The organism is Acinetobacter sp. CFCC 10889 (genome assembly GCF_003268395.1).
In the GTDB taxonomy this organism is placed as follows: domain Bacteria; phylum Pseudomonadota; class Gammaproteobacteria; order Pseudomonadales; family Moraxellaceae; genus Acinetobacter.
The window spans coordinates 1-57,671 of the sequence record NZ_LQXQ01000012.1 but is presented as its reverse complement, the minus strand read 5'-3'; the positions used below and the strand labels follow the sequence as shown (position 1 = coordinate 57,671).

At 38.2% G+C, this 57,671-nt stretch carries 51 protein-coding genes, 2 tRNA genes and 2 pseudogenes (1 of these 55 running past the window's edge); 32 read left to right on the top strand and 23 right to left on the bottom strand.

Features of this window, described 5'->3' with window-relative positions; all coding sequences use genetic code 11:
• The 3 genes from gltX to AVJ19_RS06265 all read left to right on the top strand — a co-directional run.
• Positions 1-1,135, top strand: partial view of a glutamate--tRNA ligase gene (gene gltX, locus AVJ19_RS06275; RefSeq protein ID WP_111858916.1) — the 3' portion only. It extends 374 nt beyond the left edge of the window; the window shows 1,135 of its 1,509 coding nt (coding positions 375-1,509); its start codon lies beyond the left edge, outside the window; the stop codon is at positions 1,133-1,135.
• Positions 1,136-1,226: 91 nt separating this feature from the next.
• Positions 1,227-1,302 (top strand) — tRNA-Glu (locus AVJ19_RS06270).
• 107 nt (positions 1,303-1,409) lie between these two features.
• Entirely contained in the window at positions 1,410-1,754 is a 345-nt protein-coding gene (locus tag AVJ19_RS06265) for a hypothetical protein (RefSeq protein ID WP_111858915.1), read from the top strand.
• 38 nt (positions 1,755-1,792) lie between these two features.
• On the opposite strand, the gene AVJ19_RS06260 is transcribed toward AVJ19_RS06265, so the two are convergent.
• On the bottom strand, positions 1,793-2,725 hold the full coding sequence (locus AVJ19_RS06260; protein ID WP_111858914.1) for a cation diffusion facilitator family transporter: 933 nt from the start codon (positions 2,723-2,725) through the stop codon (positions 1,793-1,795).
• A 485-nt stretch (positions 2,726-3,210) separates the two neighbouring features.
• Between AVJ19_RS06260 and AVJ19_RS06255 the strand changes: the two genes are divergently transcribed.
• Positions 3,211-3,552, top strand: coding sequence for a tetratricopeptide repeat protein (locus AVJ19_RS06255; RefSeq protein ID WP_111858913.1), 342 nt, complete (start codon positions 3,211-3,213; stop codon positions 3,550-3,552).
• A gap of 191 nt (positions 3,553-3,743) precedes the next feature.
• Positions 3,744-4,142 carry a tetratricopeptide repeat protein gene (locus AVJ19_RS06250; protein ID WP_171334170.1) on the top strand — a complete coding sequence of 133 codons (399 nt, stop codon included), beginning with the start codon at positions 3,744-3,746 and terminating at the stop codon, positions 4,140-4,142.
• A 210-nt stretch (positions 4,143-4,352) separates the two neighbouring features.
• Here the strand turns inward: AVJ19_RS06250 and ettA are convergent, their stop codons facing one another.
• Positions 4,353-6,014 carry an energy-dependent translational throttle protein EttA gene (ettA, locus tag AVJ19_RS06245; protein WP_111858912.1) on the bottom strand — a complete coding sequence of 554 codons (1,662 nt, stop codon included), beginning with the start codon at positions 6,012-6,014 and terminating at the stop codon, positions 4,353-4,355.
• A 342-nt stretch (positions 6,015-6,356) separates the two neighbouring features.
• On the opposite strand from ettA, the gene AVJ19_RS06240 reads away from it, so the two are divergent.
• Together AVJ19_RS06240 and AVJ19_RS06235 are read left to right on the top strand one after the other, a co-directional pair.
• Positions 6,357-7,634 carry an O-acetylhomoserine aminocarboxypropyltransferase/cysteine synthase family protein gene (locus tag AVJ19_RS06240; RefSeq protein WP_111858911.1) on the top strand — a complete coding sequence of 426 codons (1,278 nt, stop codon included), beginning with the start codon at positions 6,357-6,359 and terminating at the stop codon, positions 7,632-7,634.
• A gap of 247 nt (positions 7,635-7,881) precedes the next feature.
• Entirely contained in the window at positions 7,882-8,769 is an 888-nt protein-coding gene (locus AVJ19_RS06235) for an SDR family NAD(P)-dependent oxidoreductase (protein WP_111858910.1), read from the top strand.
• Positions 8,770-8,831: 62 nt separating this feature from the next.
• Here AVJ19_RS06235 and AVJ19_RS06230 read toward each other — a convergent pair whose 3' ends face one another.
• Complete coding sequence (locus AVJ19_RS06230) at positions 8,832-11,216, bottom strand: Tex family protein (protein ID WP_111858909.1); 2,385 nt, start codon at positions 11,214-11,216, stop codon at positions 8,832-8,834.
• A 623-nt stretch (positions 11,217-11,839) separates the two neighbouring features.
• Here AVJ19_RS06230 and ompR point away from each other — a divergent pair.
• The 6 genes from ompR to AVJ19_RS06195 all read left to right on the top strand — a co-directional run bounded on the left by ompR (position 11,840) and on the right by AVJ19_RS06195 (position 17,873).
• Positions 11,840-12,604: a two-component system response regulator OmpR gene (gene ompR / locus AVJ19_RS06225; RefSeq protein WP_111858908.1), complete on the top strand. Its 765-nt coding sequence runs from the start codon at positions 11,840-11,842 to the stop codon at positions 12,602-12,604.
• A gap of 380 nt (positions 12,605-12,984) precedes the next feature.
• Positions 12,985-14,445, top strand: coding sequence for an ATP-binding protein (locus tag AVJ19_RS06215; protein WP_111858906.1), 1,461 nt, complete (start codon positions 12,985-12,987; stop codon positions 14,443-14,445).
• Positions 14,446-14,650: 205 nt separating this feature from the next.
• A complete protein-coding gene (locus tag AVJ19_RS06210) occupies positions 14,651-16,171 on the top strand; it encodes an acetyl-CoA hydrolase/transferase family protein (RefSeq protein WP_111858905.1) in 1,521 nt (506 codons plus the stop codon).
• Between the two features lie 372 nt (positions 16,172-16,543).
• The gene (locus AVJ19_RS06205) at positions 16,544-16,771 is read left to right on the top strand and encodes a hypothetical protein (RefSeq protein ID WP_111858904.1); all 228 of its coding nucleotides are present in this window, start codon (positions 16,544-16,546) and stop codon (positions 16,769-16,771) included.
• Positions 16,772-17,127: 356 nt separating this feature from the next.
• A complete protein-coding gene (locus AVJ19_RS06200) occupies positions 17,128-17,649 on the top strand; it encodes a tetratricopeptide repeat protein (protein ID WP_162626547.1) in 522 nt (173 codons plus the stop codon).
• A gap of 148 nt (positions 17,650-17,797) precedes the next feature.
• Positions 17,798-17,873: transfer RNA gene (locus AVJ19_RS06195), tRNA-Thr, on the top strand.
• 433 nt (positions 17,874-18,306) lie between these two features.
• Here AVJ19_RS06195 and AVJ19_RS06190 read toward each other — a convergent pair.
• The 3 genes from AVJ19_RS06190 to AVJ19_RS06180 all read right to left on the bottom strand — a co-directional run bounded on the left by AVJ19_RS06190 (position 18,307) and on the right by AVJ19_RS06180 (position 24,095).
• The gene (locus AVJ19_RS06190) at positions 18,307-21,192 is read right to left on the bottom strand and encodes a type I restriction endonuclease subunit R (protein ID WP_111858902.1); all 2,886 of its coding nucleotides are present in this window, start codon (positions 21,190-21,192) and stop codon (positions 18,307-18,309) included.
• 123 nt (positions 21,193-21,315) lie between these two features.
• On the bottom strand, positions 21,316-22,521 hold the full coding sequence (locus AVJ19_RS06185) for a restriction endonuclease subunit S (RefSeq protein WP_111858901.1): 1,206 nt from the start codon (positions 22,519-22,521) through the stop codon (positions 21,316-21,318).
• Positions 22,521-24,095, bottom strand: coding sequence for a type I restriction-modification system subunit M (locus AVJ19_RS06180; protein ID WP_111858900.1), 1,575 nt, complete (start codon positions 24,093-24,095; stop codon positions 22,521-22,523). Before AVJ19_RS06180 ends, AVJ19_RS06185 begins: the two co-directional genes overlap by 1 nt.
• Before the next feature lie 205 nt (positions 24,096-24,300).
• Between AVJ19_RS06180 and AVJ19_RS06175 the strand changes: the two genes are divergently transcribed.
• From AVJ19_RS06175 to AVJ19_RS06170, 3 genes are all read left to right on the top strand, one after another.
• The gene (locus AVJ19_RS06175; RefSeq protein WP_111858899.1) at positions 24,301-24,648 is read left to right on the top strand and encodes a hypothetical protein; all 348 of its coding nucleotides are present in this window, start codon (positions 24,301-24,303) and stop codon (positions 24,646-24,648) included.
• 71 nt (positions 24,649-24,719) lie between these two features.
• A complete protein-coding gene (locus AVJ19_RS22185) occupies positions 24,720-24,878 on the top strand; it encodes a hypothetical protein (RefSeq protein ID WP_171334169.1) in 159 nt (52 codons plus the stop codon).
• 9 nt (positions 24,879-24,887) lie between these two features.
• Entirely contained in the window at positions 24,888-25,109 is a 222-nt protein-coding gene (locus tag AVJ19_RS06170; protein WP_111858898.1) for a helix-turn-helix domain-containing protein, read from the top strand.
• Between the two features lie 3 nt (positions 25,110-25,112).
• Here AVJ19_RS06170 and AVJ19_RS06165 read toward each other — a convergent pair whose 3' ends face one another.
• Positions 25,113-25,364 carry a helix-turn-helix domain-containing protein gene (locus tag AVJ19_RS06165; RefSeq protein WP_111858897.1) on the bottom strand — a complete coding sequence of 84 codons (252 nt, stop codon included), beginning with the start codon at positions 25,362-25,364 and terminating at the stop codon, positions 25,113-25,115.
• 104 nt (positions 25,365-25,468) lie between these two features.
• On the opposite strand from AVJ19_RS06165, the gene AVJ19_RS06160 reads away from it, so the two are divergent.
• From AVJ19_RS06160 to AVJ19_RS06125, 8 genes are all read left to right on the top strand, one after another.
• Positions 25,469-26,008 (top strand): hypothetical protein, encoded by a 540-nt coding sequence (locus tag AVJ19_RS06160; protein WP_111858896.1) that lies wholly within the window; start codon positions 25,469-25,471, stop codon positions 26,006-26,008.
• A gap of 266 nt (positions 26,009-26,274) precedes the next feature.
• Positions 26,275-26,577 (top strand): hypothetical protein, encoded by a 303-nt coding sequence (locus AVJ19_RS06155; RefSeq protein WP_111858895.1) that lies wholly within the window; start codon positions 26,275-26,277, stop codon positions 26,575-26,577.
• 24 nt (positions 26,578-26,601) lie between these two features.
• Complete coding sequence (locus AVJ19_RS06150) at positions 26,602-27,051, top strand: hypothetical protein (RefSeq protein WP_111858953.1); 450 nt, start codon at positions 26,602-26,604, stop codon at positions 27,049-27,051.
• 76 nt (positions 27,052-27,127) lie between these two features.
• Positions 27,128-27,664, top strand: coding sequence for a hypothetical protein (locus AVJ19_RS06145; RefSeq protein WP_111858894.1), 537 nt, complete (start codon positions 27,128-27,130; stop codon positions 27,662-27,664).
• Positions 27,645-27,986 carry a hypothetical protein gene (locus AVJ19_RS06140; RefSeq protein ID WP_111858893.1) on the top strand — a complete coding sequence of 114 codons (342 nt, stop codon included), beginning with the start codon at positions 27,645-27,647 and terminating at the stop codon, positions 27,984-27,986. Before AVJ19_RS06145 ends, AVJ19_RS06140 begins: the two co-directional genes overlap by 20 nt.
• A gap of 58 nt (positions 27,987-28,044) precedes the next feature.
• Entirely contained in the window at positions 28,045-28,323 is a 279-nt protein-coding gene (locus AVJ19_RS06135; protein WP_111858892.1) for a hypothetical protein, read from the top strand.
• A 389-nt stretch (positions 28,324-28,712) separates the two neighbouring features.
• A complete protein-coding gene (locus AVJ19_RS06130; protein WP_111858891.1) occupies positions 28,713-29,891 on the top strand; it encodes a tyrosine-type recombinase/integrase in 1,179 nt (392 codons plus the stop codon).
• A gap of 55 nt (positions 29,892-29,946) precedes the next feature.
• The gene (locus tag AVJ19_RS06125) at positions 29,947-32,238 is read left to right on the top strand and encodes a DEAD/DEAH box helicase (protein WP_228203301.1); all 2,292 of its coding nucleotides are present in this window, start codon (positions 29,947-29,949) and stop codon (positions 32,236-32,238) included.
• A 990-nt stretch (positions 32,239-33,228) separates the two neighbouring features.
• Here the strand turns inward: AVJ19_RS06125 and AVJ19_RS06120 are convergent.
• The 4 genes and pseudogenes from AVJ19_RS06120 to AVJ19_RS06105 form a co-directional block, all read right to left on the bottom strand.
• Positions 33,229-33,648 carry a GFA family protein gene (locus AVJ19_RS06120; protein ID WP_111858890.1) on the bottom strand — a complete coding sequence of 140 codons (420 nt, stop codon included), beginning with the start codon at positions 33,646-33,648 and terminating at the stop codon, positions 33,229-33,231.
• A gap of 20 nt (positions 33,649-33,668) precedes the next feature.
• Positions 33,669-34,502: an SAM-dependent methyltransferase gene (locus AVJ19_RS06115; protein ID WP_111858889.1), complete on the bottom strand. Its 834-nt coding sequence runs from the start codon at positions 34,500-34,502 to the stop codon at positions 33,669-33,671.
• 6 nt (positions 34,503-34,508) lie between these two features.
• Positions 34,509-35,806 (bottom strand): annotated as a pseudogene (locus tag AVJ19_RS06110) (FAD-dependent oxidoreductase).
• A gap of 466 nt (positions 35,807-36,272) precedes the next feature.
• Positions 36,273-37,148 (bottom strand): pirin family protein, encoded by an 876-nt coding sequence (locus AVJ19_RS06105; protein WP_111858887.1) that lies wholly within the window; start codon positions 37,146-37,148, stop codon positions 36,273-36,275.
• A 305-nt stretch (positions 37,149-37,453) separates the two neighbouring features.
• On the opposite strand from AVJ19_RS06105, the gene ycaC reads away from it, so the two are divergent.
• The gene (gene ycaC / locus AVJ19_RS06100; protein ID WP_111858886.1) at positions 37,454-38,083 is read left to right on the top strand and encodes an isochorismate family cysteine hydrolase YcaC; all 630 of its coding nucleotides are present in this window, start codon (positions 37,454-37,456) and stop codon (positions 38,081-38,083) included.
• Between the two features lie 116 nt (positions 38,084-38,199).
• Positions 38,200-39,127 (top strand): annotated as a pseudogene (locus AVJ19_RS06095) (LysR substrate-binding domain-containing protein).
• Positions 39,128-39,190: 63 nt separating this feature from the next.
• Here the strand turns inward: AVJ19_RS06095 and ahpC are convergent.
• Both ahpC and AVJ19_RS06085 read right to left on the bottom strand, forming a co-directional pair.
• Positions 39,191-39,754 carry an alkyl hydroperoxide reductase subunit C gene (gene ahpC, locus AVJ19_RS06090; protein WP_111858885.1) on the bottom strand — a complete coding sequence of 188 codons (564 nt, stop codon included), beginning with the start codon at positions 39,752-39,754 and terminating at the stop codon, positions 39,191-39,193.
• Between the two features lie 143 nt (positions 39,755-39,897).
• On the bottom strand, positions 39,898-40,524 hold the full coding sequence (locus tag AVJ19_RS06085) for a TetR/AcrR family transcriptional regulator (RefSeq protein WP_416240571.1): 627 nt from the start codon (positions 40,522-40,524) through the stop codon (positions 39,898-39,900).
• Positions 40,525-40,643: 119 nt separating this feature from the next.
• On the opposite strand from AVJ19_RS06085, the gene AVJ19_RS06080 reads away from it, so the two are divergent.
• Positions 40,644-41,108: a hotdog fold domain-containing protein gene (locus tag AVJ19_RS06080; protein WP_111858883.1), complete on the top strand. Its 465-nt coding sequence runs from the start codon at positions 40,644-40,646 to the stop codon at positions 41,106-41,108.
• 32 nt (positions 41,109-41,140) lie between these two features.
• On the opposite strand, the gene AVJ19_RS06075 is transcribed toward AVJ19_RS06080, so the two are convergent.
• From AVJ19_RS06075 to AVJ19_RS06060, 4 genes are all read right to left on the bottom strand, one after another.
• Positions 41,141-41,683: a hypothetical protein gene (locus tag AVJ19_RS06075; protein WP_111858882.1), complete on the bottom strand. Its 543-nt coding sequence runs from the start codon at positions 41,681-41,683 to the stop codon at positions 41,141-41,143.
• Between the two features lie 89 nt (positions 41,684-41,772).
• Complete coding sequence (gene ssb, locus AVJ19_RS06070; protein ID WP_111858881.1) at positions 41,773-42,393, bottom strand: single-stranded DNA-binding protein; 621 nt, start codon at positions 42,391-42,393, stop codon at positions 41,773-41,775.
• Positions 42,394-42,444: 51 nt separating this feature from the next.
• Positions 42,445-43,809, bottom strand: coding sequence for an MFS transporter (locus AVJ19_RS06065; RefSeq protein WP_111858880.1), 1,365 nt, complete (start codon positions 43,807-43,809; stop codon positions 42,445-42,447).
• A 137-nt stretch (positions 43,810-43,946) separates the two neighbouring features.
• Positions 43,947-45,029 carry a DUF475 domain-containing protein gene (locus AVJ19_RS06060; protein ID WP_111858879.1) on the bottom strand — a complete coding sequence of 361 codons (1,083 nt, stop codon included), beginning with the start codon at positions 45,027-45,029 and terminating at the stop codon, positions 43,947-43,949.
• A gap of 222 nt (positions 45,030-45,251) precedes the next feature.
• On the opposite strand from AVJ19_RS06060, the gene tenA reads away from it, so the two are divergent.
• Complete coding sequence (gene tenA / locus AVJ19_RS06055) at positions 45,252-45,926, top strand: thiaminase II (RefSeq protein ID WP_111858878.1); 675 nt, start codon at positions 45,252-45,254, stop codon at positions 45,924-45,926.
• Between the two features lie 83 nt (positions 45,927-46,009).
• On the opposite strand, the gene AVJ19_RS06050 is transcribed toward tenA, so the two are convergent.
• A complete protein-coding gene (locus AVJ19_RS06050; RefSeq protein ID WP_111858877.1) occupies positions 46,010-46,294 on the bottom strand; it encodes a YciI family protein in 285 nt (94 codons plus the stop codon).
• A 98-nt stretch (positions 46,295-46,392) separates the two neighbouring features.
• Positions 46,393-46,734 carry a GlpM family protein gene (locus AVJ19_RS06045; RefSeq protein WP_111858876.1) on the bottom strand — a complete coding sequence of 114 codons (342 nt, stop codon included), beginning with the start codon at positions 46,732-46,734 and terminating at the stop codon, positions 46,393-46,395.
• A 195-nt stretch (positions 46,735-46,929) separates the two neighbouring features.
• Between AVJ19_RS06045 and AVJ19_RS06040 the strand changes: the two genes are divergently transcribed.
• Positions 46,930-47,304 carry a hypothetical protein gene (locus AVJ19_RS06040; RefSeq protein ID WP_111858875.1) on the top strand — a complete coding sequence of 125 codons (375 nt, stop codon included), beginning with the start codon at positions 46,930-46,932 and terminating at the stop codon, positions 47,302-47,304.
• 84 nt (positions 47,305-47,388) lie between these two features.
• Here the strand turns inward: AVJ19_RS06040 and AVJ19_RS06035 are convergent, their stop codons facing one another.
• The gene (locus AVJ19_RS06035) at positions 47,389-47,745 is read right to left on the bottom strand and encodes a DUF1304 domain-containing protein (RefSeq protein WP_111858952.1); all 357 of its coding nucleotides are present in this window, start codon (positions 47,743-47,745) and stop codon (positions 47,389-47,391) included.
• 266 nt (positions 47,746-48,011) lie between these two features.
• Between AVJ19_RS06035 and uvrA the strand changes: the two genes are divergently transcribed.
• Both uvrA and AVJ19_RS06025 read left to right on the top strand, forming a co-directional pair.
• Positions 48,012-50,843 (top strand): excinuclease ABC subunit UvrA, encoded by a 2,832-nt coding sequence (gene uvrA, locus AVJ19_RS06030; RefSeq protein WP_111858874.1) that lies wholly within the window; start codon positions 48,012-48,014, stop codon positions 50,841-50,843.
• A 127-nt stretch (positions 50,844-50,970) separates the two neighbouring features.
• Positions 50,971-51,810, top strand: coding sequence for an AbiJ-NTD4 domain-containing protein (locus AVJ19_RS06025; RefSeq protein WP_111858873.1), 840 nt, complete (start codon positions 50,971-50,973; stop codon positions 51,808-51,810).
• A 362-nt stretch (positions 51,811-52,172) separates the two neighbouring features.
• Here AVJ19_RS06025 and blaOXA read toward each other — a convergent pair whose 3' ends face one another.
• Positions 52,173-52,955 (bottom strand): class D beta-lactamase, encoded by a 783-nt coding sequence (gene blaOXA / locus AVJ19_RS06020; RefSeq protein ID WP_416240572.1) that lies wholly within the window; start codon positions 52,953-52,955, stop codon positions 52,173-52,175.
• 1,038 nt (positions 52,956-53,993) lie between these two features.
• On the opposite strand from blaOXA, the gene omp33-36 reads away from it, so the two are divergent.
• Positions 53,994-54,896, top strand: coding sequence for a porin Omp33-36 (omp33-36, locus tag AVJ19_RS06015; protein WP_228203300.1), 903 nt, complete (start codon positions 53,994-53,996; stop codon positions 54,894-54,896).
• Between the two features lie 72 nt (positions 54,897-54,968).
• Here omp33-36 and AVJ19_RS06010 read toward each other — a convergent pair whose 3' ends face one another.
• Positions 54,969-56,936: a BCCT family transporter gene (locus AVJ19_RS06010; protein WP_111858871.1), complete on the bottom strand. Its 1,968-nt coding sequence runs from the start codon at positions 56,934-56,936 to the stop codon at positions 54,969-54,971.
• Between the two features lie 165 nt (positions 56,937-57,101).
• Positions 57,102-57,671, bottom strand: a 570-nt coding sequence (locus AVJ19_RS06005; protein ID WP_213067199.1) for an ion channel, incomplete at its 5' end; no start/stop codon positions are given.

Below are 57,671 nucleotides of genomic sequence, written 5' to 3'. Positions count from 1 at the left end.
AACACCAAAATACGATGGTCGTGGTTTATTGCTTTCAGAAGAAGAAGTACAGCGCCGTTTAGCAGCAGGCGAAGCCCATGTGATCCGTATGAAAGTACCAACCGAAGGTATCTGTAAATTTAATGATATGTTACGTGGTGAAGTTGAAATTCCATGGGCACAAGTTGACATGCAAATTTTGCTAAAAACAGATGGCTTGCCAACATACCACCTCGCCAATGTCGTTGATGACCACTTGATGGAAATCACCCATGTCATTCGTGGTGAAGAATGGATTCCATCTGCACCAAAACATCAGCTGTTGTATCAATATTTTGGTTGGGACATGCCGACCCTGTGCCACATGCCATTGTTGCGCAATCCAGATAAATCAAAATTATCAAAACGTAAAAACCCAACATCGATCAACTACTACAAAAATATCGGTGTGTTGCCTGAAGCCCTACTCAACTATTTAGGTCGTATGGGTTGGTCAATGCCTGATGAACGTGAAAAATTCACACTTGCAGAAATGATTGAAAATTTTGACATCAAACGTGTATCACTAGGTGGTCCTATCTTTGATGTAGAAAAGCTTAACTGGTTAAATGGTCAATGGATCAAAGGTTTAAGCCCAGCAGAACTGCTTGATACATTATTGGCTTGGAAGTCTGACCGTCAAACTTTAGAAGATATTGCGGCGGCGATCCAACCTCGTATTAATCTACTTTCTGAAGCAGTGAATTGGGCAGGTTTCTATTTCAACCAATTCCCAAGCATCAGCAAAGAACAATTTGAAAGCAAAAAATTGACTGAAGAACAAGTGCGTCAAAGCTTGCAATTTGCGATTTGGCGTTTAGAAAGCATGTTTACATGGAACAATGACACTGTGAGTCAGACTTTAATGGATTTGGCAAATCAAATGGAAATCAAACTCCGTGATTTTATGCCAACATTCTTTATTGCAATCGCAGGTTCAACCTCTTCAACCCCTGTAATGCAATCCATGGTCACCATTGGTCCTGATTTAACCTTTGCTCGTTTACGTCATGCCCTTGAAATTGTTGGTGGTCCGAGCAAAAAAGAAGCAAAAGCATGGGAAAAACTCAATGAAAGCTTAAAATTGCCGAAAAATGATGCAGTTGATGAAGCTTAATGAATTTTTTAGTTGACGCAAGGACGTTATATCCCTAATATAGCGCCCATACAGCGAGATGGTTGAAAAACTTAATCCTGTTGCCTCACAAGTTCCTATCGTCTAGAGGCCTAGGACATCGCCCTTTCACGGCGGTAACCGGGGTTCGAATCCCCGTAGGAACGCCAAATTCAAGAAAGCCACTGACACATTCAGTGCTTTTTTATTGCCAAAAATTTTTTATTTTACTCACAATCCGCTAAAATCAAATCAGAAAACACCATGTGGAGTCGTAATGCAATACCGTTGCCCAAAATGCCAAAGCTCTAAAATTCTTCCTGTTGCCAATGGGAATACCGCAGCTGTTCGTCCTGTAATTCCAAAAAGCTTGGCTATTCTCATTCCTGCTATCTTTGTTTTATTACTTTTAGTCATTATCAGTGTGGCGATGTGGATTTTTGGTGATGGTGCAGGACAAACTTTGCAGATTGCAACTGTTGTTGTTTTCCTTATCTGTGCAGTAGCAGGTGTACTATTTTGGCGTGATCTTCCTGATTTTAAAATTTCAATGCAATCCTTTATGAATGCCAATAAAAGCTGGAAATGCCGTGAGTGCAACCATGAGTGGCATATTCAATAATTGTTAAAAGCAACAAATAAATCAACACTCATATTCATCTAATGCGAATGTGAGTGTGTATCCTGTTCTGGATGTATATGGTTATGTGCCATACATTCATCATCTTCGATTTGTAATGTCATTTCAGTAATACCATATTCATGACTTAACATTTCTAAAGCGTGTTGATACAAAACATTACGATCAACTGTTGGCGCAAATAAATGTACTGTTAAATGTACATTTTTAGAGGTGATTGCCCACACTTTAAGTTGATGAATACTCTCAACACCATCAAGAGATCGTAAGTCTTGACGTAATTTTTCAATATCAATTTCTTCAGGCACACCTTCTAATAAAATATTGATACTTTGCTTCAACAAAGTCCAAGCACGTGGCAATACCCAAAATCCAATCAATACTGCAATGATCGTATCAACCCAAACCCAACCTGTAAAATAGATGAGAGCCGCACCAATAATCACCCCGACTGAACCCAGTGCATCACTCAACACCTCAAGATAAGCGCCTTTAACATTGAGACTATCTTTAGCACTCGACATCAAAATTTTCATTGAAATAAGGTTAATGACTAAGCCAATCACAGCAACAATCAACATTCCCAAACTTTGAATTTCAGGTGGTTGGCTAAAACGTTGAAATGCCTCATAGAGAATGTAAACTGCCACCATAAACAACATAGAAGCATTAAATAACGCTGCTAAAATTTCAAAACGCTGATAACCAAAAGTGCGCTTATTATCAGCAGGTAATTTCCCTACTCGAATCGCAACCAAAGCAATAGCGAGCGCAGCAGCATCTGTAAACATGTGTGCTGCATCGGATAACAACGCCAAACTTTGCGTCATAAAACCAGCTATTACTTCAATCACTAAAAATGTGGTTGTTAAAATGAGCGCAAATGTGAGTTTTTTCGCATTTTTCTCTGTCACAACCGCATGACTATGATCATGCCCATGATGCTCACTCATATTGATTTCTCATTTCAAAGCTTTTTTTGATTGTAATCTGTCAGTTTTAAAAATGCAGTAATTTAATCGTTTAAAATTTAAACGCTTTAATTCATGTTTTTATTCACATTTTTTATAATACAATCTCTAAGTACATAACTATTGATTTTCCCAAATTTTACTATATGATAAATTTAAGATATAAATAAATGTAAAACAAAGAGATATATAAACCAAAAGGATTTTCTGTATAAAAAGCTCAGTAAGCGCTTTTATATTTATTCAATATCGAAACCTTTATTTCAACATACCCTTACAAAATAATTTACTTTTCAACTAATTTACAGAGTATTTGTTCTTTTATATACAAACTCATACATTTGTATATTGACAAATTACAATTTATTATTTGAAAAACCTTAAAAAACGCTACATTATTAATATCTACTTAAAGCTATAAAGTAGTCACAACAAAACTTTGTTAATGGATTAGCAAGGAGGTTTATATGTTAGTACATATTTTAAAACGCTTTTTAGGAAGCAATCCATCTTATTCAGTTGCTAAACCCAACATGAATGATGAAGTTTTATTCAACGATCTATCATCATCTTTCTGTTCAATAGAAAGTCATGATACTCGTAACATCATGTGGGGTTATCTGCGTGCTGCTTTGCGTGGTGATCAAGAAGCACAGTACCAAATGGGCTTAAATTATCTGAATGGGCAACTAGGTTTAGACCGTAGTTATATTCATGCGGAAAAATGGCTAGAACAAGCAGCTCATCAAGGACATCCCTTTGCAAAGGAAGAACTGAAAAAAGCATATAATCAATTGGCATTTTCATAACCAAAGACATCTAAAACAAATTTTTCTCATTTTAGTCAATATACAAGAAAAGTTTAAGTTTAGATTTCTAGAATAGATAAATATCTCTTTTAATAAGTTTTTATAAATTTATTAAAAATTTCAGGAAAAGTAAAAATGGTGGGTTTTTACTTTTCTTATTTAATAACTTATTGTCTTGCGAGCACAATAAAATGGATTTTAATCAATTTCATCATCATATAAAAAAATCTATTATCTCTTATTTCTCAACACGTCTTGTGCTGCATCGTTATCTTTTTTCCGAAGCCCTGCTGAGCTATCAGCGTGCTCAACATTTTGAACATTTATCCTTAAAGAGCTTTTCATCACTGCCTTATCGAGAAACACTAGAAATAGAAGACAGCCATCAACGCAATGCTATTTGGTATTTTCTAAATGCCGCATTACAAGGCTATAGCACTGCCCAGTTCAAACTAGGCATGTTATATCTTAATGGTCAATTGGGCTTAGATCCCAGTATTGCAAAAGCAGAAATGTGGCTTAATTTAGCTGCAAACCAAGGACATAGCGAAGCTCAAATTGTTTTATCTAAGATGCATATGCCTTCTTGATAAAATCATATTTTGAATTAATCTATTTTAATAATTGTTCAAACATCTAAAAATGATCACACATAATCAATCACAGGCACTTTTATTTTAACTTGTGCAATGAGTCGCTCACCATGTTTGAATATAAAAATCTAATTCGTCAAAAATTTCTTTATTACAAGCCATAAAAAACCAGCTCGAAAGCTGTTTTTTTAGATTCAGAATGGGGAATTAGCCACCAATTTTGCGGTATTTTTGACGCTTCGCAACCAAGTCATCACCATCACGTTTTTGACGGTATGCTTCAAATTCAGCATAGTTCCCCGTGAAGAATTCAGGTGTTTCACCTTCAAATGACAAGATGTGCGTTGCAATACGGTCGAGGAACCAACGGTCATGCGAGATCACCATCACAGTACCCGGGAATACAAGAATTGCATCCTCAAGCGCACGTAAAGTTTCGATATCCAAATCGTTCGATGGCTCATCGAGTAAGATTACGTTCGCGCCCATTTGCAGGATTTTCGCAAGTTGTAAACGGTTACGCTCACCCCCTGACAATTGACCTACACGCTTTTGCTGATCTTGACCTTTAAAGTTAAAGCGACCGATATAGGCACGTGATGCAATTTCGTATTCGCCAATCTTTAAGATATCCAAACCGCCAGAAACTTCTTCCCAAACCGTTTTATTGTTATCTAAAGTGTCACGAATCTGACCGACATAAGCCACTTTAACCGACTCACCAAGCACTACAGTACCTGTATCAGGTTGTTGTTCGCCCGTCATCATACGGAATAGTGTCGTTTTACCTGCACCGTTCTCACCGACAATACCGACAATCGCAGCAGGTGGTACAACAAACGATAAATCTTTATAAAGCGTACGATCACCAAACGATTTACTGATGCCTTCCACTTCTACAACCTTGTTCCCTAGACGTGGGCCAGGTGGAATGTAGATTTCAGATGTTTCGTTACGCTGTTGGAATTCACGCGAGTTAAGCTCTTCAAAACGTTCCATACGCGCTTTGTTTTTCTTTTGCTGACCTTTGGCATTTGAACGAACCCATTCAAGTTCTTTTTTCAATGCTTTGGCAAAAGATTCTTCTTGCTTGTTCTCTTGTTCTAAGCGGGCATTTTTCTGCTCTAACCAAGAAGAATAGTTGCCTTGGTATGGGATACCCATGCCACGGTCAAGCTCAAGAATCCACTCTGCCACGTTATCTAAGAAATAACGGTCATGCGTAATCGCAACGATAGTACCAGGGAAGTCTTTCAAGAAGCGCTCTAACCAAGATACAGATGATGCATCCAAATGGTTCGTTGGTTCGTCAAGAAGCAACATGTCAGGCTTAGAAAGCAATAAACGGCACAATGCGACACGACGACGCTCACCACCAGATAGCTTAGATACATCTGCATCCCAAGCAGGTAAGTTCAATGCCGCAGCCGCTTGATCCATTTGGTTTGCAATATTGTGTGCATCCCATGCATGGATAATCGCTTCCAACTTCTCTTGTTCTTTTGCAAGTGCATCAAAGTCAGCATCTTCTGCTGCATATTCTGCAAATACTTCGTCAAGACGTGCCAAAGCATCAAGTGGTTCACGTAAACCATCTTCAACGTTACCACGAACGTCTTTTGTTTCATCTAATGGTGGTTCTTGTTCTAAATAACCGATTTTAATACCCGGTTGTGCACGTGCTTCACCTGAGAAATCTTTATCTACGCCCGCCATAATACGAAGCAAGGTGGATTTACCTGCACCGTTTAAACCAAGCACACCAATTTTTGCGCCCGGAAAGAATGATAAAGAGATGTCTTTTAAGATTTCGCGTTTCGGCGGAACCATTTTTGACACACGGTTCATCGTGTAAATGTATTGGGCCACGTAGGACTCCTCAATAGAAAACCAAATGGTGGAGTTCGCATTTCACCTGAAAAATCAGTGCCATTGCCAACTCCCTGCTCAATGAGCAAAAAAATAATCGCTGTATTATACGATGAAAGTCCCGAAAACATAAGGCATGTCATTCATCTTGCATAGAATGTTACAACAATTTTACTGTTTAATTTTAAATCAATGCACAGCAGCACGAATGCTTTGCAATCTTTACCGAAAGAGAATCATCTATATGAAATTTTCAGATAAATATTAATCATTTTTGCGCTTTATTTCATATTCATAAATGCTAAACTGATTTTATATTTAACTCACGAAGATGACGTAACTATGACGTATAAGGATGAAACGCTCGCCATTCATGCAGGTTATTCGCCTGAAGCCACCACCAAAGCTGTGGCTGTGCCAATTTACCAAACCACTTCTTATGCTTTTGATGATACCCAACACGGTGCAGACCTGTTTGACCTCAAAGTTCAGGGCAATATCTATACCCGTATCATGAACCCAACGACTGCTGTATTAGAACAACGTTTAGCAGCGCTTGAGGGTGGCATTGGTGCATTGGCTTTGGCATCAGGCATGTCAGCAATCACCTATTCGATTCAGACCATTGCTGAAGCGGGTGACAATATCGTTTCTGTTTCTACACTGTATGGCGGTACTTACAACTTATTTGCCCATACTTTACCGAAACAAGGTATTGAAGTGCGTTTCTTCGATTATCAGCAACCTGAAAGCTTACGTGATCTGATTGATGATAAAACCAAATTAGTCTTTGTTGAATCAATCGGCAATCCACTTGGCAACATCATTGATCTTGAAGAGATTTCAAAAATTGCTCACGAATATGGCGTACCTGTAATCGTAGACAATACTGTTGCAACCCCTGCTCTGCTTAAACCTTTCGAGCATGGTGCAGACATCGTGGTGCACTCATTGACCAAATATATTGGTGGTCATGGTAATTCAATCGGCGGTGCGATTGTCGATAGCGGTAAATTCCCTTGGGGTAAATATCCTGAACGTTTCAAAGTCTTAAATACACCTGATCCGAGCTATCACGGTGTGAATTATGTAGAAGCTTTGGGTGAAGCTGCGTACATCGCACGTGCACGTGTTGTGCCTTTGCGGAATACAGGTGCTGCAATCAGTCCACTCAGCGTGTTCTTAATCTTACAAGGTTTAGAAACCTTGAATTTGCGTATGGAGCGTCATACTGAAAATGCGCAAAAAGTCGCTGAATATTTAAAAGCCCATCCAAAAGTAAAATGGGTGAATTACGCAGGCTTAAAAGATCATCCACAACATGCTTTGGCACAAAAATATGTCAAAGGCAAACCATCAGGAATCTTATCTTTTGGTGTGCAAGATGGTCGTGAAGGCGGTACACGCTTTATTGATGCCTTACAACTTTTCACACGTTTGGTGAATATTGGTGATGCAAAAAGTCTCGCTTGCCACCCTGCAACCACGACCCATCGTCAGCTCAATGAAGATGAGTTAAAGGCAGCAGGTGTGAGTATTGATATGGTGCGTTTATCTGTTGGTATCGAACATATTGATGATTTACTTGCAGATTTGGAACAAGCACTCGCAAAAGTTTAATATTTAAACAGACAAAAGACCTTTTCGGAGGTCTTTTTTGCTTTTTAGCACCAATCCATGTATGTTGATCATTCCATTACAAAAAATACAAAAATAGAGTATTTACTCTAAAAATTACTTTATATTCATATATTTATTTATAGTGTTTTTCATATTTTAGGTTAAACTTCCCGCATGTAGATGCTCATTTCCATAATGATTCATCCCTTATATCTCATGGCATATTTTATTTACAGGGAAAATAAATATGAACAAAAAACTAGAACAACTTTTCCAACAAAAAGTACAGGATAAAGTCGTTTTAATCACAGGCGCATCGAGTGGTATTGGCTTAACCGTTGCACATCGACTTGCCGATGCAGGCGCACATGTTTTATTGGTTTCACGTACCGAAGAAACCTTAAAAGAAGTGCAAGCTGAAATTCAAGCCAAAGGCGGAAAAGCAGATATTTTCCCATGTGACTTGAATGATATGGAAGCCATTGATGCCGCATCCAAACAGATCATTGCTTCAGTCGATCACATTGATATTTTGATCAATAATGCAGGGCGTTCAATCCGCCGTGCGGTACATGAATCCGTGGATCGTTTCCATGACTTTGAACGTACCATGCAATTAAATTACTTCGGTGCGGTACGTTTGGTGTTAAATATTTTACCGCAAATGATGCATCGTAAAGATGGGCAAATCATTAACATCAGTTCGATTGGTGTATTGGCAAATGCAACCCGCTTTTCTGCTTATGTTGCCTCTAAAGCTGCATTGGATGCGTTTAGCCGTTGTTTGTCTGCGGAAGTACATTCCCACAAGATTGCGATTACTTCGGTCTATATGCCACTTGTTCGTACGCCAATGATTGCACCAACCAAAATTTATAAATATGTACCCACCCTTTCACCTGAGCAAGCAGCAGATTTGGTTGCTTATGCGATTGTAAAACGTCCGAAAAAAGTAGCAACCAATCTTGGTCGTTTAGCCTCAATTACATATTCGATTGCACCTGATATTAATAATAAATTGATGTCGATTGGCTTTAATTTATTCCCAAGTTCAAGTGCTTCAGTGGGCAAGCAGGAAAAATTAAATCTCGTGCAAAAAGCGTATGCACGCTTGTTCCCGGGTGAGCATTGGTAAGATCAATTATCGGGCTATAAAAAAACGCCTCTCGGCGGTTTTTTTATTTACAAGATCAAAGATTATTTTGAACCTTTAATCCCAGCTTGTAATAACAGTGCACCTAAACCACCGATTTTATTCTCTTGTGGTTTTGCTGCTTGTGGTTTCTTGTCTTGACGTGGTTTATCTTTATGATCATGACGTGCATGATTTGGACGATCACCTTGAGGTCGTTTAGCATGCGGTTTACGCTCACCACGTTGTTCGCCATTGGCATTGTTAAACTCACGCTTTTGACGAGGTGCTTTTGCAGGTGCTTCAGAACCTTCAGGACGCATAGACAAATTCACACGATTACGTTCAGCATCCACAGTCAATACACGAACTTGTACGATTTGACCTGGGCGTACCACTTTATGCGGATCAGACACAAATTCATTTGCCAATTCAGAGATATGCACTAAACCATCTTGGTGTACACCAACATCCACGAATGCACCAAAGTTGGTGACATTGGTAATCACACCTTCAAGTTGCATACCTTCTGCAAGCTGACCGACCTCTGTAATGTCATCACGGAATTTTGCAGTACGGAACTCAGGACGTGGATCACGACCCGGTTTTTCAAGTTCACTCAAAACATCTTGAATGGTTGGTAAACCAAATTTTTCATCAGCAAAATCTTCAGCTTTCACTTGGCGAATAATTTCAGTATTACCAATAATGTCTTTTACTGTAGTCGCTTTCGCTTCCACAATTTTATTCACTAAACCATACGATTCAGGATGTACCGCTGAAGCATCAAGTGGTTCAGAACCTTCTTGAATGCGTAAGAAACCTGCCGCTTGTTCAAATGTACGTTCACCTAAACGCGGCACATTTTTCAATGCTTGACGGTTGTCAAAACGACCATGTTCTTTACGGAAGTCAACAATTTGCTGTGCAATTGATTTATTTAAACCTGCGATATAACCCAAAATCGCAGCAGATGCAGTATTTACATCCACACCCACTGAGTTCACACAGTCTTCAACGACTGCTTCAAGGGTTTTTGCCAAACCTGTTTGATTCACATCATGTTGATACTGACCCACACCAATTGATTTTGGATCAATTTTCACAAGTTCCGCCAATGGGTCTTGTAAACGGCGAGCAATTGAAACAGCGCCACGAATTGACACATCTAATTCAGGCAATTCATTTGATGCCAATTCAGATGCTGAATACACCGATGCGCCTGCTTCAGACACAGTCACACGGGTCAATTTCAAGTCAGGATTTGCAGTCATCATGTCTGCAATCACCGCTTCTGTTTCACGGCTTGCAGTGCCATTACCAATCGCAATTAAGTCGACATTAAATTCACGGCAAAGACGTGCAAGTTCAGTGATTGAACCTTCTTTATCTTCTTTTGGTGCAAATGGGTAAATCACGCTATGTGCAAGTACATCACCCGATGCATTCACCACAGCCAACTTCACGCCAGTACGAATACCAGGGTCTACGCCCAATGTGCAACGTGCGCCCGCAGGTGCTGAAAGCAATAAATGACGTAGGTTTTCAGCAAATACGTTCATTGCTTCTGATTCAGCAGCAAGGCGTTTTTCTGTTAATAATGAATGTTCAATACTTGGACGAACTTTACCAAGCCAGAATAATTTTGCAGTTTGCTTTAAGAAATCTTGGCGTGACTGAGGTTGTACCGTTTCAAGATTGTATTCAGTTTCAATCCGTGCCAATGGTGCATCATCTTGCCCATCCACTTTTAAACCGAGTACATTTTCTTGACGACCACGTAACATCGCCAATAAACGATGTGATGGGACTTTATTTAAATTTTCAGAGAAATCGAAGTAATCACGGAATTTTTTACCCACTTCTTTTTTCTCATCACTTGCCACTAAACTTTTTAATGTTGCAGTTTTGGCAAATGTCGATTTCAATTCAGTGGTCAGAGCAATGTTTTGCGCCCAATCATCAATGATGATGTGCTGAATGGCATCAAGTTGGCTTTCAACATCCGCATAGTCTTCATGGCTAAAGCCTGCTAATGCTTCTGTAGGATCAACATTTTCACTCAGAATCTTTTCAGCGATTGGCGCTAAGCCCGCTTCTTTCGCTTTAAACGACTTGCTGGTACGTTTTGGGCGATATGGTGCATAAATTTCTTCTAATGCATTTTTTGTTTCCGCAGCGTTCACACGTGCAAGTAAGTCATCAGAAAGTTTGTCTTGTTCTTTGAGTGATTCGAGTACTTTTTCACGGCGTTCGTATAAGTCACGTAAATACGTTAAGCGTGTGTCGAGCTGGCGTAACTGCGTGTCGTCTAAGCCTTGCGTCACTTCTTTACGGTAACGTGCGATAAATGGAACACTGGCACCTTCATCAATCAGTTGAATGGCAGCTTCTACTTGGTTTGGACGTACGGCAAGCTCACTTGCCAACTGCTGAACTACGTCAGTCATCGTATTTAATTCCACAAGGATAAGGACTAAAAGTTAGTGATTATAAAGACCAAGACCATAAAATCCACAACTGTTTTGCAATTTTCCAATGAAAAAAATGATAAAAGTACAAATTTAGCGGGTTTTCACTCACAGTATGAGGAAATCCATGCTTGAAAAAATAAGATTTCGCCCCCATATATCACTGAAGTCTAGTAAAGTTCTTCATCATGTAAAAGCCTTGTATTACAAGCCTCTGTCTATCTAGCCGATGTGTTTTTTATTTTAGAAATCGTGAATTAAGTCAATAGGGTTACAACGTATTTTTTGGAAAAAGTATTTTTTTGATCATTGTTAAAAAATGTTCAAGCAAATGTAAAAATCCAACTTTTACTGCTGTTTTGTAGACATTTTATAAAATTTAGCCAAATCACTCAAATTCATGAAAGTTTCATTTGCATATCAAGCACTTTTTTACGTATAAACGAATGAAGCTCATAATGATTGATAGATGTTGTTATTTGGTTTCAAATCGGGCTTAAAATTGTAATTTTGAGCAAATTGATACATAGTCTTAACAAGAACTTAGGCATTATACTGAGATATACCAATATTTATAATTTACAACATTAAGGGAGTGCATCATGAGTTTGGTTGTACCTGCTGAAAATACTGATGTCGTACAAAACGAAACTGACCGTGTCGAACGCATTTTAGTTGTCGATGATGATGTGCGTTTACGTACCCTTTTGCAGCGTTTTTTGGAAGATAAAGGCTTTGTGGTCAAAACAGCCCACGATGCCACTCAAATGGATCGTTTATTACAACGTGAACTGTTTTCACTGATTGTTTTAGATTTTATGCTTCCTGTAGAAGACGGTTTAAGCATTTGTCGTCGTTTACGTCAATCTAATATTGATACCCCAATTATCATGCTCACAGCACGTGGCAGCGATTCTGACCGTATTGCGGGCTTAGAAGCGGGTGCGGATGACTATTTACCAAAACCATTTAATCCAAATGAACTATTGGCACGTATCCGTGCAGTACTGCGCCGTCAAGTACGTGAAGTACCAGGTGCACCAAGCCAAAATGTCGAAGTCGTATCTTTTGGTCCTTGGTCGCTTGATTTGTCTACCCGTACATTAACCCGTGAAGGTCAAGTTGTTACATTAACTACAGGTGAGTTTGCCGTACTTAAAGCTTTGGTACAGCATCCACGTGAACCATTGACGCGTGACAAGCTAATGAATCTTGCCCGTGGTCGTGAATGGGGTGCAATGGAGCGTTCAATTGATGTACAAGTCTCTCGTTTACGCCGTTTGATTGAAGAAAACCCTGCCCGTGCCCGCTACATCCAAACTGTTTGGGGCGTAGGTTATGTGTTTGTTCCAGATGGCGCTGAATAAGCTCAAGTTTGATTCTATAAAATGAATCTATTGCAAAAAATACTGGCAATATTCTCTCGCTTGAATATCGTCAGTATTTTTTTGCTCATGCTTTTTTCAATTCTAAAAAATAATAATCATTATGGCATCGCATTTGACCACGTCTTCCTTGTCAGTTCCTTAGTTCTACTTTGCCTGAGTACTTTGATTTTATTTAAAAAGTTAATTCTTACCAATGGTATTGCAGTCGTATTGAGTTTGACTTTAAATCATTTCAATATCGCCATTCATTATCATCAATGGCTTGAACGAGAACAGCCGAACATATTTGCTGTTGATATAAATACCACTTGCATTAAACTGAAATCATTCAAAATATTGCACAGCATGGGAATGCCTCTGTGAAATTAGACCCAATCGACCCACAAGCTTTTTCTGAATTTTCTGCCTATCAAGAAAAGAAACGTACCCCTTGGGAACGCTTCCTCGACAAAATAAAACCTCGTTCCGCAGCCATGCGTACCACGATACTGGTTTTATTTGTGGTGTTCTTTAGCTTGTTTATGTCGTTTTGGTTTTTTTGGCGAACCTTATATTTACCTGAAATTCAGCAACATGCTCGTTTCTTAGCCGTTGAATTGGAAATGGTCAATAATCCACGCTTACAGATCTATCATGATGAAGTTCAACTCGATATTGATGAATGGCTGAAACAACGGGTCGGTGTTGAATACGTCACAGACCCCAAAGAATATCCCAATGTCAAAGACAAGATCATTGCAGACTTCTTTACCAATCAGATCGAACATCAATTGGCACAAGAATTGGATATGAAAGATGTAACAGTTTATTTCCAATTTAAGCCAAGCCCACGCATTTGGGTACAAACCCCTGAAATGAATGGTAACTGGGTACGTGAACCACTCAAAACCTATGCCAATTATAGCCTTGAACTAATTTTGGGTTGGTTTTTAGGCGTACCGTTGATTGCGGCTGCAATTATTCTAACTTTGGTGCGCCAACTGAATCGACCTTTACGTCGTTTGCAAAATGCTGCCAATCATTATAGTAAAACAGGCAAAGCACCTTATCTTGAAACCAATCATGGACCGCAAGAAATTCGTGAGGTAAACCAAGCATTTAACCACATGGTCTATACACTTGAGCAAACTGAACGTGACCGTCAAATCATGCTTGCAGGGATTTCTCATGACTTGCGTACACCACTAACACGTATTCGTTTAAGTGCAGAAATGATGCCTGATGATGACTTTCTCAAAGAAGGTCTGATTTATGATGTTGAAGATATGGATGCGATTTTAAATCAGTTTATTTCTTATATGCGAGATGGCTCAGATGAAGAACTTCAAAATACTGATATTAATAGTTTATTGTTAGAATTAGTGATCCAATTTAAACCTCTCGACATTCGTTTTACCCCACATGAAATTCCGATCATTTCTGCCCGCTCTTTATCATTAAAACGTCTGATTGGTAATTTAATCAATAACTCAAAACGTTATGGTGCAGAACCCATCGAACTCGCTGCCTATGTAGAAGATGAACATATTAAAATCAGTGTTGCTGATCATGGTGAAGGTATTCCTGAAGATCAAATTGATGATTTAATGCAACCTTTTGTACGTGGTAATGCTGCACGAACCGTACAAGGCAGCGGTTTAGGATTGGCAATTGTGAAACGTATTGTCGATATTCATCAAGGTGAATTACAGATTCACAATCGTTCTGAAGGTGGTTTACAAGCCATTATTTCACTGCCAATTTCTTTGCCAGAGCCTGAAGAAAATATCGCAAATAATCCAATTCAGAAAATTAAACAAACTTTGAGTGATCATTTTTAACTATTGCTGAATAAATAAACACTTAGCTTTGTTTATTTTCCAAACAGCGACTATTATTTCTTTGTGAAATAACAACTTAAATCCCATCACTAAATTTTATACCCACATTTAGTGAAAAAATTAGACCTTAGCATTAGAGGCATGCACAATTTGGTTTGAGGGCGGTACAATCCGTCTAGTTTTGAACAAGAATTGAGCGTAAACCATGTCTTTAGATCGTATTCGTTTAGCATCACTCCACAACAAAGTGATGAGCGCAGAACAAGCTGCTACCTTTATCCAAGATGGCATGACTGTTGGGATGAGTGGTTTTACTCGTGCAGGTGAAGCGAAAGCTGTACCTTTAGCACTTGTAGCACAAGCGGAAAAAAATCCGTTAAAAATCACATTAATCACAGGCGCAAGTCTGGGTAACGATCTTGATAAGAAATTGACTGAAGCAGGTGTACTTGCTCGTCGCCTACCTTTCCAAGTGGACAACACATTACGTAAAGCCATCAACAAAGGCGAAGTAATGTTCATCGATCAGCATTTGTCTGAAACTGTTGAACAAATGCGTAATCTTCAATTGAAAAAGCCTGATGTTGCTGTGATTGAAGCGGTTGCGATCACTGAAGATGGTGGCATCATTCCAACAACTTCAGTCGGTAACTCTGCAAGCTTTGCAATTTTCGCAGAAAAAGTGATTGTAGAAATCAACACTAACTTAAGCCCTGCTTTCGAAGGCTTACACGATATTTATATCCCTACTTATCGTCCAACACGTCAACCTATTCCATTGACTAAAGTGGATGAGCGTATTGGTACAGCTGCGATCAATATCGATCCATCTAAAATTGTTGGTATCGTATTTAACAGCGAATTGCATGATTCTCCATCTACTGTGACTGCACCAGATGATGAAACTCAAGGCATTGCAAACCACTTAATCGCTTTCTTTGAAAAAGAAGTTGCAGAAGGTCGTTTACCAAAAGACTTAGGTCCTTTACAAGCAGGTATTGGTTCGATTGCAAATGCAGTACTCACAGGTCTTAAAGAATCTAACTTTGAAGACTTAGTCATGTATTCAGAAGTACTTCAAGACTGTACATTTGAATTGATCGATGCAGGTAAAATGAAGTTTGCTTCAGGTTCTTCAATTACACTTTCTGCTAAATATGGCGAAAAAGTATTTAACAACCTTGAACAATACAAAGATAAACTTGTATTACGCCCACAAGAAATTTCAAACCACCCAGAATTGGTTCGTCGTTTAGGCATCATCGGCATCAACACTGCACTTGAGTTTGATATTTACGGCAACGTAAACTCTACTCACGTATGTGGTACAAAAATGATGAATGGTATCGGTGGTTCAGGTGACTTCGCACGTAATGCGCACCTTGCAATCTTCGTAACTAAATCAATCGCAAAAGGTGGGGACATTTCGTCTGTTGTACCATTTGCTTCTCACATCGACCATGCTGAACACGATGTTGACATCCTTGTAACTGAACAAGGTCTTGCTGACTTACGTGGTCTTGCACCACGTGAACGTGCTCGTGCGGTCATCGACAACTGTGCACACCCAATGTACCGTGATGCATTGAACGATTACTTTGATCGTGCATGTGAGAAAGGCGGTCAAACACCTCATATTCTTCGTGAAGCGCTTTCTTGGCACTCTAACTTTGAAGAAACGGGTCATATGTTGACTGCACAAGCTCAAGAGAAGAAATCTGCATAAGATTTTAAATCTGTTGTAGAAATAAGAAACGCCCGCACGGGCGTTTTTTTTGTGTAAAGTGACTTCCTTGTACAACCCAGACACAAGTCGCTATAAATACGATCACAATCGACCTCAACATCATCTCCATTAAATATATAGATACAAATCTATCAATCTCACGCCCGCCCTAAAAATCAACTATTAAATGCTATTTGATTGATTAAACTAAATATTTAGCATCAAAAAGAATACTCATACAACCAAGTATAAATATAGAAATAGAATTAAATATCATGAAGATGCAATGATTCAGACGTACCATCAAAGCTGCGGTATCAACAATCGAAAAAAGCAGACGGAACACATAGATTCTGGTATTCGGGAGTTCGAATGAATAACAGCACTAACCTTGCCAAACAAATCAAAAATGCGAAACGTGGAGGGTATACCCCAACCCTTGCAAAGGATATTAATAAACATAAAGTACAAAAAGCTATTCGCTTAATTGAACAATGGAGAAAGCTTGCAAATGAGCTTAAGCCACAAATGCAAATCGACATGGCACTCACCTTGGAAGAATGTGCTCAAGACCTAGATCAAGTATTAAGGAGTAAATAAATGCTTATTTTTATTTTGATATAACCATTCAAAAGCTTTAAACCCTCTTTCATTTCCAGCATTATTTAAGTAGTTAAAATACCAACATAACCCGCAAATAAATGCGGGTTATTTATTTAAATAAACTAAATTCAAAATTTAAAATTATTTTAAATAATAATTAATTTATTTTTTCTAATTAATTAAATAGTAATTATTAATATAATCTTACCAATACATTAAAAATAAAATCATTTAAAAACAATAGATTAAATAATAATCAAAAAATATTTATATATTTTCAAATTTTAATGTTTACAAAATCAGTCGACTTTGATAAAAATAATGCCAACACTATCACACAAAGAAGAAAAAATATGAAAAAGTCTCTAACGGTTTTATGTGCAGCACTTTTTATACAAACTGTTGCATTTGCAGATTCAACACCTTCAAATATATTGAATACAACTGCCACAGCAAAAGAAATATCATATGATTGCCAATCTTTAGCATGGAACTTAGCAGCAGCAAACAAAGGTGATGTTGAAGCACAATATCAAGTCGGCATGAAATATTTTAATGGTGAAGAAGTTCAAGCTGACCAAAAGCTAGCACAACAATGGTTAAAAATAGCGGCTGAACATAATCACGCTCAAGCACAATATCGCTTAGCAACCATTGCAGAACTAGGTTTGATGGGTGCAAAAAATGAAACTGAAGCTTTCCAATGGTATTTAAAAGCTGCTAATCAAGGTGATGCTAAAGCGCAGTTTAAAGTAGCTCAAGCATACCAATCAGGCACAGGCATCGCACAAGATCAGTTGCAAGCACAGCAATGGTTACAAAAAGCAGCGCAAGCTAAGCATCCTTTGGCACAAGCAACCTTAGCAAAATTATAAGAGGTATATTAATTGATACATTTAATGTGATGAGAACAAATAAATTGTATAAATTCTCATCACCATAAAAATAATTTAAATTTTCGATTCAATTGTTTATTTTTTGGCTTGTAATCTCGTGATTTTTCTGTAAAATTCACGTCACGTTGCCGGCATAGCTCAGTTGGTAGAGCAACTGACTTGTAATCAGTAGGTCCACAGTTCGAATCCGTGTGCCGGCACCATTATTAAACCTCATAAGTCTTAGATTTATGGGGTTTTTTATTATCTATAGTTTTCCAATACATTCTTTTCTTGGTTCATCTTGTGGTCCATCCACTCAATAGTCTTGTGGTCTAAAATCAAAAATAAGTACCTATAATCCAAACTATTTTCCTCCCTATAACCATTTTCAAGCACTCCACTTCTCCAATCGGGCTACGTTAGAGATGAAGCATCTAAGTATCCCATCGAGACGTATGGCGAGTGGAAAATGGAACGCTTGGGGAATTTTTGATATTTCTTGGATTCACTGTTTAGTACAGGACTTCTAGGCTCAGTCCTTGTATGTCGTGGGGTATTCTGCTAGAAAATGAATGGTCTAAGGCATAAGCTCAGTACATTGGATTTCTTGCACCATGACTCAGCTTTTCCTCAGCGTGACCACTCTTTATTAGCTTATAAACCAGAGTAGAATTTCTCGATGAAACCACGAGTCTTGAGAACCAGTGTATTCATGAGGGTTTTGCGTTCTGAAATCTTAGGGCGTGTGATTGGAAGGTCCTTGACATCTTCACGACTTGGTAAACGTTTCGTGTATTCGTACTGACCTAGAACCGCCTTGAACGCTTCGGGCTTGATGGCTTCTTGCTGACAAAGCGCATCCAATGCCTTTTCTTTTTCTATATCCCAAAATGCTGCAAAAGCATCTTGTACACTTTGCCCATTCGCCATACGTGGGATATTTTCATCAAGAAACTTTTGGATCAATTCTTGTTTGTCATACAAGTGGTGATTGGTTGAGATGATGTCTTGAACCTGTGAGCGATATTGCTGTTTCTTCTCAGCATCCTTGTGGTTGACTACTGCTTGCAGCAGATTCAGGATATAGCCCACATTCACAGTATCTCTATGAATCAGTTCCAATTGGAAATTGACATCATTCAGTACTGATACTTTGTCTTTTGGTTGCACAATACGCACATTGTTATAAAGATACTTATATTGTGATGTATATTTTTGGAATTCTGCCTTGTTGAGCGAAGTATCGTCTTGGTCATACTCTACAAAGTTTTCCAATTGTGCATTAATACGCATGACTTCACGGAAAGCCTTCACATATTCCAACTGTTGTTCTTCGGTGTGTAACGTATTCGGCACTTGGTCAGGGTCAGGTGCAATACTGAGTAAGTCTGCGACAGCAGCATTATACTTTGCTTTGATACTCTCGAAACTAGGAATAAGTACGATCTTTTCTGCTTCTGCACGATTGGAAAATAGCGTGAGGGCTTGATCTGTGGCTTGTTTAAGATTGCGGAAACAGACAATATTCCCAAACGGCTTATCTGCATTTAAGATACGGTTGGTACGTGAAAAGGCTTGAATCAGACCATGATATTTGAGATTTTTATCCACATATAAGGTGTTGAGTGGCTTCGAGTCAAAGCCTGTCAAGAACATATTCACCACAAGCAAGATGTCGATTTCTTTTTTTCGTACCCGAGTCGCAATATCACGGTAGTAGGGATAGAACTCTTCACCTGAGTTAAAGTTCTGCCCAAACGTGGCATTGTACTCTGCGATGTATTGGTCTAGTTTATCTCGATTGGACTGATTGATCTTTGTGGGAATGTCGGCAGATTCTTCTTCGATCAAGCCTGTTTGATCTTCAACTTGTAGCGCTTCATTGGCAGCAAAGGAGAAAATCGTGGCAATGGTTAGCGGATTATAAATTTGACCATTTTCCTCTGCCTGTTGTTGTTTCTCGTGTTGTACTTTTTTGAATAAATCATAGTACTGTGTCAGTACTTCTACTGAGCTAACACAGAACATTGCGGTAAACGTTCTATTTTTTGTCTTGATGTGGTGGTTATCGACAATATAGCGAGTGATCATCTCCAAGCGAGCAGGATTGTCAAATAACTCTTTGGTGTCTATACCCTCAACATCTTCTTCGTAGTTGTCACTCTGTTCAATGCCATTCTTGGTATATTTACCTAAATAGGCAATTTGGAATGGCAAGACATTGCCATCACGAATAGCATCGGTAATGACATATTTATGCAAGCATTCATCAAATAAAGCATTGGTCGTCACTGCTGCTTTGTCGATTTTGACTTGGCTATTAGTCTCGAAAACAGGTGTTCCAGTAAAGCCAAACATCTGTGCCTGATTGAAGAATCGTTTGATATTTCGATGCGTATCACCAAACTGACTACGATGACATTCATCAAAAATGATGACAACTTTTTTGTCTTTGAGGTAGCCAATTTGCTCGGCATAACGGTCAGAACTAATGGCAATATTAAGTTTTTGCAGGGTGGTCACAATGAGCTTGTCATGTGTTTGCCCCAACTGAGCCACCAATGTCCCTGTATTCTTCGTGGTATCTACACTATTTTCTTTGAATGCATTGAACTCACGTACAGTTTGCGTGTCGAGGTCGCTACGATCCACCACAAACAGTACTTTTTCGACTTCGGGCAGACGCATAATGAGCTGACTTGCTTTGAAGGATGTCAGGGTTTTTCCTGAACCTGTCGTGTGCCAAATGTAGCCGTTTTGCTGTGAATTTTGTACACGTTGGATGATTTGCTGTACCGCATAGATTTGATATGGGCGTAGCACCATCAGACGCTTATCCACCTCTAAGACCACTATGTACTCGGTGAGCATTTTGGTGATATGCGTAAGATTGAGAAACTCTTCAGCAAAAGCATCTATCTTGTGGATGTGCTGATTGTCGAAGTCTGCCCAAGGAAAAGTAAACTCGAAATTGCTCGTACCTGTGGCGTAGTAGTGTGTATGGTCACGATTACTAATCACAAAAAGCTGAATATAGTTGAACAGTCCACTACCACTACTATAGGCATCTTTGGCGTAGCGTTGTGTTTGGTTGAAGGCTTCAGGGAGTTCTACACCTGCTCGTTTTAGCTCAATTTGCACCAAAGGCAGACCATTGATGAGTAAGGTCACATCAAAGCGACTGGTACGTCCATTCGTGGCTTTATGATCAATCGTGATCTGGTTGGTGACTTGGTAAATGTTTTTGCTTGGGTCAGCAAACAGGAAATCGATATGTTGTGTTGAACCATCATCAAAGGTCACAGGAAAGCGATTACGCAATACCTTGGCACAGTTGAAGCTATTGCCTGCTTTGAGATGGTTCAGGACTTGTGCCCATTCATTTTGTGAGAAAGTAGCGAGTCCGTTGGCACGTTCTACTTGAGTTTTGAGGTTACTCAGTAGTTGAGCTTCATCTGTCACTGCAACTTGCTGATAACCCAATTGTTGCAATTGTTGTATGAGTTCATGTTCAAGTTGAGCTTCGCTTTGTACAGACATCTCTTTCTCTGACTTTATTTTTTGGATGATAAGGGCTTAAGAAAACCCATCTTATTGAAGTTATAGCATAATTTTATGCATTAGCCGAAAATACTTCAATGAGATGGATCATTTTGTATGGTCTTAGACAAACATCTGCTGTAACAAGCCTTTTTTCCACTGTTTGGTTTGTTCAATTTGCTGTGCCACCACTTCAATTTTTTGGTCTATGGCAGATAAGAAATTAGCAATTTTGGTTTGTTCTTCTAGGCAAGGTAAAAGTAGTTTCATTGGCTGAATTTTACTTTTACTAATTTCCAAGAAAGTTGAACCACTTGCCCGCTCAATAAATTTTTTCTTATTTTGAATAATCCAATAATATAAAAACTCATTAAATGTATTTGAATTAGTAAGGAAAGATTGAAAACCTTGGTTTGTTGTTACTTCTTGCATGGCAATTGAAACTTCCCCAATAGTTGCCCTAGAAGTAAATAAGATTGTACCTATTGGTAGTTTTTTAGCTGATGACTTCTGAACACCTAATTCAGAAATTGTTCTCTTACTTTCGGAAATAAACTTTTTATTAATCTCTGAAGGAGTCAACCAAACAATATTCCCATTCCAATAATCCTCATTATCTGTTGATGGTGTTCCACCTCCAATAATTTCAGCAACTTTTCCCAAAGTCGTTTCCTCCCACTCCCCAAACTCACTCCCATCATCGGCTTTAAAAAGAATCTGCTGACTAAACAGCTTTTGCATCATACCTTGTTTATATTGATTCAAAAGCTCGTGTTTTTGATTGAGTTGCTGGATTTTTTCATCCACTTGCGAAAGGAAGGAGGCGATTTTGGTTTGTTCTTCTAGCGAGGTAAATGAAATAGGTAATAATGAATATTCTTCTGCATTAATGCCAGGTTGTCCCGAACGCATAGAGTTAGTAATCACCCAATTTTGAAATTTTTTAGACAAAGTTTGGCTAAATACAAAATATGGATTCACATCTTTTTGAAGTGAAAACTTAATTAAGAATCCTGCAAAATAAACCTTCCCATCTTTTGAGTTATATAAATAACTTTTTCCAACACTAGCCCCTGTTCGAGCAAATAGTAAGTCACCCTTTTTTAATAAATATTTATCATCTAAATCATCATCGGGAGATGTTAATTTTGAAAAATTAAAAGAATGGTCATCCTCATTGATGTCTGTAATTCTTAAATATTTATTTTCTCCATCAAACTCCGTCGCTGAAGAATTCATTCCATATTGTGGTTTAAATGAAAGATCACCTAGCTTTTTTAGAGACCAATCCCCATCAAACTCTTTAAACCTTAGCTTTGGCGCAGACATTATTTAGCTCCTGTAAAAGGGCTATCAATACCTAACGCTTTACAGAAGTCAGCAATCACTTGATCCGTCTTTTGGCTGTCTACCTCTAGGGCTTGCAGTTGCTTAGCAATATCATCTAAGTCTATCTCTGCCTCAGCCTCAAAGGTATCCACATAACGAGGAATATTCAGGTTGTAATCATTCGCCTTAACCTCAGCTAAGCTTGCTACTTTGGCGTATTTATCGATATCCTGACGCTTTGTATATGCAGCAATAATCGTGTCTAAATGCTCAGGTAAAAGCTTGTTTTGGTTCTTTTGCTTCTCGAAGTCGTTACTTGCATCAATAAACAAAATATCGCCTGTATGCTGACGATTTTTCTTGAGGACTAAAATACAAGTTGGAATAGACGTACCGTAGAAAATATTGGCAGGTAGACCGATAATCGTATCGATCACGTTCATTTTTTCAATGAGCTGCTGACGAATCACACCTTCACTCGAACCACGGAATAACACGCCGTGCGGTAAAACCACCGCCATCGTGCCGTGATCATCCAACTGATGCAGCATGTGCTGAACAAATGCCATATCCGCTTTAGAACTCGGTGCAAGTTTACCAAAACGACTAAAACGCTCATCTTGTAAAAAGCTTGGATCGGCTGACCACTTTGCAGAGAATGGAGGGTTGGCAACCACGGCATCGAAACGCTGTTCGAGATGCTGAGGGCGTGTCAGCGTATCTTCTTGCTTTATATCAAACTTGGCAAAATGTACATCATGCAAGATCATGTTCATACGTGCTAAGTTGTAGGTGGTACGGTTCATCTCTTGACCGTAGATCATGTCAACATCTTGTACTTCACGCTTCACACGAAGCAATAACGAACCTGAACCACAAGTCGGGTCATAGACTGAACGTAAACGTTCTTTGCCTTGCGTCACAATCTTAGCAAGTAGGCTAGAGACCGTTTGAGGCGTATAAAACTCACCTGCTTTCTTGCCTGCACCTGATGCAAACTCACCAATCAGATATTCATACGCATCACCCAAAACGTCCGACTCTGAGTTACTGAGGTCAAAATCGATGTTATCCAAGTGTGTGAGTACTTTGCTGACCAACTCATTACGATCATTGGCATTATTGCCTAACTTGGTGGAGTTCAAGTCTAGGTCTTCAAATAGGTTGGCAAAGTCATCTTCTGATTCTGCACCTAAAGTGCTGCGCTCAATTTCTCGTAAGGTCTCGGAAAGTTCATCAAGTATAAATGTACCTTGGCGACCACGTTCAGCAATGGTGTGAAATAACTGTTTAGGTGCTAAGGCATAGCCCACTTCTTCTACTGAGTTTTCTTTGATCCCTTCGATCAGTTCAGCATGATCAGCATTGCTTTCATCGAGTTGAGCATATTGTTCTGTCCGACCTTCATCTTGCAGTAATTCATTGGCAAAACGAATCGCTTTTTCGGATAGGTATTTGTAGAAAATAAAACCCAGAATGTAGTCACGGAATTCATCTGCACCCATTTTACCACGTAGATCGTTTGCGATATTCCAAAGGTGTTTTTGTAGTTGTTGAAGTTGTACTTGGGTCATGTAGATACGAACCTAAAAAAGCATAAAATTTGTCGTAGTTTACCGTGAAATGGCTGATTTGAAATATCTTTCTTAGACCTAGCGACAAGACAGGTCGTAGTAAATAGTAATAACTATACGAATATCGATTGATCTACTACTACGCTACACTTGAAAGATATAAGAAAGACCTCACCTGACTTATTTAAATCAAGAGAGGCTTATCATGACAATATATAGAGTATTACATACCCAATTACCCGAAGAGAAAGAGTTAAATATTTGGCATGATTGCAATAAAGTAAATGAGAAGTCAGGTCGACTCAAATTTTTTATTGACGATAATTATGACTTGGAATTTGAAAATGTAGAGGCAACTCAGCGTAAGCCTTCTACACAAAATGTACCAGGCTCAGTACCTAAAAATCTCAATTTACGAACTACTCTAGAAAATCTGTGTCCTAAACAAGAAGCAACAAGTACAGCCAGTTTATTAAAAAATTTAGGGGATAAAAATAAATCTGGATTTTTATGTGCAGTATTAATCAAATTAGGAAATGTTGAGAAGCAATAACTGCATAACGTAATAATCTGAAATTCATACATATATTATTTTCATGGTCTTTAACCAATAAAGGAGTGACCATGAAAAAATATTACCCAGAACTTGATACTTTCTCTGATGTAATTGAGCGAATTCCTCATCCTCAGTGCAAACCTATTGCTCATGCGATTCGTGTGTGCAATGACCAAGATACGCCTGTTGTCGCTAAGCTGCATGCTATTACCTTAGCTTTACTCTAGGAGGTAGACATGGATGTACTACAGCAATGGCTGATTTCAAAACGCCAAGAATATGGGTTATCTCAGCAAGAACTGGCACTATGTTTAGGTAAGCCTGTCGAATATGTCAAACGAATTGAGGAAGGCGTGTATGTCCTAGAGTTGATCGAATATCTACAGTATTGCCAAGCTTTGCAGATTAATCCAAATGAAGGAATTCAAATCATTGATTTAGCTTTCATCAAAGAGTGATGCTTATTCTTTTCCTATAAGTACTTGCTGAATGAGGTCTAACCCAATTTGAGGTTCGATCTTCAAACTACGACAGTACCAAACATATTCCACAACATCTAAACGACGCTCACCTTGTTCTACTTTTTGGATATACGAGTGAGGTTTGTCCATGCGTTCAGCCAATGCACGCATAGAGAGTTGTTGGGATTCCCTTTCTTGTTTCAACCATTGCGTCAAAACTTGCATTTCTTGGGTATTGATACTTGCTGTCATGTACCTATTATCGATACAATGCAAAATGTACCCAAAAAAGGTACATCACACATAATAGATTGATTACTTGCAAAAAAAATGACGATGTCTATATAGGATATTTCATGGGTTTTTCTAATTTACTCAGCTCTGCACTCACCGCAGTAGCAACTTTGTCGGGAAATCCCGATGTACAACAAGCTGCCCATTCCGCCAATGAGTTAGTCGTGTCTTACCAGACACAGCAACAACAGAACATGGCGAATCGTATCTTGAATTCACCTGATGGTATCGCACCATTTACAGAAAAGGGGCAAACCGTATGGCGAGCATTACAATACAACGCAAATGGAGAAATTATTGGTTTTGCTGATTTTGCCACAAAGGAAGAATATCTGATCTTGAAGCAACAGCAAGTGCTTGCTGAACAACAAAGACAGCAGGAACTTCAGGCGCAAAAAGCTGAAGCTGAACGTCGTTATGCCCTTGAACAAGCCTCTAAGCCTAAGCCCAAACAACAAGGTGATGTCTCTATTGCAGATATAGATGCTTATGGCGGTATGGTCAGTTCGATTGAACAGGCTGCATGGAAGTGTACTAAGTTTCAGGATGACACCCCACCGTGGCATCAATGTATGCAATATCACATGAATAAAGCTCGATAAACCATAATATCCAAAGATGAATATATAAAAGATCTTTAGATTATTCTCCACAGGCATATTAAATAGTATTTGAATTCAAGTTGTATTTATGTAAAATATTATATTAAAACAATGATTTACTTTAACTAAAATCATTATTTAATTTAATTAGACATTCATGAGTTTTATTCATCAACTCGGAGTTCTATAAGGACTCCAATCCAGACTAAAACTTGATTGTATATTGCATTATCAAACTTAAAATTCATAACATAAGAGATAAACATATGAAAATCTTACCCCTTCTTGCCTCTAGCTTATTGGGTCTACTCATCAGTACAAGCGCCATTGCAAAGACTGAGAAAGTCACCTTGAAAAGCAAAGTTGACTTTGGTGGTGAAGCTATTATTTTTCAGACAACCAAAGGTGAAGTCATCCTGAATATGTATGCACTCCCAGAGAAAGTACTCAAGCAAATGCAACCTTTCAAGAAAGGTCAATGCCTAGAGATTCAGTCTAAACATGGCTTCTTTAATGATACTGGCGATGGTGCTTATGTGCAAAGTATCCGTCCTTGCCCTAGAAAATAAATGAATTTGAGTGAGATAAATTTGATGAAGAAGTTTTTATGTATTCCATTACTTGTAATGAGTGGTTTTGCTCATGCAGCTCCCAATGTTTGGGTATCTGGCTGGGGACAAGGTTTCGCAGAATATTCTATTCGTGATACCAAAGGCAATACATTGTGGGTAACCTGTAATGTAGGGGCTGGGGATGACTATGATCATTCTGCACGGTTAGAAACCCCAAAAAGTAGTTATCAGAATACCAACTCTAAATATCCACTGACGTTTGTTCTGGATGGCAAGAAAAATGTTGCTGCTCCTGAAACTACAAAATGGCGTAATGGTGCAAATGCGTGGTATGAGTTCTCACAAGGGGTTGCCAAAGCGAAGAAAATCGATGTGTTCCTGAATAATAAGAAGGTCACCACTTTTACCCCAACACCGCAAAGTATTCGAGCAGTAGCGAAAGAAATTTCTACCTGTGAATCTATGTTCTAAATCCATATTATCCACATTTAAGTCCCGATGCGCTCCTAGAGTTCATCGGGATTTTTTATATCTCAAGGAAATTCTTATGCAACCTCGTATTTATGACAAAGTCGGTCATACACTGATTCACACCTTTACTTGCAATAAGTTGTCTGTTCGTGCCCAAGGGCAACTTCAGTATCAACTTTGGCAGCACAATGATTATCACACCTTTAGCTTAGCGTTGAGTGCCAATGAGTCTTCAGGTGGCTTCAGTGCTGAGTTGATTGCCGTTGAGCAAATCTTAGCGACATTAACCCAACTTCATCAGGATGCTAAGCCGTTTCATGCTGTTGCACTGAAGGGCTTATTCATGGGCAAATCTGTCAACAATGCTAGTTTTTTAGGGGCGGTTCTGGTGGATCAGCAAGTCATTCAGCCTCATCCTCAAACAGTACGTTTACTTGAGGTCAAAGCGGATTATCAACATTGGGCAACGCAGTTGTCTCAGTACATCAAGAAGGGAAAGGCTGAGTTAGCTGAAGGAGAAAGTACAAATAGTCAGAAACCTTTGAGTAAGAAAACTGCAAAAAGTAAGGGCAATGTAGACATGGAGGATGATCATGCAGACCATCAAGAGTAAAGCTGAATTAGCCCAAGTGGTGAATAACACGATAAGAGCGAGTATTGCTCTGCACATGCAAACCTTATCACAACAGTATGCTGAACCTTATCAAGCCACCCAACATGGGTGGTTTATTGTTTGTGAGGATGAATGTGATGTACTAATGCCTTTTCTAGGGCTGAGTTTTAGCCTTGCTGAAAAACTGCAATCGGGTGAAGTTGAATTTGTTGATAAAAAGCAAGACTGGTACGAGGTCTATATTTTGTTGAACGATAATGAAGGCATCTTGATCTATGTTCCGACTTCGCTGCTCACACAACATCACTCCCTCAGAATCTAGAGCGCCTGACACAGCTCTGTCCTGTGGTTTTTCTTTCCTTTTTATGTGAGCTATTTTGATGACAAAGCATTTCTTATTCGCTTTGGGGCAAGTCATGTCTACACCCCATGCTTTAGCCTTAGCAGCAAAAAGGCAAATTGATCTCTGGGTCTTATTACATCGTCATCAAACAGGTGACTGGGGAGACCTTTGTGAGGAAGATCGGGTATCCAATGAAGAAGCACTGGTGACGGATGCTCGTATCCTATCGAGCTATCAGATCGGACAAGACAAAATCTGGATCATCACTGAAGCTGATCGCAGCTTCACGACCATCTTATTACCTGATGATTACTAGCAAGACCCTAGAATAGACCTCAAAGCTCAATCAGCTTTGAGGTTGTTTTTTATTGATCGAGGAAACTTAAGCACTAATGCTCTTTGGTGATGTTCTGACGAAGATTCTAGTAGTCAGTCGGTCCAATTTGATCGTAAAAACAGCTATTTTTTACAAATTAACACAAAGTATTTTGCAATTTGAAGGGCATTTCAAGCCTGAACATCCAGCCTCAAATCTGAGGCGACCGAAATCCCTTGGATATCCAGTCTCAAAGCCATCTATATATTTATTTTTTAAACGTTTATTTTTCATACCGAACGGAAATATGTATCGACTTTAGGTACGTGTAATGCCATGAGTCTGAGTTTTTCTGTCTCTTTTTTTCTTCACTTTTATCAGGAGCAACCATGAATACCATAAAAGTAGAATGTTCCATCCACGCTTTTCCACAAGGAAAAGAAATTGATCTACAAAAAATTTCCCCTCAGATCAAGGTCACTGGTGGGCGGTTTTTCGTTACCTCATATACAGTACGTACCTTATGTAGGTTCACTTTTCAGGGCAAGAAAATCTCACAAAGCTTAGGGACTTATCCTCATGCGGAATTTGAGCAGAACTTACCCCTAATCGTTGAGAAAATACATGTCTTTCATACTCGTATGGCACAAGGATTACATCCATTTGAGGAAGTAAAAAACCCCAAAGACATTACCTTTGCTGAGTTTGCTTTATCTGTCTATATGCCGAATGCACGAAGCCGTAAAAAATCATGGAAAGATGATGAAACTCGTTTACACCTTCATATCATTCCAATACTCGGTCACTTGAAGTTAGAAGATATTAATGTAGGGATCATTCGTAAGGTACTAGATGAGTTGAACCAAAAGCATCTCAGTCCTGCTTCTGTAAACCGTATCAGAGCAATGCTTTCTTCTCTGTTTAACCTTGCGATTGATCATGAGTTAGTTGAGGTTAACCCAGTCACTCGGGTTAAAAAATTCCGAGAAAACAATCAAAAAGAACGCTATTTAAATGCAAATGAAACACAGCGTTTAGTGGCAATTCTTGATCAGCCACAGGACTACGGTATCCATAATGCCATTATCGTGGCAATTGTCCGTTTTCTCTTACTCACTGGTGTTCGTAAACGTGAAGCAATGGACCTGAAGTGGTCTGATGTTGATCTGAGTACGGGCGTTTGGTTACTTGGCGAAAACAAATCTGGTAAAGCTCGTCGCATCAACCTAAATCAGGCTGCTTTAGATATTCTTCAGCAATTACCAAAATCATCTCAATTTGTTTTTGCAAATCCTGAAAACAATAGACCCTATAACGACATTCGCAAGACCTTTGACAAGATCATGCATGCAGCAGGTGTCTATAACATGCGTATTCATGACTTACGTCATAACTTCGCTAGTCTCGCTGTGAACAGTGGACAAAGTCTTTATGTTGTCCAACACTTACTCGGTCATGCCTCACCTCAAACTACTCAACGCTATGCACATCTTCAAGCAGAAACCTTGAAGCAAGCATCTGAAGATATTGCAGCTGCCATTCGTAGTCAAAGCCAACAAGTAGCCTAAACCTTTTCCCTCATACATATGTTGGGTGTATTCAGTACACCCAAGGAGCTTACTTATGTCTAAAATTCATCAAATTGATCTACAAGCAGATCAATTTATTTCTGATATTGCATTTCCTCAAACTCAAGGCAAACGTATTTTATTGCAAGCAGGTACAGGGGTTGGAAAAACGACTTTTATTATGGATGGAGGGATAAAAGAGTATCTTTTTATTATTCAAATTATTCCTTCTGTACTCAAGGTCAGAGAATTAGAACAACAGTATTCAAAGCAAGCCAATGATATTGGCTATTTATTTTATTATGACAAAAAAACGCCCAATGAATCTGATTTGCAGAATAAAGCCCGCCATATCATTGTATGTACATTTGATAAACTTGAAGCAGTCATTGGCATCCTCAACAAAAAGCAATTGAACTCAACATTATTGGTTGTTGATGAATGTCATAAATTGTACTCCGCTGGATCATATCGTGACGAAGCAATTAATTCTATTCTGATGAATATTCAACATGGTACGTTTAAATCTGTATTGGCACTTACAGCTACATTTACTCAATCTTGCTGGGGGACACTCAACCTACCTTTCGATGCCATCTACCAATTCAAAAAACATAACGCTTCTATCAAACGCTCTATTGAAATGATTTTACTTGAACAAGGAGACCAATATAGTTTTATCTCACTCGTGGCAAAACGCATTAAAACAATGCAAAAAAATGGGCAACGTAAAAAAATTATTATTCGTCTAAATCATCGAGAAAAATGTGAGCTTCTCGCTGCTGCCTTGGAAAAATATCATGGTGTAAAAGCACTAGCTATTCATAGTAAAAGTAAGAGTAATCTCGAAGTTAAAGCGCTTTTTACACAACAAAGTATTCCAGCAGATATTGATGTCATCTTTTGTACTTCAATTATGGATGAAGCTGTCAATATCAATAATCTTAAAGATGAAATTGACTCTGTTTTTGTGATTGGTAAAGATGCTCACCCTGAAGAATTAGTCCAATTTTTAGGGCGACTCAGAAAAACGAGTGTGCCCTGCTTTATCATACTTCATACAGATATTGGTCAAAACCACCAAATCAACATTGCTACGTTAAAAAAGTTATATGAAGCAAAAAATCTAGAGTTCATCCAAAAATTAAACCAACTCTCTACATTACTGTCAGAAATTGTTGAAGATTTTAGTCTAGATATATACAACGAAGATCAACCCATTACCAGCCGCTATAAAAAGATGACTTTATTGAACGAAACATTCAATGAGCTTGCTGGAGCAAAATTATTCGCTTTATTCAAGGGGGAAATTTGTCGTAATTCTGCCAGTATTTCAGCAAACTACTATAGAAAAGACAAAGCCAATTGCTATGAAAACTTTTATTACTTCCGTGATCGAATTAATGAGCTTTTACCTGATTGCACCGTAAAATATAGACTTGATTACGATACTAAAACACCGAGCTATATTAAAGAGTTTTTAGATGAGGAGAAGCACAATAACGAGCAAGCTTATCATGAGAGTATAGATACAGCATTTGAAATTATTCTATCTAATCCTCCAACGGACGAATCTTTTACTGAAAATGAAGTTGATGATGTAGATCAAGAAGTTGAGACCATCCCCAAAAAAGCAAAGTTTATTAAATGTTCTGCAACTGATTCTTCTCTTGAAGACATGGCTGATCATGAATTGGATCAATCTGATTCCAATGTGAATACCAACCTTCGATATTTCGGCTCATCCATTATGCAATATCAAGAAGTGGATGACTCTTACATAGACCAGCTTGTTGCTCAATATGAGGTTAAACATCATGCTGTCACTGTAGAAATAGTTTATCAAATTGCAGTGTTGATGACATTAATTGGCAATCTTCCTGATATTTATAAGATCATTAAGAATAAACAATTTACTCATGTGGTGACTGTTGCTAAGGGTTATTCATCTAATATTGTGGTGAAATATCTGACTAAACGCTTCTATCGTTATCATCCTGAGAAATATTTTCATGATAAGTTTAAATTAACGCCTAATGATGCTAGTACTTTACTTTATGATGCCTTTGAAAGTATTAGTAAAAATAGCTCTGTGCCTATGCTCAGTATTGTTAAGCGCAAACTCATTTCTGGTCTTAAAATAAACTACAAAACGAAAGAGGTCGAAATCGACCCAAGTAAGGCAGCCAACTTTATTGCCAAATATTTTGCAGTTAAAGACCGTAATGCAAAAAACCTGAGAAGCGCTTCTTGGAGTTTACAGGTATTGTTTACGGCGATTATCAATACATATCTATTGCATCCTTCCAAAAGCAATTTCGAGATATACCGAATGTATTGGTATTAGGGAATCGTACTTTTGATGCAACCACAGGCGAGTTGATTTCTGGATCAGCATCTCCACTGGCAAAAGCTCAATCTATCTTGAGCGAAGATATCTTTGATGATGAGGAATAGTACATCATCAAAACTGCCTAGAAATTCTGGGTAGTTTCTCTTTGTATATAGCCAGCATAAAATACAGAGCAGCATTATTTTCACCTCACCGAAGCCCTTGCTCGACAGGCATGTTGCGGACTCGCAATGTGCTTTGGCGAAGTAAAAAACCGAGGTGTGTGCTATAGGGGGAAATTTTGATATTAAGATAATTTTGGATTTGGTATTAGCTTTTCTTACGCATTTGATATCTATGAGGGGGAGTTTTTCTTTTTTTTCCTCCACTGAGCTACTGGCATGACTGTTACCATAGATATCCGCATGAATCTAGGCGATTCTTTCTCTTATGCCACATTATGCTTTGTCGCTTTTTTCTGCCAATCTCACCTCATATCTAGTCCGCTCCACCTATCATGATTTGCATGTAAAAAAGCTACTTTGGTACCTTCTTTACATACCTCAGGTACTGATCATAGATATTTTTGGGAGTTCTATTGGACTTAGGTTCGTCATGGTCCTACAAGAAAACTCTTAGTTTTCTTCCATTTAGTTTTGTGGTCCATCAAAACATCATCAACAAAACAGGGTCCAAAACGTGGTTCATCTGCCAAATTGACTCCTTATCTTTCTTATGTTTAGTCATTCAGTAAAATATTAAAGTGAGCAGACAAAAACATGTTTTTCATATAAAAACAAAGAGTTGAACAAAAATGCACGGTATCATTGATTTTATTAGGTTCCCACATCCCAAAATAATACAAGTAATTGATTTTATTATTAATTTTATAATAATTTATCTTTTCTTGTAATCAGTAGGTCCACAGTTCGAATCCGTGTGCCGGCACCATTTTATACTTAGCCTCGCTTTTTAGTGAGGCTTTGTTGTTTTTGAATAATCCTTTTATTTTTTCTTTTCTGCAGCATACTCAAAGTGCTGAAGATTTTGATTTAAAATATCCCATTGATTTGCATGACGGGTAAAAATTTCAAACTTAGGGTGAAACATTTCAGGGTTATCTAAAGTCCCTGCACGAATCGAAATCATTCCTGCTGCAAGCTCAGGTAAAGCAAATAAATTTGAACCACAATTGGCACAAAACCCCCGTTGTATATTTTTCCCTGAAGCCCCCAAAGATTGGTAATATTTTACATCACCCTGAATGCTCAGCTGTGATTGCGGGAAAAATGCAATTGGCGCATAAGCACCACCACTGGATTTTTGACAATCCCGACAATGACAATTAAAACTAAATTTGGGTTCAACTTCAGTGTGATAACGGATTGCCCCACACAAACAGCCCCCTGAATATTTGACTGACATTATTTACATCCTTGTTGTTTTCATTGCATGTTTTGCGCTGTAATTTGAATATAACGCACTAAACCATCCCGATACAGCTTATTACAAAGCTTAGCGGTCATTTTTATTTTAAAAACATCCAGAAAATGATCATATTTTCTAGATTTTTTTTGCTGTGCAATATAGCGAGCAAAACCTAAAAAAACAGGTTCAGACAAATCATCGATTTGTATATGGTCAAACTGATGTTGTTGCATCATTTGTTGAAGGTCAGCTTGCGAATGTAAATTTTCGATTTGAATATCTACAGTTTTTAATAATAGGCGATATTTTTCTTGTTCAAATTTAGACAAATTTTGCCATTTTTCAGACCACATTAAATAATGAAAACCAACCCGCCCTTTTGAATTTAAAACACCATGAATCGAATCTAAAAATGAATTCAAAGGACTATGGTATGCCGCATCAATACACAGCACCACATCAAAACCCTGTTCAGGTAAAATATTTTTTAAATTTAAAAATGAACCACAATATAACTGAATATTTGATTTTAAATGATTTTGTAGATATTCAATACATGGTGCTTGCACATCTATAGCACTGAGCCTTTGAATTTTATAATGATTTTGCCAATGCAATACACTCGCACCTCGCCCACAACCTAAATCCAAAAGTTGATCATTTGAATTTAAAGCCACAGCAGCAGCCAATTGATCAGCCAATTGGCGACAGGCTTGTGGATAAGACTGCGTAGTCGCAGTCCAGTATCCTAAATTCGTCCAAGCATACGCTGCATCATCACCTAAAATTTTGGCATTGATGGCATATTTATGTTGTGAAAATTGTTGCTGTATGGCTTGAATCCATTGCATAGCACATCAGTAGCCGAGTTGGGGAGCAACCTCAACTTTAGGTTTTAAACCTACAAATGGCAATGGTGCACCGAAAATTTCTGCGATATGCATAGCAGATGTCACTGCTGATTCTAAAATTGGTAAACCATCACATGACCAAGAACCACAATAGAAGACTTTACGATTTTCTTGGCGATGACGTTGTTGTAACTCTTTATTTAATGCCACCGTTTCAGAGTTCACTACAGCACGAGTTAAAGTTGCAGTTGAAATGACTTTTTTCGGATCAATTGGTGTCACTGGTCGCCATGTTTGGAACACAGGTGATTTACCCACTAAACTTGGCTCAACTGAATTTAACCACACTGTAAATTGTTGCTTGGTAAATTTACGATCCATCATATAACTGAGTACACACCAGTCTTTACGGTTTGGTGGCATAACGCTTGTATCGGTATGCATCACCAATTCACCTTGTTCAAACTTAAACTGTTTTAACAATGCCATATCTTCAGCAAACTGCTCAGGATTTAGAAATTCATCCAATTTATTGGTCGGTGTTGCTACGATGACACGATCAAAAAACAACTGTTCACCTTGTGCATTTTCCACCAAAACTTGATCGCCCTGTTCTTCAACTTTAGACACAGCCGAACCACTATGAATATCAATTCCTTCAACCAACTTATCCACCAAAGCTGGTGTACCACCATGCAAACGCAATAATGCATCACCATCTGTCAACTGACGTAAAAATACCAACAAAGGTTTGGCAGGCCATTCACCAATAGTTTTCGGATCACAAGTACAAATGGTATACAACACAGGCATCACTGCACCATGCCAGAATACTTCTTCAATGTCATTGTGATTAATAAATTCAGCCAGTGTAATATCTTGATTTTTAGATTTAAAAAATTGGTGAATGGCAGTTTTGAGTTGCAACATCCCCTTCACTAAACGCCAACCATATTGCTTAATGCCTTTACGGTTATTGATGATTGGAAAATTACCAATGCGGGAACGGGTTGTGGTAAGCCATGTTTCTGTTTTATCTTCAAACAACCAACTGCATGCCATAAATGTACGCACAGGAAAGGTTTTAATGCCCAAATGGGTTGCAAGGCTGAGGGTATTTTGCCATAAATGTGGATTCATAACACGTAATGGCGCATCAATCAAACCACCTTCAAACTCAAGACTATGGCTGTCCATTCCACGACCTGCCAAAGCTTCAAAAATCGTAATATTATGTCCTGCATCTTTCAGAATTCTTGCGGTAGCAGACCAGCCATGCCACTACCAATCACTGCAATATTCAAAGTTATTATCCAAGCGTTAACTATTTTTTTTATTATGAATGAAGCACCTTAAAAATAGGCTATTAAAAAGTTCCAGTTTTTGTGGTTTTTCATTGCCCAAAAAAAAATATTATTCAACTGATAAAAATTTTCAAGTACAAAAAATAAACAATGTAAATATAACTTATTTTTTTATAACAATATTTTAAAATTAAAAATAAAATTCATTTAAAAATATAAAGATAATTTAAATATTTTACCATTCGTTGTATTTACAAATGAAGTAAGATTGATTATTATGAGCGGCATAAATGATAACTACTTCACATATTATAACATTAAATATGTGAAAAGTATAAAGAAAACTTACAGCGTAAAAGGGCTTCTATAGTGTGGGATAGAAGCCCTTTTTTTTATCTAAATGGCTTTAGCCATCAATATAAATATCTAGATACATAAAAAGCGGATTCTAAAATCCGCTTTTACCTTAACTTTGGATGGCAATCTCACCAAATTTACCACTGTTAAAATCATTAAAAGCTTGAATGATTTCATCTTTGCTATTCATCACAAAAGGACCATAGCCTTGAATCGGTTCATTCAACGGTTTACCTGTCAATACTAAGAATTTAGCATCCTGCAATGCTTCAATTTGAATATGTGCTTCAGCATCTTTGGCAAACATCACAATCGAATGGTCTTGCACATGTTGTGTTGTATTGAGCATTAATTCACCCTCAAGTACCACAAGCAATGTATTGTGATCAACAGGTACAAAAATATTTTGTACATGCCCTGCTCTTAAAGTCGCATCCCACACATTCACAGGACTAAAGGTCAAGGCTGCACCTTGTTGTTCTGCATATTGTCCTGCGATAACACGCAGTTGACCTGCATTATTTTCAAATTTGACCACAGGAATATCTTTTGCTTCAATCGCTTGATATTTCGGTGCTGTCATTTTATCTGCCGCAGGTAAATTCACCCAAAGTTGCACCATTTCAAACATGCCACCTTTTTCAGCAAAATCATGTGAATGAAATTCCTCATGTACTAACCCCGCACCTGCTGTCATCCATTGCACATCACCAGTTTTAATGGTGCCACCACCACCTGCCGAATCTTTATGACTAACTTCACCTTGATAGGCGATCGTGACCGTTTCAAAACCACGATGCGGATGTGAACCTACACCATGTTGTGCTGTAGTTGCAGCAAAATGGTATGGTGCAGCATAGTCCAACAGTAAAAATGGACTGATTGCCTGACCTAGACGATCATAAGAGAATAGGTTTTTGACAGGAAAACCATCGCCCACCCAGTGCATATTTTTATTGCGATAAACGCCAACAACTTTTTTCATTTCTATCTCCCAGTTGGGACTGAATATGAATGCTATTTTAATGATTCTAAATCCGTGATTATAGCAATTTGATAGCAATCTCTATCCCAAAAACAGGACAATAAAATAAAATGATACAATTTCAGAACAGATTCAAAAATTTAATCGACTATCTTATAGATAAGACAATTTGTCTTAAAAATGCGTCTTTTTCTTTCAACATTTTAACCCTAGTATAAAACCGTACCCTGCTGGCTACTGATCATATTTCATCTCAGTATCTGCATCATTTTAAATAATAGTCACCTTACACAGGAATAATTCAAATGGGAAAACCATACGTTCGTTTAGACAAAGACAATGCCGCAGTACTTCTTGTTGACCATCAAACGGGGCTCTTGTCCTTGGTTCGTGATATCGATCCAGACAAATTTAAAACCAATGTCCTTGCAGTTGCAGCAGCCGCAAAATACTTTAATTTACCAACGATTTTAACCACAAGTTTTGAAAATGGTCCAAATGGTCCGCTTGTACCTGAACTAAAAGAAATGTTTCCAGACGCACCATTTATCGCACGTCCTGGTCAAATTAATGCATGGGATAATGAAGATTTTGTTAAAGCAGTCAAAGCGACTGGTAAGAAACAATTGATTATCGCAGGTGTTGTAACAGAAGTCTGCGTTGCTTTCCCTGCACTGTCGGCACTTGAAGAAGATTTTGAAGTTTTTGTGGTGACAGATGCATCGGGGACCTTTAATCCGCTTACTCGTGATGCAGCATGGGATCGTATGTCGAGTGCAGGCGCACAGTTGATGACCTGGTTTGGTATGGCGTGTGAATTACACCGTGATTGGCGTAATGATGTAGAGGGCTTGGGCGCATTATTCTCAAATCATATTCCTGATTATCGCAACCTGATGAACAGCTATAGCTTCTTCAATTCAGAAGAAAAATAAGTATGACAATATCGGTTTTAAAAGCGATCTTCTGATCGCTTTTTCTTATTTATAGGATAAAAAAGATTATTGTGCATTATGATATGGTGCATAAAAAGCTTTATTCAGGACAATTCATGCATTCTTTTGATGATTATTACTACTTCTATCTGGTGGTCAAGTATGGTGGATTTAGTGCTGCCAGTGAAGCAACGGACATTACCAAATCCAAACTCAGTCGGCGCATTTTAGACTTAGAAGCCAAATTTAATGTCACCCTGATTCAACGCTCAACTCGTCATTTTAAAGTGACTGCTTTGGGGCAGGAGTTTTTTGAAGAATGCAAAAAAAATCATCGAACATGCCGATCATATTGAAAATATTTTATTGAAACAAAGCAGTATAGAACCGCAAGGTTTAATCAAATTCAGTTGCCCGCCCATGATGATGCAACATCAAATTCAGCCACTTTTAACACAATTTTTAAAAACCTACCCCAAAGTTAATATTGAAATGGAACTCAGCAGTCGCAGGGTGGATGTGTTGAATGATGATATTGATTTGGCGATTCGAACCAATTTTTCAGCCAATGAAGACTCGAGTATTATCGTGCGTGATGTGATTAAAACCACACATTGTCTGGTGGCAAGCCCTGCACTTTTACAAGGTCGACAACTAACGCATATTACTGAATTGTATGATTTTCCAAGTATTGCTTTAGGCAGTCAAAAACAGGCTTCCCATTGGCATTTGCATAATATTTCACATGCGGAACAGATTGAGATCCATCTGCAACCACGAGTGAAAAGCAATGATCTTTCAGGTGTTTATCATGCCGTTTTAGACGGTTTAGGCATTGCTGATCTGCCCTATTTAACGGTGGAAAAAGATATTCAATCAGGTCGTTTAATCCATATATTACCTGAATGGTGTTCTAATATTGGTACAGTGCAATTGGTCTATGCATCACGAAAAGGACAAGCAATGATCATGGATAAATTCATTGAACATCTTATTCAAGGTATGCGAAATTATGCAGATCAGCATCAAGGTTATTTGACTTAAATACAAAAAATCCAAAGCCGAAACTTTGATTTTTATAGTCAATCTATTGAAATATTTAAATACTTAGATTTTGCCAATCAGATCAATCGAAGGTGCAAGTGTTGCATCACCTTCTTTCCATTTTGCAGGGCAAACTTCACCAGGATGTGCATGAACATATTGTGCAGCTTTGACTTTACGAAGAAGTTCTTGTGCATCACGACCAATACCACCCGCATTGATTTCAACAATTTGGATCTTCCCTTCAGGGTCGATCACAAATGTTCCACGATCTGCCAAACCTTCCGCTTCGATCAGCACTTCAAAGTTTTTCGCCAAAGTCCATGTTGGATCACCCACCATAGTATATTGGATTTTTTTGATTTCGTCAGATGCATCATGCCAAGCTTTGTGGGTGAAATGTGTATCTGTAGATACTGAATAAATCTCTACACCCATTTTTTGGAATTCTGCATAGTTATCTGCAAGATCGCCCAATTCAGTTGGACAAACAAATGTAAAATCAGCAGGATAGAAAAATACAACTGACCATTTACCGATCATATCCTGTTCTGAAACTTCAACAAATTCACCATTTTTATATGCTGTTGCATGAAATGGTTTAACGTGGGTATTGATTAAGCTCATTGGGTATTCCTTCAATTCGTTGCAGGGATTGCTTGTCTGTGAAGCTAGAATACGCAAAAACGCTAAATCGGTAAAACAGAAGTTTTTTATAATTATAATCTATTTTTTAGATTAAAAATACAGGACATGATCGGCACTTTAGATTACTCTGAAAAGTACGCAATATTGTTCCACGCTGTCTTTGCCAAAACATTTTGATAATCTTGTGGTGAAGTTTTCACTTTATGCGACAACCACGCCCGACAATAACTTTCCGTTGCCCCGATGACCAAAGATAATAGTAATTCTTGTGGAATATTGTTAATTTTATCAGCATCTTCAAAGCCTTGTATGCATTTCATTAAATCTTGATTACGTTGCTGATTGACGTGTTTTAATTCCAAATCTTGATCAACACGATTCACCAATGCCCCTGACATATATAAAAAACGTGCAAAATCAGCATAATCCATCACCCAATCAATATAACTCCTCACAATGGCTTTAATCGCTTCTTCTAAAGAGCGGACTTGCGATAAAGCGTGTTCACGGCGCTGCGCCTGATCTTGCAAAGCACTCAAATATAAAGCCCGAACAATGCCTTCTTTATTTTTAAAATGATGATAAATCGCCCCAACACTGGTTTCAGCACGTTCACGGATCATCTCAATATTGGTGGTTTCAATCCCATGATTTAAAAAGCAAAATAAGGCTTCATGTAAAATCGTGCGTTTTAATTCTGCCCGTTTTCCAACATAAATCCGTTGTAATAATTCGATATTTTCCATCAATTTTAAATTCCACAACCTTGCTTTGACCGACTTGGCAGCAGAATGTGTCTGCCGAGCCAATAACAGAATATTATTCTGTATTAGAATTATATTCTGTTTTACTTCTTTTGGAAATAACAATGAGCCAAGCATTAAAATTATGGAATCGCTTTAAAAACAAACCCGCAGGGAAATGGACATTTTCAAAATTGATTTGCCTGAAAGCACCGTATTTCGGCAGTATTTCCCCTGTTTTTGAACAACTTGCACCGAATTATTGTGAAATTAAAATCAAGAAGCAGCGTTCTGTGCTGAACCATATCGGAACGGTTCATGCGATTGCAATGTGTAATATGGCTGAACTTGCAGGCGGAACCATGACGGATGCGACTGTACCTTCTTCGCATCGCTGGATTCCCAAAGGTATGACGGTGGAATATTTAAAGAAAGCAGAAACAGATTTGACTGCGATTGCTACACCTGTTGAGGCAGATTTTCAGTGGAATCAAGGCAGTGATTATTTGGTGAATGTTGAAGTGAAAGATATTCATCAAAATACTGTGTTTAAAGCCGTGATTACCATGTGGGTATCGGCGAAGAAGTAATAATCTAAATCTCCTTTGAAAATAAAGGAGATTTATTTAGTTTTATGATTATAAATCAGCATTTCCCCTTTTGGAAATGCACCTTTCCACCCTGTAGGAAAACCACCTTGTTCCAAGATCAACAGAATTTCCTGCCAAAATGGAGGAATTTCATCAAAGAAAATTTTATAATTAAAAATAACAAATAAATAACTATGCAGATGTCCTTGCAACTCATTTGGAAATCCTTTCAAATCTGCACTTTCAAATAATTTTCGAGAGAATTCATCTTCTAAATAGTGCTTCAATAAAACATTATATTCTTCTTGAACACTGTGCTCCAACTCTGATTCCAACGCCCAAATCGAACACATATCCCCTCGATCTTCAATAAAATCGATCCAATATGTATATTCTTCACCATAATTCAAATCAATATCTTGATCAGTTGAAAATTCAATCGCATCTTTTTCATTTTCAATGATGATATTTTTATGATCATGATAGTTTCCTGCTAAAAATTCAGGAGAATGAATCAGTACTATCAACTGCTGAAATACATCTTCTACTCTTTTTAAAATTGGATGTGCTGACATTTTTTATTTTCTCATTTCTCTATTTTTCAATAAAAAACCCTCTGTTTGCACAAAGGGTTTGGATGACGATTTACCGTTTTAAGTGTTAATCAGAACGGAAGATCATCATCTAAATCTGCTGGTGCTTGTGCAGGTGTCGCAGGCGCTGCTGCTGGCTTAGGCGATTGGAAACCTTGGTTTACATTGTTGCCCGCATTGCCATAGTTACCTTGGTTGCTATTGCCTTGGTTACCATAGCCGCCTTGATTGCCCTGATTACCATAGCCGCCTTGGTTGTTATTAAAACCACCTTGCTGATTATTATTGTTATTAAAACGAGGTTGGCTATAACCGCCATTATCACCACCAAAGCCTTGACCCTGTTCACCTTGCTGACGGTTTGAATCAAGCATTTGCATTTGTTCACCACGGATTTCTGTGGTGTAACGCTCTTGACCATTTTGATCTGTCCATTGACGAGTACGCAATGAACCTTCGATATAAACTTTTGAGCCTTTACGTAAATATTGCTGTGCAATTTCACCTAAACGGTTGTGCAATACGATACGGTGCCATTCTGTTTGTTCTTTTCGTTCGCCTGTATTCTTATCTGTCCAAGATTCACTGGTTGCAATTGAAAACTGAGTGAGAGAACCACCATTTGGGAAAGTTTTCGTTTCTGGATCACGACCCAAAGTACCCACTAAAATGACTTTATTTACACCACGCATCAGAGATTATCTTCCTATTCGATTCTATGTTTTACTTTATAAGAGTTATGTTTAAATGGCTACCTCTTTGCCAAACAAGTGCGTTAAATGTTGTCGCCCAGCATCATCTATTTGCTGTTTATCAACCTTTATATATGCCACTTGCTGTTCTGACATCACCACAACTTCTTCAATACCACGAATTGCCAATAACTGAGAAGTCCAATTATCGGTTTGTTGATTTTCAGGCAAACGTAAGACGATGGATGTTAAGTAACGAGGTTGCGCCAAACCAAAACTGATCAGCAACCAAATTATAGCAATAGCTGTTAGCACACTCCAACCCATTGTAGTGTTATTTAACAACAATAATTGCCCCCCCAATGTTCCACCAAAAAATGCACCTAAGAACTGTCCACTGGCATTGACACCCATCGCAGTTGCTTTGGATTGGATGGGTGCAGCTTTCGATAACCACGAGGGTAATAATGCTTCCATCACATTAAAAGCAATAAAAAATAAACCCAAGCCGAGTAAGAGAATATATTTAGACTCATAACCAAAAATTAAAATCGCTAATCCTGCAATAATCCCTGCAATTGCAGTCAGGAAAATCCCCCGCATTTTGCGATATTTTTCCGCCAAAATAATACTTGGAAATGCAAAGAACAGGCTGATCACTAATAAGGGCAAATACACAATGCCATGTTTTGATAGTGGAATACCTGCAAAATTAATCAATTGTGATGGGACATAGACAAACATCGCAGTCAGCAATAAATGTAGTGAAAATACCGACACATGCAGACGATTGAGATCCCCCATTTTCAACACTTGCTTGAGCTGGTTGAGATAACCTTGTTTAAAATTCTTATGGTGACGTGTGGTTTTCGGCACGAGGAATAAGCTTACAATCGCTAATAAGCCCATGATGGTCGTTACCCAGAACAAACCTGAAATTCCCACCAAAGTCGTGAGCCAAGGTCCTAAGCTAAAAGCCACAGTAAAAGATAAACCGATGCTCATCCCCATGACTGCCATGGCTTTGGTTCGGTTTTCTTCACGTGTGACATCTGCAAGTAGCGCCATCACCACTGCAGAAACAGCCCCTGCTCCTGCAATTGCTCGCCCGATGATCACCCCATAAATGGTTTCCGACATAGCAGCAACTGCACCGCCTAAAGCAAATAACAACAAGCCAAAAATAATCAGCGGTTTACGACTAAAACGGTCTGCCCAAAGGCTAAAAGGAATTTGCAAAAGTGCCTGACTCAAGCCATAAACACCCACTGCTAAACCAAGCAATGCAGGCGTAGCATATTGATATGACTGCCCTGCAACAGCAAAGACAGGAATGATCATGAACAACCCCAACATGCGTAAGGCAAAAATACTACTTAATGCAAAGGTGGAACGGCGCTCTATGGAATTCATCATATCAATAAACTTTTCAAAACTTTTTTCACTTTATTCCCACGCTATCATCGCATATTGCCACGAGTTTGTGGGAGATCTAGGTACAAAAAAGGACGTATAAATACGTCCTCATTATGAATATTTTTCTTAAAAAAGCATTAATGCTGTGCAATCCGTTTGTTGTATTGAATAGATGCAAGCACTGCCCAAACAATAAATGCCACACCGATTAAACCTGTGACCACTTCAGGTACATGCAGACCTGTTCCACTCGCAATCATAATAAATGCCAACGCACCAATCGCATAATGTGCGCCATGTTCAAGGTAGATATATGCATCCAAAGTACCTTTTTCAACAAGATAAATGGTCATCGAACGCACAAACATCGCACCAATTGCAAGACCTAGCATGATAATGACAACATCAGAGGTAATCGCAAATGCACCTATCACGCCATCAAAACTGAATGATGCATCCAATACTTCTAGGTAGATAAAACCACCAATACCCGCTTTAATTGCACCCGTTGGCGCACCAGAAGCATCATGACCAATCGCATTACCATTTTCATCGACTTCAGGTTCACCCCCAAGTAAATGACTGAGTACTTGTACCCCGATATAAATCACGATACCCCAAATCCCCGCCATTGTTACCACAAGACGTTTTGCTTCTTCGACATTGGCAGCCATAATCAATAAAGCAATCAATGCTAAAAATACTGACATTGCAGGAACATTGGCTAAATGGGCTAAACGTGCTTCAAGCCATTTAAACCAATGCGTATCTTTACCTTCATCCAAGAAAAAGTTTAAAAATACCAAAAGTAAGAATGAACCACCAAATGCCGCAATTTCAGCATGATGGGCAATCAAACGTGCTGAATAATTCTTTGGATCATTCAATGCCATATTCACCACTTCCATCATGCCCATGTCAGCTGTTGCTGCCACAATCACAATCGGAAAGATCAAACGCATACCAAAAACTGCGATAAGAATACCAACTGTTAAAAAGATCATTTTCCAAAAATGATCCCAGCCTCGTAAAACTGAAGCATTGACCACAGCATTATCAAAAGAAAGTGAAACCTCCATCACTGCTAAAATCGCAGTAATAGTCAATGCCGTGAACATGGTCTTTAAGCCAGCTTCTGGACCGTGGTGAAACCCCCAGTAGGCAGAAATCGCAAGACACACGACCGTAAAAATGATTGAGAAACCAAAATGTTTCCACATGATAGACGACCTATGAATATTTTTATCTAAGGATAAATGAAGAGTGCTTAAAGCAAGGTTTAAGCCAGATATGCTAATTATGACAACTTTTACTGATTTTACTTAAACTCTTCGTATGATTTTTTTGAACATGTGACATGATTTAAACGGTTTTTCAGGTCGTAAATTTTTTAATTGTTGTTATAGTTAAGCCATTATTTATAAACTGTTTGGAATAACTTTATGTCATTTTCTCAAGACGTTTGGCAACGTAATCTAGCACTTTATCAAAAAACCTTAGCACTTCCTTTTAACCAAGAACTGGCTGCTGGTACTTTAGATCAAGCCGCTTTTTGCCACTATGTCATTCAAGATGCTCACTATTTAGTGGCGTATGGTCGTGCTTTAGCAGTCTGTGGTGCGAAAGCCTTTGATGCCGATGACATTATCCAGTTTACTCAAGGTGCAAAAGAAGCGATTGTCGTTGAACGTAGTTTGCATGATGGTTTTATGCAAGATTTTGGTATCAGCAAAGATGATTTTGAAAATACGCCTTTAACTTTAGCTTGCCACCATTACACATCATTTTTAACAGCAACGGCTTGGTCAGAAAGTTATCCTGTGGTTTTGGCATCACTTTTACCATGCTTTTGGATTTATGCTGAAGTGGGTAAGGACATTGTCAGTGCTTCTGTACCCAATAACCCGTATCAAGCATGGGTAGATACCTATTCAGGTGAAGAATTTACTCAAGCAGTAAAAAATGTTTTAGCGACCATTGATCGTATTGCAGAACGTTGTGATGCTGACACCATTGAGAAAATGCACAAGGCGTATACCAAAGGTGCTGAACTTGAATATTTATTTTGGGATGGTGCTTATCATCAAAGACAATGGCTTAGTTTAGATGAGCAATAAGCTTTAAAAATTACGGTGTTTCACTTTTCTCTTGCGCTCAATATAACGCAAGAGAAATGGTCATTTATACACATTCAAAAAATTTAAATTCCTTTTAAATTTTCAAAATCCACATGAGTCAAACCGACATCTAACTTGGTAATTTCATATTGAGCAACCGCCTGAAAAGGATCTGATTTTAAAATATCTTCAAGTTCAGCAAGTGGCATATTTTTCGTAAACAATACCCCTCCTGTCACAGGATCTTTGCGCCCAGCAGCAATGAAATGACCGAGTTCAAATTGTTGTTTAAGCCATTTCACATGATCTCGCAAATAGGCATCAACTTCTTCTAAGCTTTTTTGATACTGCAATTGAATGATATACATTGTTATTTTCCTGTTTAATACATTACTTTTACACTTTCCACAGCTTCAAGCATACACCATTCAAACAAAATAATACTGTGCATAAATTGATGCAAGATTTATGAAAAATAACTATTCCAACCAAAAATCAACACCACTGCTGCGATGATCCAACATGCTGTAGCAACCCCCAAGCACGACCAAATCGGCATTTTCGTTGCCAACATATATACTGCCAAAAGATAGACAAAATAAGGAATTAAAGACCACATGCCAAACAAAGCAGTTTGCCTTAATGCTTCTGCACCTTTATCTTGTGCCACGATCACATGGGCGATTAACGCAAAAGTAGGAAATAGTGGAACTAAACCTGCAATATAAAACACCTTGCTTTTAGACAGTAAAGCGATCAATAACACCACTGCTGCCCCCATGACACATTTCAAAAATAAAGACAGCATGTGGATTCAATCCAAAAAATAAAATGATTCAAGTAAAAATTTTAACGCATTCTTTTTCGTAAATGGAAATATGACTGCATGTAAAGCAACATCAAATAAACATTGAGACTAGACAATTTATTTCAATTCAAACATAATTAATGATAATAATTATCATTATCAATATTTATCACTTTGATCAATTGTGAGGTTTCTATGCAAAATCCGACTTTAGCGACAGAGGCGATTCGTACATTTTTCACTTTGCAATGCTGTTGGCTCAACAGTGAGGAAATTTATCTGGAAAAAGGATGCACACACTGCGGCGCTGCTGCCACTTATTTAATTTATTATACCAATTCACACATTCAAAAAATGATGCTGGAATTTATTGAAAAGTATAACTGTCATCTGTCCAGAGGTTGGGATTTATTGGATTTGCATGACTTTGAAGAACAATACAATGATTTCTTACAATTGCTTGAAAAAGAAGTCAATTTCTATGCCAGACAACATCATGATATTGCACGTCCATTTGCATTTGAAGCATTGGATTCTATTTTTGAACGACCTTTTGCGCTGGCGTGTTAGGACTACAATTTCTATAACCTACAATGCCAAGAGGAGCTATATCTCCTCTTGTGAGAGTGTGGGCGACCAAACTTAATAAAGCAATTAAGCAACAAAATTGACCACCAACAATGCAATCAAAGCGGGCAATGCCTGAATATATAAGATCTTTTTACTTGCAGTCATTGCACCATAAAGTCCTGCAACCAATACACAGCCGAGGAAAAAATTGGCAAGTTGCAGAGCAAATGGTGCAGCCGCACATACGGACCAAATCAAACCTGCGGCTAAAAAGCCATTATATAAACCTTGATTCTGCGCCAACACTTTGGTCAGTTTCGCCTTCTCCAAGTTATTGCCAAAGGCTTTCATTCCCATTGGCTTGTCCCACAAAAACATTTCCAAGATCAGAAAATAAATGTGCAGCAAGGCAATGACAGCAATTAAAATTTTACCAATAATCATACTCAGTCCTTTGTTTTTATCCTGCTGAATCCGCAAAAAAGTATACTTTGAATGCTTTATTTTAATGGCAAAAATGTGAAAAATATCGATATTCTATCAAAAATGATTGACTTGTGAAGTCAGACAAAGTCCTTTACCTTGATCTATTGAAAAGTATCACTCTACTGACATAAATTGACGCTAGAAAATGATTTAATACAGCTTGAACAAAATTAAATCGTTATCATATATACCCTTCCATTTGCACAATTTCGAGATATTTTATGAGCCAAAGTCATATCCGTATTCGAGGCGCACGTACCCATAATTTGAAAAATGTGTCTCTCGATATTCCACGCGACAAGTTTGTGGTGATCACGGGACTTTCAGGCTCTGGAAAGTCATCTCTGGCATTTGACACTTTATATGCCGAAGGTCAGCGTCGTTATGTCGAATCGCTTTCCGCTTATGCACGTCAATTCCTTTCACAAATGGAAAAACCTGAAGTCGATTCAATAGAAGGTTTAAGCCCTGCGATTGCGATTGAGCAAAAATCAACAAGTCATAACCCACGTTCAACGGTGGGAACCATTACTGAAATTTATGATTATTTACGTCTGCTCTATGCACGTGTTGGAACACCGTACTGTCCTGAACATGATTTACCGATGGTCGCACAAACGGTTTCGGAAATGGTCGATGCAGTCAAAGGTCTGGAAGAAGGCACAGCCCTGATGTTACTTGCGCCTGTTGTGCGTGAGCGTAAAGGTGAATACAGCAATTTATTTGACCAATTACAGAGTCAAGGTTTCGTTCGTGCCCGTGTCGATGGTGAAGTGATTGATATTGATACACCGCCTGAGTTGGATAAAAAGAAAAAACACACCATCGAAGTGGTGGTGGATCGTTTTAAAGTCCGTGATGATCTTGGTAACCGTATTGCGGAAAGTTTTGAAACAGCATTACGTTTAGGTGGTGATATTGCGATTTTATCGTGGATGAATGGCGAACAGCCTGAGCGTGTCTTTTCAGCAAAACATTCCTGCCCTGAGTGTGACCGTGCCGTTGCTGAACTCGAACCCCGCCTATTCTCATTCAACAATCCATTCGGTGCATGTCCAACCTGTGATGGTTTAGGAACACGTAGCCATTTCAGTGCTGAAAAACTCATTCCAAGTCCTGATGTTTCGATTAGCCAAGGGGCAATTCGTGGTTGGGATCGTCAACGTCCATATTATTATTCAATGATTCAGAAAGTTGCTGACCATTTCGGTTTTTCTTTGGATACACCGTGGAATGAACTGGATGCCGACACCAAAAAGAAATTTCTATACGGTACAGGCAAAGAAAAAGTCGACTTAAGCTACATTGATGAACGTGGTCGTAAACACAGTCGTGTACAGCCTTTTGAAGGAATTTTGCCACATCTGGAACGTCGCTATCGTGAAACAGAAAGCAACTATGTTCGTGATGATTTGGCGCAGTATTTATCCAATGCTGCCTGCGATGCCTGCGGTGGTTCACGTCTAAATGAAATTTCACGTCATGTTCGTGTCAAAGACAAAACCATTGCCCAAATCACCAAAATGTCGATTGGCGATGCAGAACATTATTATCAGGATTTAAATCTTGAGGGTGCCAAAGGCGAAATTGCCGATAAGATTTTTAAAGAAATCCGTGAGCGTCTGCACTTCCTTGTGTCTGTCGGTCTGAACTATTTAAGTCTGTCGCGTTCTGCGGAAACCCTTTCAGGCGGTGAAGCACAGCGTATTCGTTTAGCATCACAGATCGGTGCGGGTTTAATGGGCGTGATGTACGTCCTTGATGAACCATCCATTGGTCTGCATCAGCGTGATAATGATCGTCTGTTAGAAACTTTGGTTCGTTTACGTGACCTCGGCAATACGGTTTTAGTCGTTGAGCATGATGAAGATGCGATTCGTGCTGCTGACCATATTATTGATATTGGTCCTGGTGCAGGCGTACATGGCGGTCATGTGATTGCCGAAGGGACTTATGATGAAATTCTGGCAAATAAAGAGTCTTTAACAGGTCAATATTTATCAGGCAAATTGAAAATCGAAGTACCAAAACAGCGCACGCAACCGCCTAAGCCTGATGAAAAAATCAAGCTCATGGGTGCATGTGGTCATAACCTGCAAAATGTCGATTTAACCATTCCACTTGGCATTATGACCTGTGTGACGGGTGTTTCAGGTTCAGGTAAATCCACTTTGATTAACCGTACTTTGTTGCCGCTTGCCGCAACGCAGTTGAATGGTGCAACCACTCTAACCGCTGAAAAGTTTGATTCGATTGATGGCTTGCAATTCCTCGATAAAGTTGTGGATATTGACCAAAGCCCGATTGGTCGTACCCCACGTTCTAACCCTGCTACGTATACTGGTTTATTTACACCAATTCGTGAGTTATTTGCACAGACGCCTGAAGCCAAAGCACGTGGTTATGCTGCAGGTCGTTTCTCGTTTAACGTGAAAGGTGGTCGCTGTGAAGCCTGTGAGGGTGACGGCATGATCAAAGTGGCAATGCATTTCTTACCTGATATGTATGTGCCGTGCGATGCTTGTCACGGTGATCGTTATAACCGTGAAACTTTGGAAGTCGGTTATAAAGGTAAAAATATTTCAGATGTTTTAGGCATGACCGTTGAAGATGCGATGCATTTCTTTGATGCGATTCCTGTGATTCACCGTCGTCTGGAAACGTTAAATCAGGTCGGTTTGGGTTATATCCGTTTGGGTCAGTCTGCAACCACGCTTTCGGGTGGTGAAGCGCAACGTGTGAAATTGGCTCGTGAACTGGCAAAGCGTGATACAGGCAAGACTTTGTATGTGCTTGATGAACCAACCACAGGTCTGCATTTTCATGATATTGCGAAACTTTTGGATATTCTTCATGAGCTGCGCAATAAGGGTAATACCATTGTGGTGATTGAGCATAATCTGGATGTGATTAAAACTGCTGACTGGGTGATTGATCTGGGTCCTGAAGGTGGCGCAGGTGGTGGTCAGATTATTGCTGAGGGTACACCTGAACAAGTGGCAAAATCTAAAGTTTCACATACAGCGAAGTTTTTAAAGCCGATGTTGAAATAAGAATTATCTCCCTCTTATGAAGCTCAGCTCCTCATCTTTACAAAAGATGAAGAGATTCCCTCTCCTTTTAGGAGAGGGTTAGGGTGAGGTTATAGAAAAAGTGAAAATAAGTTAATTGAGGAAAATAATGCGCTTTTCAGAAAGATATGGGTATAAGCAGCCTTTACAATTAAAAAATGAAAAAGATATTAGTGCATCTTATAGGAATGAACTATGGAGCACACTCTATGGTCTGATTTTCTCTTTATATCGACAGTTTCCACTTTCAGAGGTTTCAACAACCGATACAGCACTCAAAGACTTTTTTATTGATACCTATACAAATTTGATTCATAAACCAATTGATAAAATACCTGAAAACATAAACTTAGCTATCAAAAAAATTAAAAAATATTTTATGTCATGTAAATGGTATGAAGTTTATGAAATGATAGAAATATTAGTAAAAAACTTCCCCAACATTCGAACAACTAAGAATCTGTTTACATTCAGCATTAATGATATTTTTGAAAAAAACTCTGCAAAATTCAGACTCATAAATAATCAAATTATACGAATCACCTCAGAACAAGAAATCCAATCTATTGAAGAAGCTTTAGCCAATACAAATCCTTATTCAGGTGTTCAACAACATCTCAACCAAGCTTTAAAATTGATGTCAGATCGTCAAAATCCTGACTATCGAAACTCAATTAAAGAAGCAATCAGTGCAGTTGAATCTATTTGTAAAATTGTGACCAATGATGAAAAAGCGACTTTAGGAAAAGCATTAAAAATCGTTGAGGATAAATTCGGTTTACATCCCGCATTGAAAGGAAGTTTAAGCCAACTTTATGGTTACACTTCTGATGGAGATGGAATTCGCCATGCAATGCTTGAAGAATCCAATCTAAGTTATATCGACGCTAAATTCATGCTCGTCGCATGTACTAACTTCATCAATTATTTAATTGAAAAAACGAAATAGTGATATCTCAAAAATAATCAAGACCTCTTACGAGATCTTAAATTTCTCAATGGTTCACCACTACTTTACTAATAACTTTTCTAATTAAAATCAAACATATCAATATGATGACGAGCGGAATTACCAAAGCATAAAAATAGCCACTATAATGAAATCACCTAGCTTCAGATTATAAACCCATACTAAACAATGATCGCTTTTATTAATTTATTTTATCCAAATAAACTATTTTACAGATGCACATAAATTTAATATATTAATCAACACAAGATAGATGAACATATTTTCAAATATCGCTGTAAATTTCTTGTAATACCTTTTTCTGCCCAGTCACCTCTATATCGACTGGGCTTTTTTTGCCTTTATCTCAGAAAACTATAAATATTTAACTTATCCAAAACATCTAAAGTCAATTGCTTACGTTCAGTAGCATCATCACCTTTTTCCATCTGCATATTTAAAGAAAATGCCGTAATTTTGCCATGACCATTGTCCACCCAACCTGTATACCATCCCACTTGGGGTTCTACATCCATGCCCCAACCGCTTTTTGCATACAGTTTTAAATCTCCTCGTTGCTCAATTAACAGCATTTCTTTCACTTGTTGCTGAACTTTTGCATCAAAAGGTAATTGCTCAGTTGCTAAACGATATATAAATTCAGCTTCTTGTTGCGGTGTGATCTCTAATGGACCTTGCAGCCAAAATTGATCAACTTGTGTACCGATCTCAGCATTACCAAATGCAACTCGTTTAATTTCACTTTGCATCAGCTCTAACCCAATCCGTCTCGCCAATTCCTGATAAACAGGTACAGCCGATGCTTGCATCGCTTCAGCCAAAGTCATGTCTTTTTGCCAACTTGCAAAGGCACGTGGTTGACCATCCCATTTAAAAATTTCAGTATTTGTGACTTTTTGATGCTGTAAGCCAATCAAAGCATTCAATATTTTAAAGGTTGACGCAGGAATAAATGCTGTATTGCCACGACTTAAATCATTACCAACCTGTTGAAACACTTTTCCATCGTAAAGCACCATCACTGCTTTGGTCTGTGCTTCATTAAATAAATGCGGAATATCTTGAGCTCTTGTATTGATGTCATATGGTTGAGCAACTGAGATGGGTTGTGGTTGTTTCATCATCTGCATTTCACAACCAAGACCTAAACTCGCCACACTGGTCAATATAACCCACTTGAAATACGTCATGATTTTTCCCTGAAATTAAGTCAGGAATGCATAATAAAGGATGTATTTTCTTTCAATATAAGTTTTTTTCTCAAGGATGTAAGAAAATATTTACAAGTGCAACAATTAAGTGCATAATGCACCTCATTAGGGCGATTTAGGAATATTCCTCAGCAGAATTTCTAGATTTTCCGAAGATTTTGGCGAAAAACCCCAGTTTCGATAAGAAATTGGGGTTTTTTTGGCAAAAATCATGCCAACATCATAATACATAGCACCAATATAGTGCATATCTAGATTAAAACAAGGCTCTCGTATATGCGATTTAAATCACAGTGTACTTTTAGCCAATCACATCATGAAAAATTCGGAATCATTCATATTTTTTAAATATTAATATTATTAAATTTTAAGCAAAAAAAACCCAATCTTGGGGAAAATTGGGCATTAAAAAATAAAACTATGGAGAAAGTAATCAAATCTATCATATAAATTTGATATAATAATTATGTAAAAAATAGTCAATAAAGTAAAGCCGATGAGTTTAGTATGATTTTAATCAAATCACACTATAAAAACAAAATGTAAACTAAGTCACATAAATATTTTTGTTTGATTTATTTTTAATCAGATATGTCATTTTTATGTCAATTATCATCATTCAATTCAACCATAAATGTATTCATCCTCATATTAAGAATCAACTGAAATAAAACTTAATAATCATTTTTTACAATTAATTAATAAAAATTCATCCACAAAACCAATTAAATTATTTTCTATTTTTCTCATTTTTTCGTGATTTTTCACGATTTATTTCATTGTTCTGATTGATGTTTTTTTAAGGTTGACTTCACACAGATCATCTGTCTATTTTTCACCCACTACCACATTTAGAGTATTAACTCAAAATATAATGTCTTTATACATCATTGACTTAATATATTGTTACAATACAATGCAGGTTGTTTAACCCATTTCAAAAGACTGGAAATGATTATGAAAAAACTCGGTTTAGCCACTGCTTTATTATTAGCCATGACCGGTGCTCAAGCGTATCAATTTGAAGTTCAAGGTCAATCTGAATACATCGACACAACTGTAAATGACAAAGATTTTACAGGTGGTATTCAAGGTACGTATTACCTGAAAGATGTTGATGCTTCTAAAGGTCCTTTGGCTGAAGCTGCATTTTTAAACCAAGCTTCTAACGTTTCGCTTGCATATAACTATGGCGAAGTTGGTTCAAATGGTGTTGACATCATCGCTCATAACTTTGGTGCTAAAGCTGAAGCTTATGTTCCAACTAAATTCGTTCCTGCTTATGCAAGTGCATCTTATAGCCATACGATTCTTGACAGTAAAAACCAAAATCGTAAAGACAATAATGGCGATCGTTATGCATTAGAAGTGGGTGCTCTTCCAACTCAAAACTTCTTAGTTGCTGTAGGTTATACAAGTGTTGCTGACCAAGCTGCATTTGATGCTTTCAATGTGATGGGCACAGGTATTGCGAAAGCATCTGCTGAAGCTAAAACAATTGGTAATGACCAAGATGCGATCACTGCACGTACTAAATATGTAGGTAACATTGATGGTACAAACATGGCTGTTGGTTTTGAAACAGGCATCATTTATGGTGATGACACTGCTTACCAATTGAAAACTGATTTGTATTTAAATCCTAAATTAAGCGTAGGCGTGTCTTATGCTGAATCAAGCTACGAAGGTACACCTGACTCAGCTGTAGGTGCAAATGTAAATTACTTCATCACTCCTGCTATTGCAGTGGGCGCAAGCTATGTAAATGCAAACTATGAAGCTGTAAAAGGTCAAGCAGTTGCATATGTTGGCGACACTCAAACTGTTGGCGTAAATGCTAAATTCCGTTTCTAAGATCTAATCTTTAGAAATTGAATCAAAAAAAGGACTCTAATTTAGAGTCCTTTTTTGTATAAGGAATTAGATTTAATTACGAATCACATTTAAAAAATGTAAATGACGTTCATATTGATCAATGATGTCTTGTAATAGATCTTCTTGCGTCCAATCCATTACATCATAGCCCTGCCCGCCTTCACGTAAAAACACTTCAGCCTGATAAAACTCATCAATTTCATCATGTTGTTCATCTAACATAAAACTTGCTGCTTCAGTTTGATGAGTTTGTACTTTATAGACAAAGTTGAGTTCACTTTGGTGATCGACACTCAAAGCTAAACCATCATCGACCTCACGGATATTCACCTCTAAATGACGGCGCTTAAATTCACGTTGAATACTTTCAAAAGCCTGTCGTACTTGATGTTGAATATAGTCATCCACTTCATCGCGTGTATGCGGATAGTGCATGATCAAACCTAAACGTTGTTGCCAACTGCGAGGATTTTGTACTGCACGTGGGGTAATTCGAGCAACTTGCAAAGCATTCATTTTCGTGACATCTAAACGCAATGCTTTGAGTAATCCCCAACACAGAAGCAACATAATAAATGTAAAAGGTAAAGCACTCATCATGGTTGCCGATTGTAGTGCGCCCAATCCACCAACAAGCAAAAGAATGATCGACAAAACTGCCATTAATGCCGTCCAAAAGAGGCGCTGCCAAATTGGCGAGTTTTCTGATTTCGCTGTGAGATAATCCGTCACTAACGCACCGGAGTCAGCAGAAGTCACAAAGAATAGCACCACCAAAATCGTTGCAATAAAGCTTGAAATACCAGCAAAAGGTAAATGACTTAAAAACTCAAACAGCGCCACTGATGAATCATTTTGAACTGCGGTGATTAAACTAGTGTGTCCTTGTTCTAAAATGCTGAACAGTGCGGCATTGCCCATGAAACCCATCCAAATCAGGGTAAAGCCTGTTGGAATTAGCAATACACCCACAATGAACTCACGAATAGTCCGTCCTCGTGATACCCGCGCAATAAACATTCCTACAAATGGTGACCAAGAAATCCACCATGCCCAATACATAATCGTCCAACCACCAATCCAACCATTCGGTTGATACGCATAGAGATTAAAGGTCATGGAGAATAAATTGGACATATACTGTCCAGCATTTTGAATGGTGGTTTGTAAAATATAAATACTTGAACTGGCTAAAAATACAAAGACCAATAAAGACAATGCAAGCACTAAATTCAGTTCAGATAAGCGTTTAATTCCTTTATCTAAGCCCAAACCCACAGATAAAGATGCCAAAGCACTGACAAAAATAATCAGCATGATTTGCGTGCTGATCTGGTTTTCCCAACCAAATAAATAACTCAAACCTGAGTTAATCTGTGTGACGCCAAAACCCAATGTCGTTGCAACACCAAAAACCGTTCCAAGTGTTGCAAAGGTATCGACCGCATCACCCATTGGTCCATAGATTTTTTTACCAATAATCGGATATAAACCTGAACGAACTTTTAAAGGCAAATTATAGCGGAATGCAAAATAAGCCAATGTTAAACCAACTAAGGCATAGATTGCCCAAGCATGTAATCCCCAATGGAAAAAGGTGATTCGCATCGCTTGCTGTGCGGCTTGTACCGTTTGTGCATCACCTGTAGGTGGACTGACATAATGCATGACGGGTTCAGCCACACCAAAAAACATCAATCCAATCCCCATCCCTGCGGTAAATAGCATGGCGAACCAAGAGCCACTGCTATATTCGGGTTGGCTATGATCAGGGCCAAGTTTTATTTTCCCCATGTCTGATAATGCAATAAACACAAGAACCAAAAGAAAAATTGCAACCGCAAGTACATAGAACCAACTAAATGAATCGGTAATCCACTGATTCATTTGTTTGGTCATGAGATCAAAAGCATTCGGTGTCAAAATCACGAATGCTAAAAAAATAACGATAATTCCAACCGTACTGAAAAACACATTTGGATTGACATTATCAAACCAAGATGACTTTTTGGAAGGCATATCTTCCTCACATTTTTTTAATTAATGGGCAGACCCTATGGGTCAAGAAAGGCATTCACAAGAAGTGAAAAAGAGCAGACTCAGCTTAAGAAAAGTCCAAATTTGATTATAATTCAGGCAAAAAATCGATACAGTTTACTTACTGTAAAAAATATTCAATTGAAATTATTCATTTTTATGTGCGATGTAATGTAAAGCAATCAAACGCGAAACAATCAATGCTAAGTACATCACGCCACCAAACATTTGTAACATTGCCACTATTCGTGCAGCAGGTGCGAGTGGAATTACATCAGACAGTCCTGTAGCAGACTGCAAACTAAAACTTAAGAAGAGTAAATCCAACCATGTTTGGTACTCTCCTACATGATTTGGATTTTGAAAACTATTGGGCACGAGTAACTGACAAATACTATATAAAAACGCAAAGCCCCATGCGATCAAGGTAAAAACAGCCCCTGCTGCAAACAGTTCATCTTTGGTGAGATAGCGGTCTTCAAACATATAACGCACTAAACCATAAGCAGCGCAGAAATAAGCCATGGCTTCAAAGAAATGCGCTGTGATTTGCATCGGAATGGAACGTTGCCCAATGAGCATCAAAATCGAAAATATAAATGCACCACCAACAAAAAATAGTCCAATCACACTATAAACAGGCGTTTGCCGAATCACTTTAGCAATCATTAATAAAGCCAAAACGCCTAAAGCCCACATCAAAATTTGGTGGTGTAT

What these genes read in the sequence shown, in the direction of transcription:
- AVJ19_RS06265 (WP_111858915.1), top strand. Translation starts at nt 1,410, where the DNA reads ATGCAATACCGTTGCCCAAAATGCCAAAGCTCTAAAATTCTTCCTGTT.
- AVJ19_RS06260 (WP_111858914.1), bottom strand. Translation starts at nt 2,725, where the DNA reads ATGAGTGAGCATCATGGGCATGATCATAGTCATGCGGTTGTGACAGAG.
- AVJ19_RS06255 (WP_111858913.1), top strand. Translation starts at nt 3,211, where the DNA reads ATGTTAGTACATATTTTAAAACGCTTTTTAGGAAGCAATCCATCTTAT.
- AVJ19_RS06250 (WP_171334170.1), top strand. Translation starts at nt 3,744, where the DNA reads ATGGATTTTAATCAATTTCATCATCATATAAAAAAATCTATTATCTCT.
- AVJ19_RS06240 (WP_111858911.1), top strand. Translation starts at nt 6,357, where the DNA reads ATGACGTATAAGGATGAAACGCTCGCCATTCATGCAGGTTATTCGCCT.
- AVJ19_RS06235 (WP_111858910.1), top strand. Translation starts at nt 7,882, where the DNA reads ATGAACAAAAAACTAGAACAACTTTTCCAACAAAAAGTACAGGATAAA.
- AVJ19_RS06230 (WP_111858909.1), bottom strand. Translation starts at nt 11,216, where the DNA reads ATGACTGACGTAGTTCAGCAGTTGGCAAGTGAGCTTGCCGTACGTCCA.
- ompR (WP_111858908.1), top strand. Translation starts at nt 11,840, where the DNA reads ATGAGTTTGGTTGTACCTGCTGAAAATACTGATGTCGTACAAAACGAA.
- AVJ19_RS06210 (WP_111858905.1), top strand. Translation starts at nt 14,651, where the DNA reads ATGTCTTTAGATCGTATTCGTTTAGCATCACTCCACAACAAAGTGATG.
- AVJ19_RS06205 (WP_111858904.1), top strand. Translation starts at nt 16,544, where the DNA reads ATGAATAACAGCACTAACCTTGCCAAACAAATCAAAAATGCGAAACGT.
- AVJ19_RS06200 (WP_162626547.1), top strand. Translation starts at nt 17,128, where the DNA reads ATGAAAAAGTCTCTAACGGTTTTATGTGCAGCACTTTTTATACAAACT.
- AVJ19_RS06190 (WP_111858902.1), bottom strand. Translation starts at nt 21,192, where the DNA reads ATGTCTGTACAAAGCGAAGCTCAACTTGAACATGAACTCATACAACAA.
- AVJ19_RS06185 (WP_111858901.1), bottom strand. Translation starts at nt 22,521, where the DNA reads ATGTCTGCGCCAAAGCTAAGGTTTAAAGAGTTTGATGGGGATTGGTCT.
- AVJ19_RS06180 (WP_111858900.1), bottom strand. Translation starts at nt 24,095, where the DNA reads ATGACCCAAGTACAACTTCAACAACTACAAAAACACCTTTGGAATATC.
- AVJ19_RS06175 (WP_111858899.1), top strand. Translation starts at nt 24,301, where the DNA reads ATGACAATATATAGAGTATTACATACCCAATTACCCGAAGAGAAAGAG.
- AVJ19_RS22185 (WP_171334169.1), top strand. Translation starts at nt 24,720, where the DNA reads ATGAAAAAATATTACCCAGAACTTGATACTTTCTCTGATGTAATTGAG.
- AVJ19_RS06170 (WP_111858898.1), top strand. Translation starts at nt 24,888, where the DNA reads ATGGATGTACTACAGCAATGGCTGATTTCAAAACGCCAAGAATATGGG.
- AVJ19_RS06165 (WP_111858897.1), bottom strand. Translation starts at nt 25,364, where the DNA reads ATGACAGCAAGTATCAATACCCAAGAAATGCAAGTTTTGACGCAATGG.
- AVJ19_RS06160 (WP_111858896.1), top strand. Translation starts at nt 25,469, where the DNA reads ATGGGTTTTTCTAATTTACTCAGCTCTGCACTCACCGCAGTAGCAACT.
- AVJ19_RS06155 (WP_111858895.1), top strand. Translation starts at nt 26,275, where the DNA reads ATGAAAATCTTACCCCTTCTTGCCTCTAGCTTATTGGGTCTACTCATC.
- AVJ19_RS06150 (WP_111858953.1), top strand. Translation starts at nt 26,602, where the DNA reads ATGAAGAAGTTTTTATGTATTCCATTACTTGTAATGAGTGGTTTTGCT.
- AVJ19_RS06145 (WP_111858894.1), top strand. Translation starts at nt 27,128, where the DNA reads ATGCAACCTCGTATTTATGACAAAGTCGGTCATACACTGATTCACACC.
- AVJ19_RS06140 (WP_111858893.1), top strand. Translation starts at nt 27,645, where the DNA reads ATGCAGACCATCAAGAGTAAAGCTGAATTAGCCCAAGTGGTGAATAAC.
- AVJ19_RS06135 (WP_111858892.1), top strand. Translation starts at nt 28,045, where the DNA reads ATGACAAAGCATTTCTTATTCGCTTTGGGGCAAGTCATGTCTACACCC.
- AVJ19_RS06130 (WP_111858891.1), top strand. Translation starts at nt 28,713, where the DNA reads ATGAATACCATAAAAGTAGAATGTTCCATCCACGCTTTTCCACAAGGA.
- AVJ19_RS06125 (WP_228203301.1), top strand. Translation starts at nt 29,947, where the DNA reads ATGTCTAAAATTCATCAAATTGATCTACAAGCAGATCAATTTATTTCT.
- AVJ19_RS06120 (WP_111858890.1), bottom strand. Translation starts at nt 33,648, where the DNA reads ATGTCAGTCAAATATTCAGGGGGCTGTTTGTGTGGGGCAATCCGTTAT.
- AVJ19_RS06115 (WP_111858889.1), bottom strand. Translation starts at nt 34,502, where the DNA reads ATGCAATGGATTCAAGCCATACAGCAACAATTTTCACAACATAAATAT.
- AVJ19_RS06105 (WP_111858887.1), bottom strand. Translation starts at nt 37,148, where the DNA reads ATGAAAAAAGTTGTTGGCGTTTATCGCAATAAAAATATGCACTGGGTG.
- ycaC (WP_111858886.1), top strand. Translation starts at nt 37,454, where the DNA reads ATGGGAAAACCATACGTTCGTTTAGACAAAGACAATGCCGCAGTACTT.
- ahpC (WP_111858885.1), bottom strand. Translation starts at nt 39,754, where the DNA reads ATGAGCTTAATCAATACCCACGTTAAACCATTTCATGCAACAGCATAT.
- AVJ19_RS06080 (WP_111858883.1), top strand. Translation starts at nt 40,644, where the DNA reads ATGAGCCAAGCATTAAAATTATGGAATCGCTTTAAAAACAAACCCGCA.
- AVJ19_RS06075 (WP_111858882.1), bottom strand. Translation starts at nt 41,683, where the DNA reads ATGTCAGCACATCCAATTTTAAAAAGAGTAGAAGATGTATTTCAGCAG.
- ssb (WP_111858881.1), bottom strand. Translation starts at nt 42,393, where the DNA reads ATGCGTGGTGTAAATAAAGTCATTTTAGTGGGTACTTTGGGTCGTGAT.
- AVJ19_RS06065 (WP_111858880.1), bottom strand. Translation starts at nt 43,809, where the DNA reads ATGATGAATTCCATAGAGCGCCGTTCCACCTTTGCATTAAGTAGTATT.
- AVJ19_RS06060 (WP_111858879.1), bottom strand. Translation starts at nt 45,029, where the DNA reads ATGTGGAAACATTTTGGTTTCTCAATCATTTTTACGGTCGTGTGTCTT.
- tenA (WP_111858878.1), top strand. Translation starts at nt 45,252, where the DNA reads ATGTCATTTTCTCAAGACGTTTGGCAACGTAATCTAGCACTTTATCAA.
- AVJ19_RS06050 (WP_111858877.1), bottom strand. Translation starts at nt 46,294, where the DNA reads ATGTATATCATTCAATTGCAGTATCAAAAAAGCTTAGAAGAAGTTGAT.
- AVJ19_RS06045 (WP_111858876.1), bottom strand. Translation starts at nt 46,734, where the DNA reads ATGCTGTCTTTATTTTTGAAATGTGTCATGGGGGCAGCAGTGGTGTTA.
- AVJ19_RS06040 (WP_111858875.1), top strand. Translation starts at nt 46,930, where the DNA reads ATGCAAAATCCGACTTTAGCGACAGAGGCGATTCGTACATTTTTCACT.
- uvrA (WP_111858874.1), top strand. Translation starts at nt 48,012, where the DNA reads ATGAGCCAAAGTCATATCCGTATTCGAGGCGCACGTACCCATAATTTG.
- AVJ19_RS06025 (WP_111858873.1), top strand. Translation starts at nt 50,971, where the DNA reads ATGCGCTTTTCAGAAAGATATGGGTATAAGCAGCCTTTACAATTAAAA.
- blaOXA (WP_416240572.1), bottom strand. Translation starts at nt 52,955, where the DNA reads ATGATGAAACAACCACAACCCATCTCAGTTGCTCAACCATATGACATC.
- omp33-36 (WP_228203300.1), top strand. Translation starts at nt 53,994, where the DNA reads ATGATTATGAAAAAACTCGGTTTAGCCACTGCTTTATTATTAGCCATG.
- AVJ19_RS06010 (WP_111858871.1), bottom strand. Translation starts at nt 56,936, where the DNA reads ATGCCTTCCAAAAAGTCATCTTGGTTTGATAATGTCAATCCAAATGTG.